Annotated in this window: 51 protein-coding genes (2 of these 51 only partly in view); 16 read left to right on the plus strand and 35 right to left on the minus strand. The window is 37.4% G+C overall.

What is annotated here, in order from left to right; genetic code table 11:
- Window positions 1-467, plus strand: partial view of a response regulator transcription factor gene (locus tag OPF91_RS04080; RefSeq protein ID WP_264987408.1) — the 3' portion only. It extends 211 nt beyond the left edge of the window; only the last 467 of its 678 coding nucleotides appear in the window; the start codon falls outside the window, past its left edge; the stop codon is at window positions 465-467.
- Window positions 464-1,516: a sensor histidine kinase gene (locus OPF91_RS04085; protein ID WP_264987409.1), complete on the plus strand. Its 1,053-nt coding sequence runs from the start codon at window positions 464-466 to the stop codon at window positions 1,514-1,516. Before OPF91_RS04080 ends, OPF91_RS04085 begins: the two co-directional genes overlap by 4 nt.
- A 108-nt stretch (window positions 1,517-1,624) precedes the next feature.
- On the opposite strand, the gene OPF91_RS04090 is transcribed toward OPF91_RS04085, so the two are convergent.
- On the minus strand, window positions 1,625-3,091 hold the full coding sequence (locus OPF91_RS04090) for a UDP-N-acetylmuramoyl-L-alanyl-D-glutamate--2,6-diaminopimelate ligase (RefSeq protein ID WP_264987410.1): 1,467 nt from the start codon (window positions 3,089-3,091) through the stop codon (window positions 1,625-1,627).
- Between the two features lie 322 nt (window positions 3,092-3,413).
- Here OPF91_RS04090 and OPF91_RS04095 point away from each other — a divergent pair, with 322 nt between their 5' ends.
- Window positions 3,414-4,733, plus strand: a complete 1,320-nt coding sequence (locus tag OPF91_RS04095; RefSeq protein WP_264987411.1) for a methyl-accepting chemotaxis protein — start codon at window positions 3,414-3,416, stop codon at window positions 4,731-4,733.
- Between the two features lie 48 nt (window positions 4,734-4,781).
- Here OPF91_RS04095 and OPF91_RS04100 read toward each other — a convergent pair whose 3' ends face one another.
- A complete protein-coding gene (locus OPF91_RS04100; RefSeq protein WP_264987412.1) occupies window positions 4,782-6,170 on the minus strand; it encodes an aldehyde dehydrogenase in 1,389 nt (462 codons plus the stop codon).
- Between the two features lie 149 nt (window positions 6,171-6,319).
- On the opposite strand from OPF91_RS04100, the gene OPF91_RS04105 reads away from it, so the two are divergent.
- Window positions 6,320-6,469 carry a hypothetical protein gene (locus OPF91_RS04105; RefSeq protein WP_264987413.1) on the plus strand — a complete coding sequence of 50 codons (150 nt, stop codon included), beginning with the start codon at window positions 6,320-6,322 and terminating at the stop codon, window positions 6,467-6,469.
- Window positions 6,470-6,600: 131 nt separating this feature from the next.
- Here the strand turns inward: OPF91_RS04105 and OPF91_RS04110 are convergent, their stop codons facing one another.
- The 17 genes from OPF91_RS04110 to OPF91_RS04190 form a co-directional block, all read right to left on the minus strand.
- Window positions 6,601-8,655, minus strand: coding sequence for a catalase (locus OPF91_RS04110; RefSeq protein ID WP_264987414.1), 2,055 nt, complete (start codon window positions 8,653-8,655; stop codon window positions 6,601-6,603).
- Window positions 8,656-9,092: 437 nt separating this feature from the next.
- On the minus strand, window positions 9,093-11,564 hold the full coding sequence (locus tag OPF91_RS04115; protein WP_264987415.1) for an S-layer homology domain-containing protein: 2,472 nt from the start codon (window positions 11,562-11,564) through the stop codon (window positions 9,093-9,095).
- A 153-nt stretch (window positions 11,565-11,717) separates the two neighbouring features.
- Window positions 11,718-12,017 carry a cell division suppressor protein YneA gene (gene yneA / locus OPF91_RS04120; protein WP_264987416.1) on the minus strand — a complete coding sequence of 100 codons (300 nt, stop codon included), beginning with the start codon at window positions 12,015-12,017 and terminating at the stop codon, window positions 11,718-11,720.
- Between the two features lie 248 nt (window positions 12,018-12,265).
- Entirely contained in the window at window positions 12,266-13,390 is a 1,125-nt protein-coding gene (locus OPF91_RS04125) for a response regulator (RefSeq protein WP_264987417.1), read from the minus strand.
- A complete protein-coding gene (locus OPF91_RS04130) occupies window positions 13,387-16,446 on the minus strand; it encodes an ATP-binding protein (RefSeq protein ID WP_264987418.1) in 3,060 nt (1,019 codons plus the stop codon). The genes OPF91_RS04125 and OPF91_RS04130 overlap by 4 nt, the downstream gene beginning before the upstream one ends.
- Window positions 16,447-16,628: 182 nt before the next feature.
- Window positions 16,629-17,561, minus strand: a complete 933-nt coding sequence (locus tag OPF91_RS04135) for an NAD-dependent epimerase/dehydratase family protein (RefSeq protein WP_264987419.1) — start codon at window positions 17,559-17,561, stop codon at window positions 16,629-16,631.
- Between the two features lie 139 nt (window positions 17,562-17,700).
- Entirely contained in the window at window positions 17,701-18,228 is a 528-nt protein-coding gene (locus OPF91_RS04140; protein WP_264987420.1) for a YceI family protein, read from the minus strand.
- A 254-nt stretch (window positions 18,229-18,482) separates the two neighbouring features.
- Entirely contained in the window at window positions 18,483-19,238 is a 756-nt protein-coding gene (srtB, locus tag OPF91_RS04145; RefSeq protein ID WP_264987421.1) for a class B sortase, read from the minus strand.
- 12 nt (window positions 19,239-19,250) lie between these two features.
- On the minus strand, window positions 19,251-20,021 hold the full coding sequence (locus tag OPF91_RS04150) for an ABC transporter ATP-binding protein (protein ID WP_264987422.1): 771 nt from the start codon (window positions 20,019-20,021) through the stop codon (window positions 19,251-19,253).
- A 6-nt stretch (window positions 20,022-20,027) separates the two neighbouring features.
- The gene (locus tag OPF91_RS04155; protein WP_264987423.1) at window positions 20,028-20,993 is read right to left on the minus strand and encodes a FecCD family ABC transporter permease; all 966 of its coding nucleotides are present in this window, start codon (window positions 20,991-20,993) and stop codon (window positions 20,028-20,030) included.
- Window positions 20,994-21,007: 14 nt separating this feature from the next.
- Window positions 21,008-21,895, minus strand: coding sequence for a heme ABC transporter substrate-binding protein IsdE (gene isdE / locus OPF91_RS04160; protein ID WP_264987424.1), 888 nt, complete (start codon window positions 21,893-21,895; stop codon window positions 21,008-21,010).
- 11 nt (window positions 21,896-21,906) lie between these two features.
- Window positions 21,907-23,067: an NEAT domain-containing protein gene (locus tag OPF91_RS04165; RefSeq protein ID WP_264987425.1), complete on the minus strand. Its 1,161-nt coding sequence runs from the start codon at window positions 23,065-23,067 to the stop codon at window positions 21,907-21,909.
- Window positions 23,068-23,167: 100 nt separating this feature from the next.
- Window positions 23,168-24,616: an NEAT domain-containing protein gene (locus OPF91_RS04170; RefSeq protein ID WP_264987426.1), complete on the minus strand. Its 1,449-nt coding sequence runs from the start codon at window positions 24,614-24,616 to the stop codon at window positions 23,168-23,170.
- 6 nt (window positions 24,617-24,622) lie between these two features.
- Entirely contained in the window at window positions 24,623-25,216 is a 594-nt protein-coding gene (gene isdC, locus OPF91_RS04175; protein ID WP_264987427.1) for a heme uptake protein IsdC, read from the minus strand.
- Between the two features lie 178 nt (window positions 25,217-25,394).
- A complete protein-coding gene (locus tag OPF91_RS04180) occupies window positions 25,395-25,967 on the minus strand; it encodes a manganese efflux pump MntP (protein WP_264987428.1) in 573 nt (190 codons plus the stop codon).
- A gap of 121 nt (window positions 25,968-26,088) precedes the next feature.
- A complete protein-coding gene (locus OPF91_RS04185; RefSeq protein WP_264987429.1) occupies window positions 26,089-26,760 on the minus strand; it encodes a thermonuclease family protein in 672 nt (223 codons plus the stop codon).
- Window positions 26,761-26,840: 80 nt separating this feature from the next.
- Window positions 26,841-28,571, minus strand: a complete 1,731-nt coding sequence (locus tag OPF91_RS04190) for an ABC transporter ATP-binding protein (protein ID WP_264987430.1) — start codon at window positions 28,569-28,571, stop codon at window positions 26,841-26,843.
- Window positions 28,572-28,706: 135 nt separating this feature from the next.
- Between OPF91_RS04190 and OPF91_RS04195 the strand changes: the two genes are divergently transcribed.
- From OPF91_RS04195 to OPF91_RS04205, 3 genes are read left to right on the plus strand one after another with little or no spacing between them, the layout of a single operon-like run.
- A complete protein-coding gene (locus OPF91_RS04195) occupies window positions 28,707-30,137 on the plus strand; it encodes an ABC transporter permease (protein ID WP_264987431.1) in 1,431 nt (476 codons plus the stop codon).
- A gap of 15 nt (window positions 30,138-30,152) precedes the next feature.
- The gene (locus OPF91_RS04200; RefSeq protein WP_264987432.1) at window positions 30,153-31,649 is read left to right on the plus strand and encodes an ABC transporter permease; all 1,497 of its coding nucleotides are present in this window, start codon (window positions 30,153-30,155) and stop codon (window positions 31,647-31,649) included.
- A gap of 18 nt (window positions 31,650-31,667) precedes the next feature.
- On the plus strand, window positions 31,668-33,452 hold the full coding sequence (locus OPF91_RS04205; RefSeq protein ID WP_264987433.1) for an ABC transporter substrate-binding protein: 1,785 nt from the start codon (window positions 31,668-31,670) through the stop codon (window positions 33,450-33,452).
- Between the two features lie 131 nt (window positions 33,453-33,583).
- Here OPF91_RS04205 and OPF91_RS04210 read toward each other — a convergent pair whose 3' ends face one another.
- Together OPF91_RS04210 and OPF91_RS04215 are read right to left on the minus strand one after the other, a co-directional pair.
- Window positions 33,584-33,901, minus strand: a complete 318-nt coding sequence (locus tag OPF91_RS04210) for a hypothetical protein (protein ID WP_264987434.1) — start codon at window positions 33,899-33,901, stop codon at window positions 33,584-33,586.
- A gap of 786 nt (window positions 33,902-34,687) precedes the next feature.
- On the minus strand, window positions 34,688-35,266 hold the full coding sequence (locus OPF91_RS04215) for a phosphatidylglycerophosphatase A family protein (protein ID WP_264987435.1): 579 nt from the start codon (window positions 35,264-35,266) through the stop codon (window positions 34,688-34,690).
- Window positions 35,267-35,380: 114 nt separating this feature from the next.
- Here OPF91_RS04215 and OPF91_RS04220 point away from each other — a divergent pair, with 114 nt between their 5' ends.
- The 3 genes from OPF91_RS04220 to OPF91_RS04230 all read left to right on the plus strand — a co-directional run bounded on the left by OPF91_RS04220 (window position 35,381) and on the right by OPF91_RS04230 (window position 37,131).
- A complete protein-coding gene (locus OPF91_RS04220) occupies window positions 35,381-36,100 on the plus strand; it encodes an alpha/beta hydrolase (RefSeq protein ID WP_264987436.1) in 720 nt (239 codons plus the stop codon).
- Window positions 36,101-36,183: 83 nt separating this feature from the next.
- Window positions 36,184-36,699: a YjcG family protein gene (locus OPF91_RS04225; protein WP_264987437.1), complete on the plus strand. Its 516-nt coding sequence runs from the start codon at window positions 36,184-36,186 to the stop codon at window positions 36,697-36,699.
- A 3-nt stretch (window positions 36,700-36,702) separates the two neighbouring features.
- Window positions 36,703-37,131 carry a GNAT family N-acetyltransferase gene (locus OPF91_RS04230; protein ID WP_264987438.1) on the plus strand — a complete coding sequence of 143 codons (429 nt, stop codon included), beginning with the start codon at window positions 36,703-36,705 and terminating at the stop codon, window positions 37,129-37,131.
- A gap of 453 nt (window positions 37,132-37,584) precedes the next feature.
- On the opposite strand, the gene OPF91_RS04235 is transcribed toward OPF91_RS04230, so the two are convergent.
- From OPF91_RS04235 to OPF91_RS04260, 6 genes are all read right to left on the minus strand, one after another.
- Entirely contained in the window at window positions 37,585-37,833 is a 249-nt protein-coding gene (locus OPF91_RS04235; protein ID WP_264987439.1) for a stage VI sporulation protein F, read from the minus strand.
- Between the two features lie 144 nt (window positions 37,834-37,977).
- On the minus strand, window positions 37,978-38,139 hold the full coding sequence (locus OPF91_RS04240; RefSeq protein ID WP_264987440.1) for a YjcZ family sporulation protein: 162 nt from the start codon (window positions 38,137-38,139) through the stop codon (window positions 37,978-37,980).
- Between the two features lie 65 nt (window positions 38,140-38,204).
- Window positions 38,205-38,564, minus strand: coding sequence for a stage V sporulation protein AE (spoVAE, locus tag OPF91_RS04245; RefSeq protein ID WP_373877033.1), 360 nt, complete (start codon window positions 38,562-38,564; stop codon window positions 38,205-38,207).
- A gap of 16 nt (window positions 38,565-38,580) precedes the next feature.
- Window positions 38,581-39,576, minus strand: a complete 996-nt coding sequence (locus OPF91_RS04250) for a stage V sporulation protein AD (protein WP_264987442.1) — start codon at window positions 39,574-39,576, stop codon at window positions 38,581-38,583.
- On the minus strand, window positions 39,570-40,025 hold the full coding sequence (gene spoVAC, locus OPF91_RS04255; RefSeq protein WP_264987443.1) for a stage V sporulation protein AC: 456 nt from the start codon (window positions 40,023-40,025) through the stop codon (window positions 39,570-39,572). Before spoVAC ends, OPF91_RS04250 begins: the two co-directional genes overlap by 7 nt.
- Window positions 40,026-40,433, minus strand: a complete 408-nt coding sequence (locus OPF91_RS04260; RefSeq protein WP_264987444.1) for a hypothetical protein — start codon at window positions 40,431-40,433, stop codon at window positions 40,026-40,028. It lies immediately after the preceding gene.
- Between the two features lie 134 nt (window positions 40,434-40,567).
- Between OPF91_RS04260 and OPF91_RS04265 the strand changes: the two genes are divergently transcribed.
- Window positions 40,568-41,092: a CotY/CotZ family spore coat protein gene (locus OPF91_RS04265; RefSeq protein WP_264987445.1), complete on the plus strand. Its 525-nt coding sequence runs from the start codon at window positions 40,568-40,570 to the stop codon at window positions 41,090-41,092.
- A 73-nt stretch (window positions 41,093-41,165) separates the two neighbouring features.
- Here OPF91_RS04265 and OPF91_RS04270 read toward each other — a convergent pair whose 3' ends face one another.
- From OPF91_RS04270 to OPF91_RS04300, 7 genes are all read right to left on the minus strand, one after another.
- Complete coding sequence (locus OPF91_RS04270) at window positions 41,166-46,466, minus strand: fibronectin type III domain-containing protein (protein WP_264987446.1); 5,301 nt, start codon at window positions 46,464-46,466, stop codon at window positions 41,166-41,168.
- Between the two features lie 660 nt (window positions 46,467-47,126).
- Window positions 47,127-47,504 carry a hypothetical protein gene (locus OPF91_RS04275; RefSeq protein WP_264987447.1) on the minus strand — a complete coding sequence of 126 codons (378 nt, stop codon included), beginning with the start codon at window positions 47,502-47,504 and terminating at the stop codon, window positions 47,127-47,129.
- Between the two features lie 52 nt (window positions 47,505-47,556).
- Window positions 47,557-48,933, minus strand: a complete 1,377-nt coding sequence (gene mgtE / locus OPF91_RS04280; RefSeq protein ID WP_264987448.1) for a magnesium transporter — start codon at window positions 48,931-48,933, stop codon at window positions 47,557-47,559.
- A 306-nt stretch (window positions 48,934-49,239) separates the two neighbouring features.
- Window positions 49,240-50,166 carry an RluA family pseudouridine synthase gene (locus OPF91_RS04285; RefSeq protein ID WP_264987449.1) on the minus strand — a complete coding sequence of 309 codons (927 nt, stop codon included), beginning with the start codon at window positions 50,164-50,166 and terminating at the stop codon, window positions 49,240-49,242.
- The gene (locus tag OPF91_RS04290; RefSeq protein WP_264987450.1) at window positions 50,141-50,935 is read right to left on the minus strand and encodes an NAD kinase; all 795 of its coding nucleotides are present in this window, start codon (window positions 50,933-50,935) and stop codon (window positions 50,141-50,143) included. Before OPF91_RS04290 ends, OPF91_RS04285 begins: the two co-directional genes overlap by 26 nt.
- The gene (gene yjbM, locus OPF91_RS04295) at window positions 50,935-51,603 is read right to left on the minus strand and encodes a GTP diphosphokinase (RefSeq protein WP_264987451.1); all 669 of its coding nucleotides are present in this window, start codon (window positions 51,601-51,603) and stop codon (window positions 50,935-50,937) included. The genes OPF91_RS04290 and yjbM overlap by 1 nt, the downstream gene beginning before the upstream one ends.
- Before the next feature lie 36 nt (window positions 51,604-51,639).
- Window positions 51,640-52,023 (minus strand): UPF0738 family protein, encoded by a 384-nt coding sequence (locus tag OPF91_RS04300; RefSeq protein WP_264987452.1) that lies wholly within the window; start codon window positions 52,021-52,023, stop codon window positions 51,640-51,642.
- Window positions 52,024-52,226: 203 nt separating this feature from the next.
- Between OPF91_RS04300 and OPF91_RS04305 the strand changes: the two genes are divergently transcribed.
- The 5 genes from OPF91_RS04305 to OPF91_RS04325 all read left to right on the plus strand — a co-directional run bounded on the left by OPF91_RS04305 (window position 52,227) and on the right by OPF91_RS04325 (window position 55,877).
- Window positions 52,227-52,811, plus strand: coding sequence for a CYTH domain-containing protein (locus tag OPF91_RS04305; protein WP_264987453.1), 585 nt, complete (start codon window positions 52,227-52,229; stop codon window positions 52,809-52,811).
- A gap of 7 nt (window positions 52,812-52,818) precedes the next feature.
- Complete coding sequence (locus OPF91_RS04310) at window positions 52,819-53,517, plus strand: lytic transglycosylase domain-containing protein (protein ID WP_264987454.1); 699 nt, start codon at window positions 52,819-52,821, stop codon at window positions 53,515-53,517.
- Window positions 53,518-53,707: 190 nt separating this feature from the next.
- Entirely contained in the window at window positions 53,708-54,115 is a 408-nt protein-coding gene (locus OPF91_RS04315) for a globin domain-containing protein (protein WP_264987455.1), read from the plus strand.
- Window positions 54,108-54,923 carry a DsbA family protein gene (locus tag OPF91_RS04320; RefSeq protein WP_264987456.1) on the plus strand — a complete coding sequence of 272 codons (816 nt, stop codon included), beginning with the start codon at window positions 54,108-54,110 and terminating at the stop codon, window positions 54,921-54,923. Before OPF91_RS04315 ends, OPF91_RS04320 begins: the two co-directional genes overlap by 8 nt.
- 498 nt (window positions 54,924-55,421) lie before the next feature.
- Entirely contained in the window at window positions 55,422-55,877 is a 456-nt protein-coding gene (locus OPF91_RS04325) for an ASCH domain-containing protein (protein ID WP_309297408.1), read from the plus strand.
- Window positions 55,878-56,047: 170 nt separating this feature from the next.
- Here the strand turns inward: OPF91_RS04325 and pepF are convergent, their stop codons facing one another.
- A protein-coding gene (gene pepF, locus OPF91_RS04330) for an oligoendopeptidase F (RefSeq protein ID WP_264987457.1) crosses the window boundary here: on the minus strand, window positions 56,048-57,671 show its 3' portion. Its footprint extends 194 nt past the window's final position; the window shows 1,624 of its 1,818 coding nt (coding positions 195-1,818); its start codon lies beyond the right edge, outside the window — the gene reads right to left on this strand; its stop codon occupies window positions 56,048-56,050.

Here is a 57,671-nt window from a genome sequence, read left to right on the forward strand (position 1 = left end):
ATGATAATCTCCCTATTCTCATGCTAACCGCTAAGGGGGAAACATCTCAAAAGGTGAAAGGTTTTCATTTAGGTACGGATGATTATTTAGTAAAGCCCTTTGAGCCAGCAGAATTAGTCGTCCGTGTGAAATCATTATTGAAAAGATATCATATTGCACAGTCACAGCTAGTGGAAGTAGGACAAGTTCAGCTCAATCGTCATACACATGAAGTCATTTTTCATGGTCAGCTCCTTACATTACGTTTGAAGGAATTTGAGCTTTTATTTACATTAGCAAGCTATGCTGGTAAAACATTTACGCGTGAGCAATTAATTGAGGATATTTGGGGCTATGATTATGAAGGGGACGAGCGTACAATTGATGTGCATATTAAACGGTTGCGTGAGCGCTTCCCAGCAGAGGAAAGTGGCTTTCATATTACAACGATTCGTGGCTTAGGCTATCGCTTGGAAGTCGACGTATGAGAAAACGAAGCGTTGTCATGCGATTATGTATGGCCTTTCTTTTATTTTTAGTAGCGAATACATTTTTCGCTTTTCTATCTTTTCACCTTACCGAATGGCTATTAGATTACTTCCACATTTATCCTCAAGGCTATTGGCGACAGCTTTGGACTGTGCTTGGAGTATTTCTACTTTTTTCCTGCACAGCTGCAACGACTTTTTTTATTGGTTCAAAGAAGCAGCGACTTTATTGGAATACAATTGTGGATGCTTTAAGCCGTATCGCTAAAGGAGATTTTACTGTGCAATTAGACCTCCAAACAGATGAACGTGATCAGTTTGGGCAATTAATTCATGGCATTAATCATATGGCTGTAGAATTAGGAGAAATGGAAAGAATGCGACAGGAATTTATCTCGAATGTCTCTCATGAAATTCAATCTCCATTAACAGCTATTAACGGCTTTGCAAAGGCACTACAAAATATGAATTTACCCGAGGAAAAACGCCAGCATTATCTTGAAATTATTGAAATGGAAAGCTATCGATTATCGAAAATCAGCGATAATTTATTGAAGCTAACTTCCTTAGAATCAGAGCATCATCCATTTGAGCCGAAAAATTATCGATTAGATCATCAATTGCGCAATGTTGTATTAGCATTAGAGCCAAACTGGTTTGCCAAAGCTCTAGAAATGGACTTACAATTAACAAATCTTACTGTTTTCGCAGATGAAGATTTAATGAATCAAGTGTGGATGAATTTATTAAGTAATAGCATTAAATTTACGCCTACTCATGGCACGATTACTTTATCGATGGCACAGCAAGCCGAACATATTACCATCATTATTCATGATACAGGTATTGGCTTAACAGATGAGCAACAAGCACATATTTTTGAGCGTTTTTATAAAGCTGATACTTCGAGGACGGCTAAAAATGGTGGCAGCGGTTTAGGATTAGCTATTGTTCATAAGATTATTACGATGCACCACGGCACAATTATTGTTAGCAGTAGCCCAAATAACTACACAGCCTTTACCATTACACTGCCAATCAAGATATAAAGTGAACCTTAGTTTTTACAGGATCAAAACGGATGTCATCACACATTGTTTCCATAATATAACCAAAAGCTCCCTTACAGCATAAAGGGAGCTTTTGGTCGTAAATCATTAAACAAATTTCAATTGTCCTGCTTCAATCGCAATATCTGCATCACTATGAGGATATTTTGTATTTTCAATAATTTGATAATCCTCATGCCCTTTTCCTGCAAAAATAATCATATCGCCTGGCTCCGCTACCTCAATGGCATGGCGTACTGCCTCTGCTCGGTCACCAATACACGCATATTGGTCATGTAACATACCTTTAGCTAAATCTCCAGTGATGCTATCATATGCCTCATAACGTGGATCATCTGTTGTTAAAATAACATAATCTGCCGCAGATGCTTTCTCTGCCATGGCGGGGCGTTTCGATTTATCTCGATTGCCACCTGTACCGATTAAGAAAATCAGCTTCCCTTTTTTATAAGGCTCCGCTGCCGCAATAGCTTTTTCAATCGCATCAGGTGTATGAGCATAATCAATAAATAATTGCACTGGTAAATCAGAGCAGACTTTCTCCATACGTCCCTTTACAGGTGGTAGTTGCTCCACTTGCTCAATAATCGCCTCTATTGCATAGCCACGACCATAAAATACAAGCATTGCTGCTAAAATATTATAAATATTGAATTCTCCAAGTAAATTCATTTTGACTGGGTAAATGCCCTCTGGCGTCACCAAATCAAAGGAAGTCATATAATCATGGTAGGCACAATTAATGGCACGAAAATCAGCTCGTTCATCATGCAAGCCATATGTCCATACAGGGAATGGCGTCATTGCTGCATAACGCTCTGACCAAGCATCATCGGCATTTAGCACGACCATTTTATTTTTCTCTAAATCTTGACCTAGCTGTGAAAATAATAACCCTTTCGCTTGTCCATACTCCTCCATCGTGCCATGAAAATCAAGATGATCATGTGTTAAATTCGTAAAAACAGCTATATCATAATCAACACCAGCTAAACGACCAAGTGCTAAACCGTGTGACGATACTTCCATCGTCATGAGACGACATCCTTCCATTTTTGCTCGAAAAATCATTTGCTGTGTTGATAAAGCATCACTTGTTGTATTGGCTGATTCATATAAAATGCCATTCAAATTAAAGCCAATTGTACCTGATAAAGCGGATTTCTCCCCCATACCTTGTAATATATTTTGAATAATCCCTGTGACAGATGTTTTCCCATTTGTTCCTGTCACACCAATCATCGTTAAATCCTGTGATGGGTAATCGAAAAATTTAGCTGCTAGCAAGCCAATTGCTCGGTCTGTATCTTTCACAATTACTTGTGCCACGGCTGTATTTAATGGTAGCTCACGCTCTGTTACTACAACGGTTGCTCCTGCATCTACTGCTTTTTGCGCATAATCATGCCCATCCACTGTATACCCTTTAATACAGACAAATAAGCTATTCGGCTGTACACCGCGTGAATCAATAACAATATCACTAATTTGATTTGGCAGTACACCAATTATTTTTTTCAAAGGCAATGCACTTAACAATTCCTCTGCATACATTTTCAAAATCCTCCATTTCAGCTTTACACCAAATACGATTATTCATTTTTATGTAAAAAACAAATCGTATTATGCCCCTCTACTGCTATTGAACTTATTTTACTACTTCTGATTCGATAAATAAAATCCCTTCTACGACATTTTTCGCTAAAATACAGACTAGCCATTAAATTGTGACAAATCTGCCTTGCTACGACTCTATTAAATAAGGTCTTTATACTTAAAAATCATAAATATTAAGTGACCATGGTAACGTTTAGTTGAAACATCATGGTACTTTATTTTAAAATAGAATTAACATACAGGGAAATGAGGACGACGAATGAACTACAAGGAAAATACTGAACAGGACATTCAGTACACCATCAAATTAACAAAGAGCTTAATTTTTAAAATGGTTTTAACCGTTATAATCAGTTTATTTATTAGTTCTTACATTTCTGAGTTTATCAATAAACAGGTTAGCCATATCATTGAAATAAGTGGTAGTTTAGCAGTGTTTATTAATACGCTGATTTCCCTATTTGTTGGGACATTAATTATCTCTATCAGTACAAGATTCATTGTCTTAAAACGTATTTATAAAATGCTTAAAGCAATGTCATTAGCGGCAAATGGTGATTTAACTGTGCGCATTGAAGAAAAATCAAAGGATGAGATTGGTCAACTAGCACAGTCGTTTAATCATATGATTAGTAATTTAGAAACGGTTGTTCAAAAAACAAAGGAAGCATCATTGGAAATCTCCTCCTACACAACCGAATTTACATTAAGTACTGAGCAGAGTAGTGCTTCTGTCGAAAATATATCAAGCACTATTCAAGAAATGGTGAATGACTCCAATGTACAGGCTTCTAAAACAGGTGTTTTATCTGAATCTGCACAGTCATTGACAGACGAATTAATCGTTGTGACAAATTCTATTAAAGCGGTGTCTACAGTAGCCATGGAAACAAACCAAAAAGCAGACTTAGGACTACAATTCATTGGACAAACGATTGAAAAAATGAATACAATTAATAGCTCTGTTAAAGAATCTGCTAGTGTTGTAAATGCTTTAGGCGAAAAATCGAAAGAAATTAGTTCGATTTTAGCACTAATTACAAATATTACAGATCAAACGAACTTACTTGCCTTAAATGCCTCGATTGAAGCAGCTAGAGCTGGTGAGGCTGGGAAAGGCTTTGCCGTTGTAGCAGAGGAAGTGCGCAAGCTAGCAGAAGAATCAGGAAAAGCCGCAGATGATATTCGCAAATTAATTGATGATATTTTAAATCAAACAGAAAATGCCATTCATTCCATCAATGGTGGGACAAAGTTTGTTGACGAAGGAAAAGAAGCTGTAGAAAAAACAGGGACAGCCTTCAACGATATTGTAGAATATGTACATCGAATTAATCATAATACTGATACAGTAATGGATATTATGTCTAAAGCAAATAACAAAGTAAGCAATACACAACAAACAAGTATGGAAATTGCCAATATTGCCAGTCAAAATGCTATTCGTCTACAAAATATCGCAACGTCTGTGGAACAACAAACCGCAACTAACGAAGAAATTGCTTCTTCTGCAAGTGTGTTAGACTCAATGGCAAATGATCTCAATGAAGACATTAGTCAATTTAAAATTACTTCATAAGCTAACGAAAAGAGGCTGCATAATCAAATGCAACCTCTTTTCTACATATTATTTCATAATGCTACGAATAATTTTTACTTTTTGCTTGAATGGTGGGAATAGCACATTTGTCTCGAGCTTTGATGATTTTTTCATGATGGATTTAGGATGTGTGAAATTTTCAAAGCTAGCCTTCCCATGATACGCTTTTACACCTGATGGTCCGACACCACCAAATGGTAAATGTAAATTGCCAACATGTGTCACCGTATCATTAATACAGCCACCACCAAACGGTAATTCCTCTAAGAAATATTGAATGGCTTTTTCATGCTCCGAGAAAAAGTAAGCAGCTAGCGGTTTTGGCAACTGACGAATTTGATGGATAGCGAATGGTAAATCACTATACATCATCACAGGTAAAATCGGTCCAAATAACTCATCCTGCATAGATGGGCTTGACCAATCTACATATTCCACAATCGTTGGCTCAATATACAATTCATCACGATCTGTACGACCACCAAATGTAATCGCATCACGTTCTGCTAAAATAATTTGTTGTAAACGATCAAATTGCTTTAAATTCACAATTCGCCCATAGTCACCACTCTTTAACGCATTTTTTCCATAAAAAGAACGAATGGTTGCTTTCAATAATTTCATAAATTCTTCATACACTTCTTTATGGACAAGGATATAATCAGGCGCTACACAGGTTTGTCCTGTATTCGTAAATTTCCCCCATGCAATTCTCTTAGCTGCCACTTCTAAATTGGCTGTTTGATCAATAATCGCAGGGCTTTTCCCACCGAGCTCTAGTGCAATTGGTGTCAACCTCTCTGCTGCTGCCTTTGCTACGATTTTACCAACAGCTACACTGCCTGTGAAAAATATATAATCAAAGGAAGCATGAATGAGAAGTGTCACCTCGTCCTTTTCGCCCTCTACTACTCGGATATAGGTTGGATGAAATGTTTCTTCAATGATTTTTTTCACGATTGCTGATGTATGAACAGAAGTTTCAGATGGTTTGACAATCGCCGTATTGCCACCTACAATTGCCCCAATTAAAGGCTCCATAACAAGCTGGAATGGGTAATTAAACGGACCAATGATTAGTGTTACACCATATGGCTCTCGTACAATAAAACTTTTACCCATTTGATATTGAATCGGTGTCTTAACAGCTTGTGGCTCCATCCATTCTTCTACATGTTTGACCATATAGGAAATACTATCTAAAACAATGCCGATTTCAGTGGCATACGCCTCAAATTCACTTTTACGTAAATCTAAATAAAGCGCATTCAAAATGTCTTCTTCATATTTTAAAATATTTTTCTTGAGCTTTAGCAACTGTTCTTTACGAAACTTTGCGCTTTTCGTGATACGCGAAAAATAAAATTGACGTTGTTCCATAATCATATTTTCTACATCATGTATTGTAAAATTCATCTTTTCAGCACTCCTTTTTTAAATAAACGTACATAGTTTTGTTATTTTGTCACAAACTATCTATGTCTATATACGATACAACATAGACAGTGAAAAATCCTCTTTTTTACAAAGAATTACATAAAAAATTTGATTGGGGGCATCTTAGCATGACAACAACAGAAACTTGGTGGGAATCTATTTTTTCAGGACCATTAGCATATGGAATTTGTGAAGAAAAATTATGGCGCTTGCAAGATGAGACATTTTTATACTTGTCTAACACAACAGTAGAGCAAGAAGATGAACTAGAAATGTAAAAAATAAGCGCATACTAGCCACATGAACTAGTATGCGCCAATCCCTATTCGTAAAGTGAACCTTCAATCGGTGAGGGTTTTCCTCATCACCCACTGATTGGTAATTTCACCAATCAGGTTTTACAGCCTGTTTATACAGGATAAATATTTCGTTGCCAAAAACGCTGCTTAGCAATTGCTTCCACATATTTTTTAGCAAATTGTGTATTTCCTGTTGCCACAACAATGCCTGGCCCCGCTTCTGCATTCGACATATTCATAAAGGCAAGACCTGTTGTCGCTACACCAATCGGCTTATAATGTCGATACGCTTCGTTAATATAAATTACCATATTGGCATTAAATTTTTGCTGATTTGTCGCCTTTCCTCCTACCACATAAAGCGAATCAAACAGCACAGAATCTGTGGTCATAAACATGTCAGTAGCTGTCAACTGAACACCACTGCTACTTGTCACGCTACCTAAGCGATCAGAGATAATATTATAACGTACGCCTTGCCTCGTTAAATATTTCAGCACCTCCCCAACCTCATTGGCATCAAAACCATCTCCGATTAACACACCAACCTTTAATGTTTGTGGAACACTTATTGTATGTGCTTGACTTAAGGCAGGCGAAGAAGCTGTTACTTTGGATTGCTCGCCTGTTGGACGCTGAACCGCTACATTATCTGCAATCATTGTAGCCATTTCCTTATCCACATGAACAAACATATTTACAACCTGTTGGCGCACAGATTGACTTTTCACTTTGCCTAACTCAAAACTAAAGGCATTAATAATATGGCGCTTTTCAGGTGAAGACATACTATTCCAAAACAATCTTGCCTGTGAAAAATGGTCATCAAATGATTTACTACGTGCTCTTGTTACACGTCCCTCCACCTTTTCCTCGTAATGTACATAGCCCCCTTCTTTAGCAGTTGAGGTAGCAGGTGTATTATTCGCTAAGGAATTTTTATGATAGCTTACTTTACCTAAATTAATCGTTTGTCGATGAAAGCCATTGCGCTGATTATTATGAATGGGGCAAACAGGTCGATTAATCGGAAGTTCAGCGAAGTTAGGGCCTCCTAAACGCAATAGCTGTGTATCTAAATAAGAAAATAAACGTCCTTGTAGCAATGGATCATTGGTAAAATCAATACCTGGGACAACATTGCCTGGATGAAAGGCAACTTGCTCGGTTTCGGCAAAAACATTGTCCACATTACGATTGAGTGTCATTTTACCAATCTTCCTTACAGGCACAAGTTCCTCAGGCCACAGCTTTGTAGCATCTAAAATATCAAAGTCAAACTTAAATTCATCCTCCGCCTCCAGTATTTGTACACCTAATTCAAATTCGGGATAATCACCAATTTCAATCGCTTCCCACAAGTCACGTCGATGAAAATCGATATCTTTACCACCAATAATCTGTGCTTCATCCCAAACAAGTGAATGTACTCCTAACACAGGCTTCCAATGAAATTTCACAAACCTTGACTTACCTTTGTCATTAATCAAGCGGAATGTATGCACACCAAAGCCTTCCATCATACGAAAGCTTCTTGGTATAGCCCGATCTGACATAACCCACATCACCATATGTGCAATTTCCTGATTGTTTGCTACAAAATCCCAAAATGTATCATGTGCAGAAGCAGCTTGTGGCATATCATTATGAGGCTCTGGCTTTACTGCATGAATCAAGTCAGGAAATTTCATGGCATCTTGAATAAAAAAGACAGGAATATTATTACCAACTAAATCATAATTACCTTCTTCTGTATAAAATTTTGTTGCAAAGCCTCGCACATCACGAGCTGTATCCATTGAGCCTAAACTACCAACCACTGTAGAAAAACGTACAAAAACAGGTGTTTTTTTATGTGGGTTCTGCAAAAATTTTGCCTTCGTATATTCTTGCATCGATTCATATAATTCGAATTCACCAAATGCCGCAAAGCCCCGTGCATGGACAACACGCTCTGGAATACGCTCATGATCGAAATGCGTCATCTTTTCCCGAAAATGAAAGTCCTCCATAAGTGTCGGTCCACGTACACCAGCCTTTAAGGAATCCTCATCATTGGACACTTTTAAGCCTTGATTCGTGGTCATCTTTGTACCATCGTTATCCACACGAAATGGCTCTAATTGTTGATCCTTCGCATTTTCATTTGATTTCGATTGATCCACACAATCCCCTTTCTATCTACTACTCATACATACTATGTGAAGGAAGTAGAAATATGTCTTATACTGTCTTTTAGCAAAATGACGAATTAGTTAACAATTTTTCTACGAATTTTTGTCGAATACCTACAAAGTTTTGTTGCTGTCGCTACGTTTCACTCACGCTTTCGCACAGAAAACATTTGTTGCTGTCGCTACGTTTCACTCACGCTTTCGCACAGAAAACATTTGTTGCTGTCGCTACGTTTCACTCACGCTTTCGCACAGAAAACATTTGTTGCTGTCGCTATGTTTCACTCACGCTTTCGCACAGAAAACATTGGTCGATTGTCTACGTAATTTTGTCGAATAGCTACAATTTCCTGTCGATTACCTACGAATGCATTATACACCTAAAGGAAAGACTGACTTCAATAGTACAAAGTCAGTCTTTCGAATCATTATTGTGCTGCCGCTTGAATTTCATCAAATGCCCAGTGGTTGCTTGGCACATCTGTGAATAATGGCGCTTGTTCTGTTGCTGTCACTTGGCGCTCGAATAAACGATTTAATACTTTTACTGCCTGCGCTCTTGTTAAATAGCCCTCTGGATTGAACGTTGTTGTGCTTGTACCTGTCATAATCCCTTGTGCACTTACTACTGCAATGGCTTCGGCTGCCCAGTAATTGTTGCTGACATCCTTAAATACTTTTCCTTGTGATGCCGTTGTCTCACCGTTTTCCTCTAACCAACGCGCTACAACCGTCGCCATTTGTGCTCGTGTAATGGAGCCATTTGGATTGAAGGTTGTCTCTGTTGTTCCTTTGAATAAACCTGTTTCCTTCACAAATTCAATCGCATCTTTGGCATCATGTGTTGCTGTATCTGTAAATGTTGCTGTTGCCTCCGGAATTTCGTTATCTGTTACATAACGCGCCATCATGCTCGCCATTTGTGCTCGTGTGACCGATGCTTCTGGGCGGAATGTGCCATCTGCATAGCCCTTAATATATGGTTTCGACGCAGGTGTCACTTCTTCTTCCACTTTTACTTCCTCTTTCACTTGCTCCTTTTTCACTGGTGCATACAGAATTGAGAATGTCGAGAACTTGGTTACCTCAAACGTAACACCTCGTACACCTGCTTTGAAATCTACCACTTTGCCACGTACAACTTCTTTCGTACCATCACTATGCTCAATATAGACCGCTAAATTAGCTAGCTGCTCCTGTGTCACATTTTGCGGTAATGGTAGTGTCAGCGTTACAGGACGATTCTGCATATTCGTTTCAATCGTCATTGGTTGTCCTAACAGTGTAATCGTTGCATTATTTGTGAACTGCTGTACGCTTGTCTCTGCTTTGGCACGCTCTTCTAATTGTTGCTTTGTTGTCTGTGCTTTCACAGGTACAACACGGAAATAAAAATCATGATCAAAATTGGCTAAAGATGTTGCAGGGATATCGAATTTGACTGCTTCCATATCAATACCTAAGCCTGTTTGACCTTCTGCTAGTAATCGTGCCGCTTCTCTTGCAATGCCTACTGTTGTTTCACTTACTTGTTGCTGCTCATCTGGAATAACCATCCGTGATTGTTTCGTCGCTTGATTCACTAATTTTTCAATGGATTCTCTTGCATTCTCTGGTGTAAAGTTCACTGTATCTTTTACTACCCCACCATTATTTTCACGTGTAATGACCGTTTGTACTAGCACTGCATTTGGATTACTCGCATCGACTACATTGACTGTAATTCGGTTCGATGGAACAGGACTAGGCAAATCTGATGATGGTGTCGAATCTATTATAGTTGGTGGCGTTACATCTGGTAATGATATAGCATTCCATTTTGCATACAGCGTTAGATTGTCAGTCACTTTATCTGTTGCAAAATTCCATAGTGTTTGGAGTGTGGCCTCTTTATACCAACCTACAAATGTGTAACCAGCTCTTGTTGGTGGTGATGGAACTGTAACTCCTGCTCCATTGGCAACCGTTTGTCCCTCCACTGCTGTTCCTCCTTGACTATCAAACATCACAGTTTTTGAAGGGTTTGACTGTGTTGTGAATCGCCATGTGGTATTATTTTTAATACCCTCGTACCAGTCCCAAATAGAGGTATTAGGCTGATCAATCCGAAAACCTCCGCTCCCTATATCTTTTGATTGGATATAGTAAGCTGTGTCATACGCCAAATTTTCTTTTAAATCAATTGTAACGGTATCGTTTGTAACCGTTACATTGGATGAGCTTGAAGAAAATTCTTCTACTACACTATCATCTGAAACTTTACGAATTTCATATACATCACTATCTGAATCTGTGTTGCCAATAATCCCATTGAATGTTAAGGCTAAATTCGTATCAATGGCAACATCTGTAGCATTATTTGCTGGAAAATAGGATTTGACAATTGGTTTTGTTGTAAAATTCCATGTCGTTTTATCTGAAATTCCTCCATAGACACTAGTTCCTGCTAAATTTTGGAAAGCACCTGCATCTATCATAATATAATAAGAACGATTATATTTTATAGAAAAATGAATCTTTACTTTATTACCATTTATTGAAACGCCGCCACCCGTTGCTTCATTTGATGAAATCCAAGCATCGTCATCGGCATTATAAAGTTTAATTTTCTTTCCAGATACTCCTCTGACGTTCTCATTAAATGTTAGTGTTACAGTAGCAATATCCGTACTATCATCTGCTGGCTCATACGTCACAACAGAAAGTGGATTTGATGGTATTATCAGCGGGATACATCCAATTGGATTTATTATACATGGATCCTGTATAGGTATACATGCACCTCCTGGAATAGGATTCGGTATACATGGTGGCTCTATCGCTGTCGCCTGTGTAGGGCTCATCATTAATTGTAGCCAAATCACTATCACTGTTAGTAGCATCAGACTCCATTTTTTCATAAAAACACTCCTTCTTTTTTCATTTTGTCTTATTCGTCATCCGAACGACATCATTATACAAAATCCCCTGTTGCAATTTTGTGACATAAGTCCATTTGGCAATAAGAAATGGAGACACACTCTTTTCAATGTCCCTCCATCTAGCCATTATTGTCACTTCTGTGCAACATCCAGTGTAGTAACAGCCTCACCCACCACAGGTACAACTAATGATTTCCCTGCAATAATTCGTGTATCTGCTAATTCATTTTCTGCTTTCACCAATTGAATCCAATCATTTGCACTCATATTCCCTCGATATTGTGCTGCTAATGACCATAAGCTATCCCCATGTTCAACTCGTACTTTCTTGTATAGAACATCACCTGGATCTGTCGCCAAAAGATAAATTACAAATAACAAACAAGTTACTAGTAATATTGCAATATGCGGATATTTCTTCATTTTTTTCATATTCATCCCCCTAAAAATAGGTCTATTCTTATATATACGACATGATTATACACAATACCTGTTGCAAATCTGTGACAAAAGTCGAATTTTGAGCAAACAAAAAGACCTAGAAAGACGGTTCATCTTTCTAAATCTTTTCCATTTCCCCTGTATTAACAGTTTGTAATAGCCTCTCTCCAAAATATAAGGAAAAGGTAAAATGTTTCAGTGGGAATCAAACAACCTATAAACATCCAATTAGTTCAACTTTAGGGTTGTTCAAGTAATTTCTTATAATGTGCTTGCAATGCGGTAGTTGGCTCTACCCCTAAATCTTGTTGTAACAAACGAACGTAGTCTACATAATATTTTTGTACCCCTTGTATACCATCTAGTTGATAATACATGTTCAACTCAATTTTTCTTAACCTGTCATCATAAAGGTCGAATTGTTTCCAACGCTCGGTCATTTGTAAAACTTTTAGTGGATTGACTTGTTCTCGTTCGAAATAAGCGATACATTCATTCGTGAGTTTCACAAAATAAAGATGGAATTTCAAACGTAAATTGACACACCATTCACTATCCAATTCATCAAGTAACATTCCTCGGTAATTTTGTATAACCTGCTCAAAATTTTGTATATTCATAACCGTTAATTGAGAAGACTCTACAGCTAATGCTTCCAATTGTCTTGCATCGATTTGTAGTTCTACATCATTTCGCTGTAATCGGTAACCACTGCCTGTTGATATAACAGAAAGATTTGTCTGATATTCTCTCAATGTTTTATTTAATCGACTAATAGTGCTTCTAAAATTGGTATCTGCACTTTCTTTTGTGTTATTCGGCCAAATGGCGTCTATTATCTTCCACTTCGATACATCATTATTCTCTGCCTGCAAAAGCATATAGACAAATAACTCCACACATTTCATCGTTTTCCAGCGTATCGGTTGAAATTCATCATTTACATAGACAGACACCTTGCCAAAAAGTGATATTTTTACTTGCTGTACATCTCTTGTAGCAGCTATATGATGCTTACTTACACGTTGAATGGCACGTACTATAGCATCTTCCATGACAGGCTTCAATAAATAATCTGTGGCATCAACGTCAAATGCCTGCAGCGCATATTGATTGTAGGCTGTAATAAAAACAATTTCTCCCGTGTAGCCATTTATACGTAATTTTTCTGCTAACTCCATACCTGTTATTTCAGGCATCTCAATGTCGAGAAACAGAACGTCTGGCTGCTGATTATGTAAAGCTTCTAATACATCAAAAGCATTATCATAGCAGCCAAGCACTTCCACAGATTGTTTGGTTAAAAGTCTTGCTATATGCTCACTTGTTAATGCTTCATCATCTACAACGATTGCTCGTATCATTCTGTTTCCTCCATTTTTTTACTGAATGGTATAGTGATATGAACTGTTGTTCCTACACCTTCTAAGCTATTGATGGTCAATCCTTGTCCATATTCAATTATTAAACGCTTGTGTACATTCTTTAATCCAATATGCCCTTGTAATGCAGTACTTTCTAATAAAGTGTTCACTTTTTCCGCTGACATTCCTATACCATTATCATGTATGGTTATTTGTAAAACATCACTCACTCTATAGGCTGTTATTACTACTGTTCCGCCAGCACGTCTTTTTAATAAACCATGACGAATTGCATTTTCTACAAGTGGCTGAATAATGAGCGCAGGAATTTGCACTAGCAATGCTTCCTCCGCTATTTCAAATTCCACCTCTAAGCGACTACCAAAGCGCGCCTTCTCTAGCACAACATACGATTGCACATGTGAAAGCTCTGTTTTTAAGCTAATCAACGATTGTTTAGGGTTCATATCAAAGCTTTTCCGTAAATAATTGCTAAGTTCGCCCAATAATTGTCCTGCTCGCTCTGGATTGCTGTAGCATAAAGACATAATAATGCTTAAGGCGTTATATAAAAAATGCGGTTGAATTTGTGATTGTAGAAAGACTGTTTCCATCTGAATGGCCTCTTGCATCGCTTCCTTCATTTTCAATAAAGTGGTGACGCGTGCCTTTAGTTCTCTCATATCAAGTGGTTTAGCTAAAAAATCATTTGCCCCTACTTCAAGCCCTTTAGCAATATCTTCAGTCGTGTTCCGAATCGTTAAAAGTAATATTGGTAGCTCGTATAATGGGTAACGCTGACGGATTTGCTGACATACTTCATAGCCAGACATATTCGGCATCATTACATCTAGTAATACAATCGCTACATCTTTTGTCTTACTAAGAATGTGCAATGCTTGTTGACCATCATAGGCAATCAATGTTTCATATTCGTCACTTGGGAAAATTTCTTGTAATAGCTTATTCGTTAAAGGCTCGTCATCTACTAACAAAATTTTTATTCTTTTTCCTACCATATGGTCTACAAGCTTTACTTCCTCTGTTCTAGGCAATGTTAGTGCTTTTTCTCGTTTATAGGCTTGTACTTGCTCTGCACTAGCTTTTGGTAATGCCATAACGAAATGGGAGCCAATACCTACTGTAGAATCCTCTAAATCTAAACTGCCTTCCATATGTATTGCTAGCTGTTTAGAAATGGCTAATCCCATACCTATTGTTCGGGCAGTCATAGCAGAATCGATATTTGCAGATAGCTCTTCATTTTCAAAAAGCTGTGATTGCATTTTTTCACTTATGCCACTGCCTGTATCTATGACGTGAATCGCTATTAAATTTCCTTGGCTTGTTGCACGTATCTCGATATACCCTTGCACTGTATGATTTAATGCGTTGCTTACTAAATTGACTAAAATTTGCTTACAACGATTTTCATCTGTATACATATAATACATACCACTTGGAATGCGATTAATCAGTTGTACAGCATCATTTTTCTTCATATGCTGAAACATATCTATAATAGCTTGTACAGTACCATTCACATCAAATAGCTGACACTGTATCCGCAGACGGTTATGACGAATATTTTGAAAATCAATAATATCATTCACTAGAGTAGAAAGCCTTGACGCAAGTGTGATGATATAGGATAGATTCTCTTGCTGTTTTTCTGTACCTTGCTGTATGGCAACTCGTGCGATATCGACAATGCCATGTAGTGGCGTTTTGAATTCATGTGATGTACGGATTAAAAATTCATCTTTTAGTTTATCTGTCTCAATCAATTCATTGCTCATTTTCTCCAAATCATTATACGCTTTTATATACTGTCCAATTAAAAATATCGTTGTGCCTATTAAAAAATAAAATAAGACAATGATAGACATGATATCTGTCTTAATAATCGAATAAAAATACAAAAAATCACTCAAGAATACCATCAATACAAGAACAATACTTATCAATATAAAGAAAGCTGACTGCCTATTTAATATCGTGTATGTACGATGTTTAATACTATTTCGTATAAGTAACGCCATACATAAATAACTTAATATATATGAAGGCGCTATACATTTTTCCACAATAAATAAATAAGAAGAGGGGATACAAGTAACTAATGCGATGTTCCCCAACATTACCAAAACAATACCTCGACTATATATACGTGGAATAAACGCACTTTCCAATTCTCGAATAAATAAGCTAATAAAAATAATACTCAAACATACAGCTACAATCTTTAGCTTGATAACATATAAAAACGGCATATTCGGTAGAAAATGATAGAATACTTTTTCATTTCCTGTTGCCATAATAAAGGCATAGCTCACACAGCTACTAGCGAAATATAAGAAGCGTTTATCTTTCCTTCTTTTTATGTAAATACTTATATAATAAATACTCGAAAGTAATAGACCCGAAATACTAATAACATCCAAAATAGTTGCTCGCATATGTGTTGCTAGTATATCCTTTTCACTTCCTAAAAAAATACTTTGAATGATACCACCATTGTAATAATCCAAATTGGCTACTTGCACGACAACATCAATAGTAGCTGCTTCCGCTGTGAAAAAGGTAGTTAATGGCGCCACTTGACTTTTATAGCCCTGCTCTATACTAGAGGCTGGCTGCCCAACACTCCCTACTTCCTTTCCATTGACAAAAACTTTACTAGCAGCTCGCACATTCACTAATTTCAAACCATATCGTTGTTGTTCCGTAGCATCTATTTTCACTGTCAAATGGTATGTACCTATTCCTTGATCTTGCATTGGTTTCGCTATCCCTGCTCCTATCCATCGACTAGGTACCTGAAGAGACACGCTCTCCAAAGATGATGTATTCGTTATTTGTGTCGGCGTCAATAATTGATGTGGATAAAATGTCCACTCGCCATCTAATTTTATCTTGCCATCTTGCTGGAAATTCCATGTGGAAAGATCCATTACGCCAGCTTGACTCAATGGTATTTGAGCATAAGCTCTAGGTACAAAAAGTAAAATTATATAAACTAAAATCATCACAGCCATAGAATACCGTTTGCTCACTATGTCATTCTCCTTTAATAAATGCTATATAGCTCTTTCAGCAAAAATTATATACTTTTTGAATCATATATTCTAACCGAAATTTTTGCTGTTCATCATACTTACTAAATAAAGATACTTGGTCAATAAAATAAGGCTCGAAACTCTGATATAGTATCAAAGCTTCAAGCCATTGTTAATATTTATAAAACTTTAAGTCCTATTTCTTCATTCGCTAGCACCTGCAATGTCCGCTCAATACCATCCACAAAGGAAAATTTCGGTTGCCACCCTAATGCATTTGCTATTTTCTCATTATTTAAAGATGAGTGCTGAATATCGCCTTCTCTTGCAGCTACATATTGAATTTCTAATGGATGATTATAATGTTGTAATAATAAAATAATTTGATGGATCGACCATGCCTCATTTGTGGAAACATTATACGTTCCTTGCAAGCCAGCTTGAACACCCTCATAAATGGCATCTGCAATATCGTCAACATAAATAAAATCACGCGTCTGCTCACCATCACCATAAATAGTAAAAGGTGTACCCTCTATACTACTTTTTAACATGCTTGGAATAACAGCTGCTTCCCCTTGTATACTTTGTCTTGGCCCAAAAACATTGGAAAATCGGTAAATAAGCATTGGTAGCTGATAATCTTTCTGCCATTTTTCACAATATGTTTCACCAATGCTTTTATTGAGCCCATACATAGAAATCGGCTCCACATTATTTTCCTCATGTAAAGGGGGCGCTATGTTATTCCCATAGACAGCCGCGGATGAGGCAAAGACAAAATGCTTCACATTATATTTTGAAGATAAAAACAGCATCTGACTAAGCCCTACAATATTCGTCAAAATATCTTTAACAGGTGCTTGCACAGACTGTTGTACACTTGTTTGTGCAGCACAATGGATAACCACATCAAAGTCAACTTCCTTAAAAAAATGCTCACATACTTCATCTTCCACATTCAATAAATATGATTTATGTTCAAAATCAATATTTCGTAAATGACCTGTGCTTAAATTATCTATAATATAAATTTGAGCGCCTTCCTCAAAAAAACGTCTTGCCACTGCACTGCCAATAAAGCCATAGCCACCTGTTACTAACACATTCATTCCATCGCCCCCAAACACAATATGATAATGTATATGCGAAATTCATGAAAAATATGTACTCTAGTATAATTTTACAATATATGTACGAAAAAAACTGTGTTTGAGCAAATTTATACTCAAACACAGTTTTAAAAATAAGTTATGCAGGGTTTACTTCTAATTCCACTGATATTTTAATTTCTTTCCCTACAAGGACGCCACCTGTTTCTAGTGCAGCATTCCATGTTAAGCCGAATTCTTCGCGATCAATTTTTGTTTCTGCTTCAAAGCCATACACTTCTTGGCCCCATGGATTTGTACCTTTACCATTGAACTCTACTTCGAATGTTACTGGTTTTGTTACATCTTTAATTGTTAAATCACCTGTTAAAGTATATTCATCACCTGATTTTTTTGTAATGCTTGTTGAGTTAAATTTAATTGCTGGATATGCTTCTGCATCAAAGAAATCTGCTGCTCGTAAGTGATTATCACGATCTTCATTACGTGTATTAATGCTTGCTGTGTCGATTGTAAATTGAATATTTGCTGTTGTTAAATCTGCTAAATCTGCTGCTTCAATTTCTGCTGAATAGCTATCGAAAGCACCTTTTACCTTTGATACCATCATGTGTTTTACTTGAAAGTTAATTGATGAGTGTGCTACGTCTACGTTCCATTTTGCCATTTTAAATTCCTCCAACTAGTCATTGTTTTTATCTCAATTTCGAGATATATTATAAAATATGAAGCAACTACATAAAATATGTTTCCCGAAAATAAATTAGTTAAACATAAATAGTTACTTTTTTTATTACTATCTTCTTTACATAAAGCATTTAATTACTTTATGTAACTTACTATATATTAATAACTTAAAAACGTCAAGCAATTAATAATAAAAAATTTTATAAAAATAAAAAGCGATACCCATTCAAGGCATCACTTTTTTGATCGTTTGACTAATTTACCATGCACAACAAAACGATTATCATCTTGTAGGATAGCGTTTTTACACGTAGATAATGTAATGATTTGATCCTCTGGTTCTATCTCAACATCCATTTCAATAGCAGAACGAGCTTGAATGGCATTGATAAAGTTTAAGAAGGCCGTATCATCTGACAATTCCGTTTCAATATAATAGAAATCAATTGTCGTTTCATACGCAGCAAACACCTCTACATCATAGCCTTCAAATAATGTATCGAAATAGATGATTGGATGCTCGTCCGCATAATCCTGCTGCAAATAATGGTGAAGGCTACCAAACATCGTGCCATTTTTCATCGCATGTCCATAGAGAATTGTATTACGTCCAGGTTCGCCTACATCATTGCGGTAATCCATGAAAACACTGCCAGCCCGACTTTTTTCATCTCGAAAATTACGATTCAAATAAAAATCATTATCTGCTGCTTGTAAAATAGGATTGTGTAGTTTTGTTCCATCGACTGAAACCCAACCGACAATTTGTGGATTGACAGCTAATAACTCAGTGAATTGTGGACGTATACTTGCTATTTGTGGTGTTTTTGTTTCCACCTTCGCCACGGCTGTTTCATAGATTGTTTGTGCCTCATCTAATGTTTTCGAGGATTCATAATAGGTGTATATATAGCTACCTAGTGCATAAGCTGACACCAAAAAAATTACAAGGTAGAGCCATGTCACCATTTTAGATGTCCATTTTTTCATTCCATCACCTATCTATATTCCAACAGGCATCATAAAAAAGCCTAACTGCTCATCTTCTCTGAAAACAGCATCCACGCCATATACTTCCTTCATGACTTCCTTTGTCATCACAGTAGTCGGTGCGCCTTCTGCAACAATTTGCCCATCCTTCATCACGATTAAATGGTCGCTATAGCGAATTGCTTGATTCATATCATGTAACACCATCACAATGGTGAGTTGATGCTCTTCATTCAATGTTTTCACTAAATTTAATAACTCAATTTGATAATAAATATCTAAATACGTTGTCGGCTCATCTAAACACAAAATTTCAGACTGCTGTGCTAATGCCATTGCAATCCATACACGCTGACGCTCTCCTCCAGACAAAGCTTCTAAATCCACATGACGTTTATCGAGCAGATTTGTACAAGTCAATGCCCAATCAATCGCCTGCTCATCTACCTCATCTCGCCTTTTTAACATGGATTGATATGGTAAACGACCAAAGCTCACCAATTTTTCAATTGTTAAATCCTTTGGTATATCGTTTTGTTGATATACAATGGCTAGCTTTTTAGCAAATTCTTTTGGTTTATAGCGTACCAAATCTTTATTTTCTAATGAGACACGTCCAATATGTGGCTGTCTTTGTCGTGACATCACACTAAGCAATGTGGATTTTCCACAGCCATTTGGACCAATAATCGTTGTCACTTTACCTTTTTGAATCATTGTCGATACGCCATCTAAATGGTTACGTGTATTATCATGTGACACCGTAATATCTTTTATTTCCATGTATTATCACTCTTTTCGTAATAAAAATATAAGGAATGGGCCACCTATAATCGCCATAATCGTTGATGCTGGTATTTCCAATGGTGTCATAATCGTGCGTCCAATCGTGTCAGCGACTAAAATCAATAATGCGCCTGCTAACGCAGTGAAGGGGATAAGTACTTTGTGATCGTAGCCTACAAAACGTCTTGCAATATGTGGTACTAACAGACCGACAAAGGAAATAACGCCTGCGACAACAACCGAGACTGCTGCTAATAAAACCGCAATGGCCGCAATGATTAAACGTGCTCGCTCTACTTGAAAGCCAAGACTTTTGACCGTCTTATCCTGCAAAACTAATAAATTACACCAATGATACACAGCAAAAGCGGCTACTAAACCAACTGTACCATATGTCACAAGCATGGATACATCTTGCCATGTACGCATCGTTAAATTCGAGCCAATTACACTAGCAGCAGATGTATTTAAAGAGCCACCCAAGCTAATAAACGCTTCTGTTAACCCTGTGAACATCGCATTGATGGCAATCCCTACTAAAATTAATTTTAATGGACTCAAGCCAGATTTCCATGACAGCATAAATACTAAGGCACAAGCAAGAGCGCCACCTAAGAATGCTAAAATAGGTGTCATAAAAAACAATGTAGGGAAAAAGAAAATGATAAACAATTGAACAAAGGCTGCACCTGACGAAATACCAATAACCCCAGCATCTGCTAATGGATTACGCATAACCGATTGTAGCAAGACACCTGATACAGATAAGGCTGCACCAGCAAACAAAGCGACAATAATACGAGGGAATCGTAAATCACGAATTGCCTCCATTTGACTATTCCCCTTTTCAAAAAGCGCACCGAGAAATTCAAAAAAGCCCATTTGAATACTCCCTGTTGTTGCTGCATAAATAATCGCTATTACTAATAATATACCTACAATGATAAAACTAAGAATTTTCTTCGTCATAGCGAACTTCCTTTTCATTGTCTATAGAAAATTTCCACTAACTGTCCTAAAGCTTGTGGGACTTGTAAAGAGGCTGTTGTACCAAATAGTTCTTCCTCTAAATCGTAAACCTTACCATCTTTCACAGCATCGAAATGCTTCCAAATATCATTCGTTTGAAATTCTTTATCAAACATTTCGATTACTTCATCAGGCATACCATGTGCCAAACGTAAAATAATATCAGGATTACTATTGTGCAAGTACTCTGTATTAGAAGAAAGATATTCTGCATCTTGTCCAGCCATCACATTGACACCACCTGCACGCTTCACAAGATCACCCGCATAAGAATTTTCCGTTGCCACTAAATAGCTACCTGGAATACCGAGTAAAATCAAGACACGAGGCCCTTCTTTTTGCGTTGCAATCGTTTGTACAGCATCTATATTTTTTTGTAAATCAGCTACTAGCTTCTCCGCCTGCTCCTTACGATTATAGCGCTCTCCTAATGCTTGTATTTCTGTTAACATCCCATCCACGCTTTGAAAATCAAGAAAATGCACAGGAATATTTAATTGTTTAAACTTATCTTGTAAATCATATTCCAATGTTGAAACAGACAGCACATCTGTTGGGTTTAATGATTTAACAATTTCCATATCTGGTTCCATCGCATTACCAATTGTCGGAAGACCTTCAAAGCGTGCAGCCAATTTTTTCTCTGTCTCAGGCACAGCAATAGCATCTAGCTCCAATTTATCTAAAATATCTGCCACAACAACTGTTCCTGCAATAATACGTTGGTCATTTTCCGCTGTGACGGCTTTGACTGCACCTTCTTCTTTTTTCCCCTCACCACAGCCAGCAATTATGACAGTAGCTAAAAATGCCATCATCAGCAAAGAAAATTTTTTATACATCTTTCTCACTCCTATTTCTTTTTCATACGATAAATCAATAGACCACCTGATACTACACAGAGCCCTACGAGTAGCACAATTTTCATCATATCCATTGGCATTTTTTCTTGTTTAGGACGCTCCACTTTTTTCTCGACTTGTTCCTCTTGTGCAACTACAGGTTCTTGCTCGTCTCTTTCTTGTGCTGTAGCAGTTTCATCTATTGTACGATCAAATGCTAACTGCTCCTCCTCCACGGTAGATGCTATTGGCTGTACCATTTGTAGCTCTTGTCTAACTATTGGGATAGAGGATTTTATTTTTTGGGTTACAGCCTTTATTGTAGGTTGCCCCATTTCCTTGGTCGGTGATGGCTTTTGCTCCACTACCTCTTGCTCAGTAGGTTGTGGTTGTTGTAAGCGATTCGCTACTTGTTGCTGATTCAATAGAAAATGCACAAAATATTGATGGTGATAGGCTATATCAGGGATATCTACTTGTACCCACATACGTACTGATTTCGTTAAATCGGCAATTGGAAACTCCACAATACGCACATTATTGACAAGTGAAATCAGCGTTGGCTCTTGTTGATTAACCATTAATCCTGTTACCCAAGCCGATTGTAAAATAGTCATTCGGGCAAAATAACTTCCATTTCTCTCTATTATTTTAGCTACTGGCTCCACATAGCTATTCATAATGGATGGCTCCTCTTTACCATCCATTAATAGTGTATACTCCATGTCCCAACCCTCTATTGGTGTATCCTGTGAAGAAGGTAATCGCTTTATTTGGAAACTTTGTGAAAATGGCGTATTCTCTTTTAGACCATGTATGATTATTGGTTGCTCGATATCCGCTACATCAAATTGAACTAAATTTTCAATGGTATTTATATGAATGGGCGTAGTTTGTCCAAGTTGTTCGATAGCTAAATCACGCACTAGCTCAGGTTGTACTAGCCAGACTGATAATTGATATTGTCCATCGTTTATATCAAGCGTTGCCGACTCTTGCAACATATTTTCCTGCTGCCCATCTATTTGAGAAAAACTTAGTTCAACTTGATAATGACCATCACCTACAATAGCCGTTTCTGCCTTCACTTGTAGATATAGAAATGGAGAGACCAATAGACAGAGAACGACACTGCATATCGTCACACGTATCAAGTTATTATGTAGTATCATTGCCTAGAATCCTCCTATTACCTCTCTACTTCACCTGCGCTACCTTTAAAAACAACAGGAACTTCCTTCCCCATTTAATAGGGAAGGAAGTTGCATATAATTATTTATTCATGTATTGTAATGCACCATTTAGAATTTTTGCCATTTGTGTGCGTTTTAATGGGCTCTCTGCGTTAATTACTGTTTTACCGTTTACAGTAGAACCAGTCATTACTTTACCTGCGTATAGTAATGCAAATGCTTTACGTGCTTCTTCACTTGTTACAGCTGCACCATCTGCATAGTAAGATAGGCTTGTATCACCAAAGCTCATTTCTTTACCTGCTGCATGTGTTACAGCACGATAAATCATCACTGCTGCTTGCTGACGTGTTAATGTAGCATCTGGATTGAATTTTTCTGCTTTCACAATAATTTTTGCTTCAGCTAAAGCATTGATTGCTTGTTGGCGCTCTGCATCTAATTTCACAGTATCTTTAAAGCCAGCATCTGTTGTAGATGATAAATGTAAAGCACGTGCAATCATTAAAGCAAATTGAGAACGTGTAATATTGTCATATGGCTTGAAGCTGTCTTGCCCTTTCACAATACCTTTACCTAATAACGCTAAAATAGCGTCTTTATTTGCATCATCGCTAATATCTTTAAATGGATTAACGACTGGTTTAGCTGTGCCTTCTACTGCAAAGCTAAATTGTACTTTATGATTTGCATCATACTTTACACCTGCTTTTGGCTCATCTACAATAATATGAAGTGTTGCATCAACAAGTTTTTTCACATCTGCTACTTCAAATGAGTATACACGTACATTTGTTGCATCGTCTTTTTTCACTAATGTTGCTTCTTTGCCATTCACTGTGAAACCATGTACATATTGACCTTGTGGGAATGTCATTGTCACAACATTTTTCCCATCAACTGTTGCAATACCTACTTTTGGTGAAATGTATTGCTTCATCATTGATTCTTCAGAAGTACCGTCTTTGTAAACTGTTACAGCTACTTCGTTTGCTTTTACATCTTCTTTTACTTCCTCTTTCACTTCTTCAGCGGGTTTTGTTGTTGCTTGTAGGTCAAAGTCGTACCATACATCATGCTTACCTTTTGGTGTATCTGCAACCACATGGATTTTCGCTACTACTGTACTACTGCTAGCTACTGGGAAGCTGTATGTAATTGTACCATCTGTATTTTTCTTTTCTGTTGCATCGACAAATTTATCGCCTTGTTTTGTTTGTAAACCAGCAATCATTGGTGCTGATTTTGCAAGAACTGTGATTTGTACTTCTTGTTTGCCATCTTTTTCAACAATTGTTGCTTGTGGTGCAAGATGACTGCTAATAGCTGGTTGTGGCTCTGTTGTGCCTGGTTTAAAAATTTGAATTGTCACAGGTATATCTGCTTTTTCTACTTTAGATGCTTCTGTTTTTACCTCTGTATTTGTTGTTACTTCTGCTGCTGATGCGAAAGTTGGAACTGCTAGAGATGCAGCTAGCAATGATGCTAGTACCATTTTTGTTGCACGTGATTGACGTTTTTTAGCCATTATTGATTAAGCCTCCATTTTTGTTTGTTGTTTTTTTCTATAAAGTAAAAATGCTGATCCTACTAATGCTGCAATCGCTACATATGGCGTGGCGTCGCCTGTTTGTGGATTAGGCACTTGACTTTCTGTTCCTGCTGGTGTGGATGCTTTTGCTCCATCCGTTTTTGCCGCGCCTCCAGTAGAAGCAGCTCCATTAAATACTAATGCCACACTATATTCATGGTGGTAGTTGATATCATCAATATCAATTTTCATCGCTGTGACAATTGGTTTTGACAAATCTTTTACTGTAAACTGTACTGTTCTTGTATCCGCTACCTTATCTTCATTGACAACAGTTGCCCCACCTAGTGGTTGAAATTTTGTAATCCATGTACTATTTTTTAATGTAATTTGCACAGTAGCCACTCCATTTGTAACCGTTACTTTAGCAGGTTTGACAAAATAATCATTGGCAATAGATGCCGAATTACTATCAGGTTTATTCACTTGATACTGGATGGAATGTGAGCCATCCGCTAATTGCGCAGATGCTTGTGGTAATGCGATAGTCAAGAAAAACACACTTATCAATAGCATCAGCGTTATTATTTTTTTCACAGGATCTCTCCTCCTTAAGAAATGAGGGTACTATAATTGACAATCATTTCATTCAAACGAAAACAATTCTCAATTACATTTTCTATTTCCAAGAATACTAGTTGATACCAGCCTATGTCAACCGCTAAATGAAAATCGTCTTCAATATGTCAAAATTTCGCTCATTTACGAGTCAACTCTATTGAATAAAGAGCTCTAAAATGCCAATAACAATCAATAGCCAGCCTGCTAAACTGGTAGAATGTCTGCCAATAAAGGACTTTGCTAATAATGTGCCACAATGACTACCCATTCCTACAGTTAGAAATGAAAAAATACCAATAAATGTGACAGCCCAAATGGCAGGAATAGCATTTACTCCTATAGCAATCCCACTCCCTGCACCATTTGCTGAAAGGATTAATCCAAGCCAAATTGCTTCCTTTAAAGATATCCTGATATCATCTGAACGATATCCCCATTTTTCTCCGTCAATCTTGCATTTTTTGGAGAAGTGATTTGTTGCCAATGTCCAAATACCAATAATGACTAATAAGCCACTCCCGATAATGTTTGCTACAGTATTTGACATGAACCCTTGCATGACACTTCCTATACAAATGGCTAGATAAGTAACCACCATTGCAATACTAGCTATGACAATGTTTAAGCCTATTGGAATTTTAATTCGTTTCATTCCATAAGCAAGACTCACACCTAAATTATCCAAATTAGCTGCCAAACCGACAAAAAGAATCGTGAGCCAATACATAATAAACCTCCTCTACGCTCCAAGCTTTTACTCCCTATCCTATGCCCCTCTCCTACTTTGTGTTAAGCATGATTCTTGCATATAAAAAACCATTTACCTTTTTACAGTAAATGGTTTTTTGTTATTGCATCACTTCTGGATGAAAACCATCCTTTTGAAGATAGTTTTCATGTGACCAAATATTAAGTTTTGCTGTTTCAGCTTTTTCCTGAATATCTCTCAATTCCTGCTCAAATGTATTATTTGGTTTGTGAATAAAACGAACAGCCGCAAAACCTTCTTCTAGCAAGGATTCTTGCAATAGTTTACCATCTACAAAAACATAAGCTAATAATCGCTCATAATTATCTGTCTCTGGTCCCACATCATAGACAGCCTCTATAGTTGTCGCATTTTTTAAAAGCTTATCCGTGAAATCCTTTGCTTCCTGTGCATAGGGCTGTGCTTCGCCTTTATTATAATTCATCTCTGGTGTATCAATCATCAGTAAACGAATTTTACGTTTCTCTCCATTGACATTTACTTGTAATGTATCACCATCATAATTTTTTAAATAGGCTACAGGAAAATGTTGATTCCCTGTTTTTTCTTCTACTTGCTTCATTGAAATAGTAGGCTGTTGCGTAGCAGTTGTTTCATCTGTAGTAGAAGAAACATTTTCTAGCTGTTGACTATTATCAGTCGTTGTGTCATCCTTCTCCTTTTCGGATGGACCACTAAAAATCATATACAACGCAACGGCAATAATAATCGTACCACTTGTAATTAATGTTTTCACATCTTGCATTTTCATTGGATTATCCCTCACAGCTTATTATCTAGCGTTCGCTTCGCATAGCCCTTATTTTAAAATATTCAGCTAGGACATTCAAGCTATACAGCTACCCAATGATTTGGTGATACTTCTATGAGCTGACTATTTTCCACATCATATCGTTGTTGTGTCTCTTCATTTACAGCTTGTGCGTACTTTTGTTTTTCAATCACTGGGTCTGGAATCGGGATGGAACGCAGTAATGCCTGTGTATAGGGATGCTGTGGGTTTGTATAGAGCTCCTCACTTTCCGCAAGCTCCACGATTTTCCCTCCATACATGACTGCTACCCGGTCACTAATATGTTTCACCATCGATAAATCATGGGCAATAAATAAATAGGTTAAGCCTAGTCTTTGCTGTAAATCTTTTAATAGTTCCACAATTTGCTTTTGAATGGATACATCTAGTGCTGACAATGGTTCATCACAAACGATAAAATTTGGCTCTACAGCTAAAGCTCTCGCAATGCCAATACGCTGACGTTGTCCACCAGAAAATTCATGTGGGTAACGCATCGCATGTTCCTTTTGTAAACCAACAAGCTCTAATAATTCTTCTACACGTTGCTGACGCTCGTCTCTCGTTTTGGCCAATTGGTGAATATCTAAAGCCTCGCCAATAATATCCACTATTTTTTTGCGTGGATTTAAAGAAGAATACGGATCTTGGAAAATAATTTGCATATGACGACGCATTGCTTTTAACTGCTTTTTCGATAATCGTGTGACAGGCACACCTTGATATAATACTTCTCCATTTGTTGGTTGGTGGAGCTGTAGAATCGTTCGACCTGTTGTCGATTTTCCAGATCCAGACTCCCCTACTAAACCTAATGTCTCACCAGGGTATATATGAAACGATAAATCATTGACAGCTTTCACAATTTGACCATTCCCTAAAGCAAAATCCTTTGAAAGGTTCGTTACTTCAATTAATGGCTTACTTGCATCAATACCTTGCTGCACATGAATTGCTGGCTTTGGCTGCTTTTTCTCATGTAGCTTTGGTAGCGCATTAAGTAATTTTTTTGTATATGGATGTTGTGCATTCGTAAAAATTTCCTCTGTCGTTCCTTGTTCAACAATTTCGCCTTCCTTCATCACAATAAGACGATCACACATACCTGCTACTACCCCTAAGTCATGTGTAATCAAAATAATGGAAGTGCCCATCTTTTGTTGCATGCTCTTCATTAACTTTAAGATTTGTGCTTGGATTGTTACATCTAATGCTGTTGTGGGCTCATCTGCTATTAATAACGATGGATTGCAGGCAAGTGCCATAGCAATCATAACCCGTTGACGCATCCCTCCTGAAAATTCATGTGGATATTGTTTATATCGTTCCTCTGCATTTCGAATACCTACTTGTTCTAATAAAGCAATCGTTTGCTTATATGCCTCTGCTTTAGAAATTTTTTGATGTTTAATTAAACTCTCGCTTACTTGTTCACCTATACGGATTGTTGGGTTAGTAGAGGTCATCGGATCTTGAAAAATCATACTAATATCCTTCCCTCGAATTGCCTCCATCTGCTTATCATTAATAGTCGTTAGCTCTTGCTGATTAAATACAATCGTTCCTGATTTCAAAAATGATGGTGGTGAAGGAAGTAATCGCATGATGGAACGTGCGGTAACACTTTTCCCACTGCCTGATTCCCCAACAATTCCAAGTGTTTCACCTTTATTTATATGAAAGCTAACGCCTTTCACCGCTTCAAATTCTGTCTCTCCAGTTAGGAAAGAAACACGTAAATCATTGACTTCTAACAATTTTTCACTCATGCTATTCATCCTTTTTAAAATTTATTGTTGACTTCACGAAAACTATAATTCATACTATACAATACCAATAGGAATTGTACAATATATTACCGAATATTTCATCAATTCTGATTTATCAAGGTTTGGAGGCAATACATGGTTACAATAAAAAATAATGTGAACGCTACTGAGCATGTATTCTTTTATAGAACGTTTCAAAAGTTGATGCACAATCGTTATTACAAAGCGTTACTCTTTCTGTTAAGCATTTTAGTTCATCCTTTTTCCTACTTTTTCTATAAGAAAACAAAAAATTCAAATCATTATCAGCAAAATTTTGAACAACGATGTTTGACGTATAAAGAGCAAGGGTTATATGATAAGTGGCTAAAAGCATTTATGGCTCAAGAACAAGCAAAAGCGTCATTTTTTCATGACAATGTGCAAAATTCACAGCTACAAGAAACAGCAACAGCACTTGCCGATGCTAAACTTACTCGACTTGTTGAACAGGATTTAGCCAAAGAAGGCTTAGAGCATCTTAATTACTGGCAATTTTTTAATCAGCAATTAAAAAATACAAAATTTATTGCCGTAACGTTTCTACCAGCACTTTTCTTTTATGTCGCTTTATTAGTGCTCGCCAATCCTTTTTTACAATTCATTGTAGAAAGATTACTGCAAAGTTTAATTGTGATTATTGGTGTTGCCACATTAGTGTTTACCATTTTGTACATATCACCATTTGATCCAGCTCGTAACATTCTTGGTGTAGAAGCAACACCTGAGCAAATTACAAACTTTAATCGGTTACATGGCTTAGACCAATCGTACTTAACACAGCTATGGCATACATTAACAAGCTTATTTACATTCGATTTAGGTACATCCTTTGCAGGGAAAGAGGACATCACACAAAGTATCGCTAATAAGTTTCCTGTTACATTAGAAATTGCGATCTTATCTTTATTGATGGCTGTGGCAATTGCCATTCCAGTTGGTATTATTTCAGCCGTTCGTCCTAATTCATATGTTGATTATCTATTTATGTTTTTAGCATTAATCGGCTTGTCCATCCCAAGCTTTTGGCAAGGACTATTATTCATTTTGACATTTGCGCTGAAATTACAATGGTTCCCTGCTACTTACAACCCTAGTAACTGGCTATCGCTTATTATGCCAATTGTTGTGCTTGGTACATCTATCACCGCTTCGGTTGCTCGTATGACAAGGTCTAGTATGCTTGAAGTCATACATGAAGACTACATCATTACAGCGAAGGCAAAAGGTTTGAATGAATTTACGATTATTTCAAGGCATGCGATCCGTAATGCTATGATTCCTATTATTACAGTAATTGGACTATTATTTGGTGGCATGTTAGGTGGTTCAGCTGTCACGGAGAAAGTATTCAATATTAGTGGTATTGGTAGCTATATTGTGGATAAACAGTTTATTCCCGATATTCCTGCGATTCTTGGTGGTGTTGTCTATGTAGCCATCACGATTTCTATCGTAAATTTAGTTATTGATATTTTGTACGCCTTCTTCGATCCACGCATTCGCTCGAAAATGAGGAAGTCTTAAAGGAGGGAATTCGTGTTGAAAAAATTTATACATGTTAAGTTGCTTTTAAAAATTACACAGGAATATGTCAATTCACATTTTACATTTGCGTTTTCTCTCCTGTTTTCATTGCTTTTTTTAGCTTATAGTTATAACTATACAACCCATAGCTGGCGACCAATTGTGTTACTCTTTTTTGCCATCTATGCACTTACAACACTCTATATCGGTTGGCTAAATTTACGCATTAAACGTGATTTAACGAAATTTAGTGAAATTCAAGCAGGCACACGACGATTTGGTTATCCACTACTACTCACGCTATTATCAGGCAATATTTTTGCAACATCCTTTGCATTTGTCATCTTGTCGAATAAAAAAACAGCGGAGTATACATTTGCGGTTTACGCTTTTATCACACAAATTTTTATTTTCGGTATTGGGGCTTTCAATTTATTTAAACCGTATGTAACCAATTTATTTTTACTAGCGATGGGCATATTCCTTATTCTCGCATGCTTTTACGCCGTGATGATTGTGTTATGTGCAAAATATGTCACTACTACCTATGCACCAAAATGGATGTTCATCCCAAGCATCATTTTATTGCTTGCAACTGTCACAGGAAATTTATTTGCTACATTGCTCGGCTATAGCCTTCTACAAAAGGCTCGACAAGTCAATCCATCTGCTATTGAAAAATGGCAAACGATTTGGCATAAAATTTTACGTAATACGATGGCAGTTTTCGGATTGTTTTTCATTATCTTTATGTTCTCATTATCTGTCACAAGTAATTGGACATTTGAATATGATTTTGCGATTGAAAACAATTATAGTGCTTTATTACAAGCACCATCACTAGAATATCCACTAGGTACAGATAATTTCGGACGTGATTTATTTTCACGTATCGTATTTGGTGCACAGATTTCCTTGATTGTCGGCTTTTTCTCTACCATTATTCCTGCCCTTGTTGGAGGAACATTGGGTGCTTTATCAGGCTACTATGGAAAAACAACTGATAATCTCATCATGCGTAGTCTTGATATTTTATATGCGATTCCTGGTATTTTATTGGCGATTGCCATTATTGCTGCCTTTGGTGCAAATACTGTTAATTTAATTATTGCTTTAAGTGTAGGAGCGATTCCTACTTATGCTCGTACAATGCGAGCGAGCGTGATGCAACTTGCAAATTTTGAATTTGTAGAGTCGGCAAGAGCTTTAGGTGCTTCAGATACAGCAATTATTTTTAAGCATATCGTACCTAATTCACTTGCGCCGATGATTGTGAAAGCAACACTGACAATTGGTGGTGCTGTTATTTCCACAAGTAGTCTAAGTTTTTTAGGGCTTGGTATTGAACCACATATTCCTGAATGGGGGAATATTTTAAAAGTTGGTAGCACGTATCTGGAAACACATTCTTATGTAGCTATTTTCCCAGGTCTATGTATTATGCTACTCGTTCTCTCCTTTAATTTCTTCGGAGACGGTTTACGAGATGCTTTAGATCCAAAATCAAATTAATATGGAGGTTTTATGAAGATGAAAAAATTACTCGTACTATTATTTGCTGCCGTGCTAGCATTGGCAGGCTGTGTACAAACGAAAAAAGATGTAGAAGAAGGCGGTAAAGACGGTGATAAACCAACGATTGAAGTATTAGGAATGGCCTCTGCTGAAGAAGATATGAATATTGTTCGTGACCAATTAGTGAAGAACGGCTTTGATGTAAAATTAAATGTTCAGCCTGATTACGGTGCATTTTCAGCACAAAAGGATGCAGGAAATTACGATGTAGCTGTATCTGGTTGGACAACAGTAACAGGGAACCCTGACTATGCTGTGCGTGGCTTATTTAAAACAGGTGCTGATTACAGTATTGTATCTGATTCAAACTTAGACAAATTAATCGAAGAAGCGAGCACATTAACAGGTGCTGAAGCCGTTGCGAAGTACAAAGAGTTAGAACAATTATTAGTATTCGATCAAGCTTATATTGCACCACTTTATATTTCTAATAAATATCAAGGTATTTACTCTGAGGTTGTCAATCCAAAAACAGTGCGTTTATCCAAATCACGTGCACAGGCATGGGAAACAATTGAGTTCAATAATACAGCGAAAAATGCAACAGAGCCTTTAGTTTTACACCAAGCGATTGATTCATTAACATCTCTTGATCCGATTAAAGGAAATGATGGCTCTATTAATACATTGAATACCAATTTATATGTTCGTCTTGTGAATTTAACAGATACAGATGAAGTCGTATCAGATGGTTCACTTTCTTACAACCATGCTATTGCTGATGGCAACCAAGAATATTACTTTATTTTACGTGATGATATTCATTTCGCTGCTGTGAAAAATGGTGCTGCTGTTGATACAGGTGAATTAGTTTCTGCTGAGGATGTTGTCTTTTCATTAAACCGTGCGAAAGACAAAAACTCTGTACCTGACCATCGCACATATAGCTTACATGAAAATATTAAAAACGTTGAAATTGTTTCTGACTTAGCTGAATTACAAAACAAAAAAATAGCTGGTGCTGATCAATCTATACTAGATGCACTTTCTCAAGATTTACCTACTGCTGTTTCACAATTAACAGCTGATAAAGGATCTGTAAACAATGCTAATGGTACTTATCAAGTAGTAAAAATTACGACACCGACGCCATTCCCACAAGTATTAAATTACTTAGCACACCAATCTGGCGGTATCGTATCTGAAAAACAAGTAACAAGCATTAACACATATGATGTAGCTAACTACAATCCAGATAAAGATGTTGCCTATGGTGACCAAGCGACAATTACAGAAGGTGCATCATACAACAATCAATTATACGCAAGTGGCCCTTACATTCTTGTAAAGAAAAATGATTATGAAGCACAATTTGTGAAAAACCCTGCTTACCGTGTAGGTAGTGAATTTGAACCAAAAATCGCAAAAGTCAATGTACGCTTTATCGCAGACAATGACAGTGCATTAGCTGCACTACGTAATGGCGAAATTCATGTACTACAAGCAGTGCCTGAAACAAAATTAGATATCGTGAAATCTGATGCGAAATTGGCATTAAATACGGCTGACAGCAATGCCGTAACCTATTTACAAATGAATACATCTGGTCGTGCAGTATCAGATTCAGTTGATTTACGTAAAGCTATCCTATACTCCATTAATCAAGATGAATTTATCAGCTACTACCAAGGCAATAAAAAGCCTGCTGTCTCTCCTGTTTCACCATTAGTCAATACAGGATTAAAATTAGAAGCAGATAGCGCTAAAGTAAAAGAATTATTAAGCGCTTATCAAAAATAACACACAAAAAAGCCTCGCATCGTGCGGAGGCTTTTTTGTTGTTACTGAATGTTATTTATAAACATAATAATTTTCCATGATTGTGCTTTACACAGTATATATTACTGGAAAATTAAATTATCATTTTACAATTATTCTTGCCCAATCATAGCACTTGGTGCATAGGGACCTACTCTAAGAGTGCCAGAGAAGAAAGATTCCCCCGTATTTCCTGGAGCAAAACCACGATTGTAAATATAGCCTGAGTACATTTTACCATTATGAGCTACACTTACCCACATAGATTGAGTAGTCGTGTATGCAACTGTAGTGTAATACCAAAATGTATCTGATGCTACAGAGACTTCAGGTGTTAAATTTTCAGCAGCTTGCACACTTGAAACATTTGCTGATACACCGACAGATATTACGGCTACTAGACTTAAACTTATCATTTTAAATTTATTCATAATTTCTCCTCCATACATCGATATTTTTTGTAAATAATGCTATATTTGTTAGGTGATGAATAATGGCCAAAAATTCTCACAAATCTATTATTACATATAAATCCTTTTATGTAAATAATTATTTATTTTTATTGTAAATAGCTCAATATATGTATGTGTTGAATGAGTAGCCAAGTAGCATTTTTACTCTACAGAAAGAAAGTTGCAGCTGTTCAAAATTACTTATCGGGTTATTTATCATTAAATATAGTGAATTATGAGATTCTGATAAGGGAATGCGCCCAGCTATGACTAAAGGCAGAAAGATGGATACGTGTATCAATCGATGTGTAAATTTGAACTAGATGGTTAATTAACGTTTAAAGCTAGAGATATTGTGCAAAGTGTGTCACGTAAAGATAGCTGCTAGGACCATTCTGTGGTGGAACATTTCTTTAGTATTATGATCTGCTACTTGACGGAATTTGAAAGTGTAAGCTGTTTACATTGGAACCTAAAAAATATAACGTATTACAGCATAAAACATATAAAGGCAAAATAAAAAATGAGTTCGGTAGGCTAGGTGCTACACCGAACTCATTTTATTCAAGCTGTCTAATTTTTAAGAGTTACTTCAATAACAGAAAGAGGTCTTTCAACAGTTTATCCACGTTATTTTGCTGCCCCCACGCTTTCGCACAGAAAACATTTGTCGATTGTCTACAAAGTTTTGTCGAATCTCTACGTAATTTTGTCGAATACTTACAAAGTCGTGTCGATTGTCTACAAACGCCCTTTCTCCTCTCATTAAAGCTCGTTATTTTTCGGTTTTGGCCCGAGTTGTTGTGGCTCTATATCTGCAAATGTGCCACCATCTTCTTCTAAATCACGCATACTATGAGCAATACGAGATGCCGCAGATGCCGCAATGCTACATACTAAATCATCTAAAAATGTATTCACACGCTGCCCTGGCTCTGTATCTAATTTTTTAATAATACCTATTTTTTGTTTATCTAAATGTCCAAAAGTCGTTACAGCAATGCTCCCATATGTAAAGACGGAGCCTAATGCAATTGTCTCATCCACGCCAAATAAACCTTCATCAGATTCCACAATTTGCTGTAATGGTGATGATAATAATTTTTTCTCTGCTAGCTCATCTAACTCTACACCTACTAACAGTGCATGCTGTACTTCACGCTTGCGTAATACCCGTTCAACCGAATTAACACAATGTTCCAATGTCAAACCATCATTGTACACTAGTTGCATCTCATAAACGATTTCAGCAATGTCTTGAATTGTGACACCACGACGAATCAATGCGTCACGTGCAGCCTGTGCTACTACATCTGAATGGATACGAACACTTTTATCATGCATAGGAAAACCTCATCTCTCAATTTTTCACTAGCCTATTACTAGTCAAACCTATTATACCGCTACTTTTGAAATATGGTACAATTTCGTTACAAACAATCAAAAGGAGTGTCATCATTGGATAAAGGATCTGTGCAAGATGTAGCATTTTATAGTGAAGCATTACAGGAGGAATTACAGCTGTATATTTATGTGCCTGCCAACTATTCCCCTTTATATAAATACAATATTTTAATCGCCTCTGATGGGAAGGATTACTTTCAACTTGGTGGGGTGACAAGATTAGCGGATGAATTGATTGATAACTATGAAATCGAAAACGTCATTATCGCCTTTGTCCCCTACAAAAATATCGATGATCGTCGTCGTAAATATATTCCAAGTGGGGAGCAACATGAAGCATACCTTCGCTTCCTTGCCCATGAGCTTGTACCCTATTTAGATGCTGAATACGCAACCTATCAAATGGGTATGAGCCGTGCTGTTATTGGTGATTCGATGGCGGCTACAGCTTCCTTAATGGCAGCACTAAAATATCCAAGCATTTTCGGAAAAGCCATTTTACAGTCTCCGTATGTGGATGAAGATGTTATACAAGCTGTTGAGCAATTCCAACATACAAGTGCCATTTCTGTTTATCATATTATTGGCAAAGGTGAAACAGCTGTCACAACAACAGATAAACAAATTAAAGATTTCTTAACACCTAATCGACAATTACATCAATTACTTGTCAGCAAAAGCATCCCTACATTCTATGATGAATTCGATGGCGATCATACATGGAAACATTGGAAACCTGATTTACGCCGTGCATTAATTGAAAATTTCAATTAATTATGGAGGGATTCAATTACGAAACGTGAAATTTCTGTTATACTGAATGAGAAAAATTGTTTATTTTCGGGAGGTAATGGATTATGAAGTATGGTATTGTAGCATTTCCATCAAAAAAATTGCAAGATTTAGCGAACACATATCGCAAGCGTTATGACCCACATTTTGCACAAATCACGCCACATATGACATTAAAGGATAGCTTTGATGCATCTGAGGAAGAAATTCAATCTGTTATCAAGCAATTAGATGAGCTAGCACGTAATGTTGCCCCTTTACAAATTCATGCATCACGTATCAGTTCATTTTACCCTACAACAAATGCAATTTATTTCCGTGTAGAACCAACTGAACAATTAACAACATTGCACCAAGCATTAGAGGAAAAAATTTCGTTTGGTGAGGCAAAACACGTCTTTGTCCCACATATTACAATTGCACAAAAAATGTCTGATTCAGAGCATGATGATGTCTATGGACAATTGCGTATGGCAGGTGTCGATGAAAAAGATGTTATTGATCGTATTCACCTTCTTTATCAATTAGAAGATGGCTCATGGACAACATTTGAAACATTCCGTTTGACTGGAGCTGAGTAATGGTTGTATAAAGTGAAATTAGTTGAAACACAACAAGAGCACGATGATGCGTTTGCCCTTCGTCGCAAAGTATTCGTAGAGGAACAAGGTGTGCCTTTACATTTAGAATATGATGAGGAAGATGCAACGGCTACGCATTTTATTATTTATGATGGGAATGAGCCTGTAGGTGCTGCACGACTACGAACAATTGAAGACACTGTAGGTAAAATTGAGCGTGTATGTATTTTACAAGAGCTACGTGGCAAACATCTTGGCGTATTGCTTATGGGCGAAGTTGAAAAATATGCAGCTTCCACGCAGATGAAAAAATTAAAGCTGCATGCACAAAGCTATGCGATTCCTTTCTATGAAAAATTAGGCTACGTTGTCACATCACCAGAATTTATGGATGCTGATATTCCACATCGTGCTATGGAAAAAAATATTTAAATAAGTAAGCAGGGCTGTAAGGAAGTGTAACATTCACCTTACAGCCCTGTTTTGTCATAAACATATACTTTTTTATTCTTCGTACCTTTGAAAGCTACAAAGAAAGGGGTGGAACTGTCAATTTAGTTCCTCTTCGAACCATTCACACTTATGTAAATAATATGGATTCTGCTGTGCCTTTTAAAAATATCTTGGGAAACCTCATTCCTTTTATACCTATGGCGTTTCCTTCCCAAAGGCATATTGTAAAAATAATGATGTGTTGTCTAGTGTTAATCATGAGTATAGAAACGCTATAGTGTCTTTCTTAGGTAGTTTTGATGTAGATAACATACTACTAAATCAACTAGGCTGTATAATTGGTTACTTGTTATTTTTAGTCTATCGATATATCTTTACATTAAATAGGATACCAAAAAGCACATCACTACGCCTTTTTGATATCCCTATTTTTTATTTCATCATACGTGTAATTTTATCAATATCAAGTGAAGCACCGTCTTGAATAATAGATTGTACTAACTTATCTTCAAGCTCCTGTGTAATTTGACGATTGGATACTTTACTAACACGACGGACAATTTTCCGTACCTGTCTCTCATTTGTAAAATCCGCATGTTGAATCGCATTGGCTAAAGCAAAAATTTCTTCCATTGATACCCCGGTTTTTTTCTCAATGGAATTAAAAAATGAGCGATGCATGGTTCCCCTCCTCACTTTATCCCGTATTAACAGGCTGTAAGAACTTGATTGGTGAAACTAACATAAGAAAAACTCCTACTGATTGAAGGTTCAATCCATAAAAGAAGGCTTTAGCTATCTATTATGGCTAAAGCCCTTTAAACATCAAATGTAAGTAGCGCCAACAATAATCAGAAGAATGAATAGGACAACAATTAGGACAAATGTTGAACCGTTCCCACCATAGTTATTGTCTCCACAATAGCTATTGTTCCAGTTACCAACGTTATTGCCATATGGTTGTGCACACCAGCCTTGATATCCCATAAATATACCCCTCCCTTCTACAACCTATCATATGTTGACAGTGTAGAAATGGGAGGGGTATTCGTCTAATCAACATTACCTTTTGCCTTAAAAATCAATGCACCGATAAAGCCAAAAATAATCGCTGCACTAATACCAGAGCTTGTTACCTCAAACATACCGGTCAATACACCAACAAGCCCATGCTTTTCCGCCTCTGCTATGGCACCATGTGTCAATGAGTTACCGAAAGAAGTAATCGGTACTGTTGCACCTGCACCTGCAAAATGAATAATCGGCTCATACAAACCCATACCATCTAAAATAGCTCCTATGACCACTAGCGTACTCAATGTATGTGCTGGTGTCAGTTTTCCAACATCCATTAATAGCTGACCAATTGCACAAATAATACCACCTATAAAGAAGGCAAAAACAAACGTCATAACCATTATGATTTCCTCATTTCATCGTCAACTCAACTGCATGTGCCGTACAAGGAATCGTTTCACCTTGTTGAAAAGATAAAGGAGATAGCAATGCCCCTGTTGCTACAAGCAGTACATGTTTATACGTTCCCACACGCATTTGTTGTAATACATAACTAAAAAAGACAGCGGCTGAACAACCAGCCCCACTTGCCCCCGATTGAAACGCCTCATCTTGCCCATAGAATTCTGCACCTGCATCTCGTAAAATGGTCAATTCTTCATTATCTACACCATTTTCTACAAACATTCCTTTTAACAGCTTCAAGCCAAGCTGACCTAAATCACCCGTTAAAATTAAGTCATAATGATATATTTTTTGCTCACGTTGTTCCAAATGACATTGAATCGTTTGAAATGCTGCTGGAGCCATCGCTGCCCCCATATGGAATGGATCATCCATCCCATAGTCAACCACTTTACCAACCGTTGCTGCTTCAATGGCTGGACAATCCTCTCGATGCTGACCAATTAAGGCATAGCCAGCCGCCGTTACTGTCCATTGAGCTGTCTGTGGTTTTTGTGCTCCATAGTCAACCGGATAACGAAATTGTCGCTCCACCGCATTATGCTGACTAGATGCACCTGCTAATGCTAACTTCGCGGCACCTAGCTCTGCCAGCAAACTTGCAACAATCACTGAAGATACTGATGTTGCACAAGCAGAAAATAACCCAATAAACGGCATAGCTAATTCTCTTGCTGCAAAATTTGTAGGTGTCATTTGATTGACCAAATCCCCACCTAAAAAATAATCAACCTCTGCATTTTGCACACCTAATTTTTTTATCGCTGACTGGCAAGCCTCCTGTACCATTTGTCGGTGGCCTTGTTCATTCGTTTTCATTTGCCAGCGCTCATCATCATACAGCACATCAAAATAGGAGCTAAAAATGCTACGCTTTTCAAGAGGACCTGCCGCTACTCCGCCAGCCAACACGGAAGGCTTCGATGGAAAAATAATTACCATGATACCACCCCTAGCGTCACAAGAATATATTTAATTAATGCGACAAAAAATGCAGATACTACACCAAACAGCACAACAGAACCTGCCAATTTGAATAAATTACTCCCTACCCCAAGCACAAAACCTTCTGAGCGATGTTCGATTGCTGCTGAAATAACGGCATTCCCAAAACCTGTAACTGGAACAGCGGAGCCCGCTCCAGCAAATTGACCGATGCGCTTATACAAACCAATGCCCGTTAAAATCATCGAAAAAAACACCATAGTAGCAACGGTTGGATTGCCAACTGTCGCCTCTGTAAAATTAAAAAAGACCATATAAAACAAGGATACGGCTTGCCCTATTAGACAAATCAAACCACCTACTACAAAGGCTTTAGCAACATTTTTTAAATAGGGAGGTTTTGGTGTGACATACTGCTCTAATTTTTGATATTGCTCTTTTTCCATTTATGTTTGCTCCTTTGCTAGCTCTTTCAATTTTGTTAATCGTTCATTTAATTTAGTATTCTCCAGTTGCTCCTTTTTTATTTTATTGGCTTCATAAAATATTTTATAATCAGCAGATACCAGTATTTCTTGCTTTGGATATTTCTTATCCAATTGTTTCTGTAGTTTTTTCTCTAATTTTGCCTTTTGCCATTTACGCCATGGTTTTATTTGAACAGCGACGAGCATACTATCTTCAAATTGAATGACTGTAGCACGCTCAACATAATCAGCATCCTTTACGATTATTTCAACATCTTTCCCTTGCGTTGTTGCACCATACACCACAAATTTTTCCTTCTCCATACATCCACTCAGCAGTAACATACTTCCTATACATAGTAATAATGTCTTTATCAAATGTCGCAAGTCGTTTCCTCCTTTTCTTTACAGTTTCACCGCAAATAAAAAAACTATTCATTTTATCACCTATACGAAAGCCCGAGTGTGATAACGAAATCGACATATTGTAGAAGTAGTAACAAGGGAAAGGAGGTGGCAATATGGGTTGTGGTAAACCAACAAATCCTATTGGACCAATCCAGTCAGCAGGCTGCGTTTGTGACGTAGTTCGCGCCATTTTAGATATTCAAAACCAGGCTGTACGCGATGAATGTTCAGCATGTACAGCAAACTGCTTCTTAGAGCCGCTTGGTGGTATTGTGAGTCCTGCTCGCACTTCAGCAGATACACGTGTCTTTATGTTAATCACAAAAGACGGTACACCATTCAAAGCATTCTTTAATTCACCAACAGCAGATCCATGTATTTGTACATCGGTGTTTTTCCGTGTAGAAGATATGTTTGATGAATGCTGTGCAACTTTACGTGTTTTAGAACCATTATGTACATTCGATTCTAGCGAAAGTACGGTCGATTTATTAAGTCGTGACGGCTGCTGCATCAACATGAAAAAGATTTGTAAAGTAGATGATTGGAGCGCTACGGATAGCTGTATTACGGTTGACTTAGCTTGCTTCTGCGCAGTGCAATGTATTGCTGATGTTGATTTAGGGATTTGTCGCTAATTTCTTTCACCTTTGACACACTACACATAAAAAGGTGTACAGCACTGGGGGCTGTACACCTTTTATTCATATACTATTTTGCTGCCGCTTGAATTTCATCAAATGCCCAGTGGTTGCTTGGTACATCTGTGAATAATGGCGCTTGTTCTGTTGCTGTCACTTGGCGCTCGAATAAACGATTTAATACTTTTACTGCCTGCGCTCTTGTTAAATAGCCCTCTGGATTGAACGTTGTTGTGCTTGTACCTGTCATAATCCCTTGTGCACTTACTACTGCAATGGCTTCGGCTGCCCAGTAATTGTTGCTGACATCCTTAAATGCTTTTGCCTGCGAGTTAGCTACTTCACCATTTTCCGCTAACCAACGCGCTACAACCGTCGCCATTTGTGCTCGTGTAATGGAGCCATTTGGATTGAAGGTTGTCTCTGTTGTGCCTTTGAATAAACCTGTTTCCTTCACAAATTCAATCGCATCTTTGGCATCATGTGTTGCTGTATCTGTAAATGTTGCTGTTGCCTCTGGAATTTCGTTATCTGTTACATAACGCGCCATCATGCTCGCCATTTGTGCTCGTGTGACCGATGCTTCTGGGCGGAATGTGCCATCTGCATAGCCTTTAATGTATGGCGTAGAGATTTGTTCCTCTACCACCACTTCCTCTTTCGGCTGCTCTTGTTTCACTGGCGCGTACAGAATCGAGAATGTCGAGAATTTCGTTACTTCAAATTGAATTCCCTTTGTCCCTGCTTTGAAATCCACCACTTGCCCACGTACAACCTCTTTCGTGCCATCACTATGCTCAATATACACCGCTAGATTGTCCAACTGCTCCTGTGTTACATTTTGTGGTAATGGCAATGTTAGGGTCACAGGACGATTTTGCATATTCGTTTCAATCGTCATTGGTTGTCCTAGCAATGTGATTATGTCAGTGTTTGTTAATTGCTGTATACTTGCCTCTGCTTTGGCACGTTCCTCTAATTGCTGTTTTGTTGTCTGTGCTTTTACTGGCATGATACGGAAATAAAGCTCCTGATCAAAAGATTGTAACGAATTTTGTGGAACTATTATTTTCGATCCATCTGCCACAATTTCTAAATGTACTTGCCCCACTTTTAACAATGCCAAAACAATTTGTTCCATGATAATATCTGTCTGTTGTACACGATTTGCTGCATCCGTTGGCAACATGATACGGATTATATTTGCATCATTCTCCCCTAACTTTTCTAAAGCTTCTTTTACACTTTGAGACGTTAGCGTCACACGATCTTGTACTGTACCATCTGCGTATCTTGTACGATTAACAACCGTTTTCGATACGCCCTGTCCATCCCCAGATTGTACATCCACCATGAATTGCTCACTTGTTGAATTTATTGCATCATTATCATCAACAGATGTGTTTTCTCCAATAGATGGTTGTGTTATCTCTGGAATAGTAGGTATATTCATCCCTTTTACTGTAACTACAAACGATTTTGTATCAGTAACATTGCCCTTAGTAATCGTTGCTGTTAACATCACTACGCTATCGTTTATAAGTGGTCGTATCACATTGCCATTTGGCTGTACGACTAATGGATTACTGGATAACCAGCTAATGGTTGTACCTACTTGTCCATTAGTTAACAACTGTAGATTATTTGTCACATGTGCTACACTATCTCCCACCGTATAACCTATTTCTAATGCTTCTTTTGCTTGTGTCACAGCTTCCATATCAGTTTGACTCAATGCTTTCACATGGATGGTGAAATTTTTGCTTACCACAGCACTACCTTTGACAATTGTTGCTGTTAACGTGACTGGCTGATCTCCTTGTACATAGCTTGGTCTAATAACCATACCATCTGGTTGTATAATACTTACATTACTCGAAGACCAACTAATAATGGTTTGCTCAATACCTATTGTCGGTAATGTCAGTGGTTGCGTCACTATTGTAGCACTATCTCCTGTAGCATATCCAATTCCTAAAATAAGAGCTGCTTGTGCTACAGCTTGATCATCTGTTAATGGAGCTGGATTTGGTGTAATTACAACAGAAGCAAGAGACTCTAAGCTATCTCCCACACTATTCGTAACAATAACTGTAAAGGTATAATCTGTGCCATTTGTTAAGCCTGTTACCATAATCGGACTTGTTGGCCCATTTGTCGCTAACGCTGGCTGTTCCATTCCTCCTGTGTACACTTTCACTGTGTAACTTGTAATTGGACTTCCTCCATCATTCATTGGAGCATCAAAACTTACTATTGCCTGTCCATTTCCTCCTACTGCCATTACATTTGTTGGGGCATCCGGTACTGTCATTGGTGCGATTGGTGTGACTGCACTGGATGCCGTTGATTCTGTGCTATCTCCTACGCTGTTTTTCGCAATCACTTTAAATGTATACGCTGTTCCATTCGTTAAACCTGTTACTGTAATTGGGCTCGCTGTCCCATTTTTCGCTAACGCTACTTGCTCGACTCCTCCTGTGTACACTTTCACTGTGTAACCTGTGATTGGGCTTCCTCCATCATTTGTTGGAGCTGTGAAATTCACTACTGCCTGTCCATTTCCTGCCGTTGCCGTTACACTCGTTGGCACATCTGGTACTGTGGCTGGTGCTATCGGTGTGACTGCACTGGATGCCGTTGATTCTGTGCTATCTCCTACACTATTTTTTGCAATCACTTTAAATGTGTACGCTGTTCCATTCGTTAAACCTGTTACTGTAATTGGGCTCGCTGTCCCATTTTTCGCTAGCGCTACTTGCTCGACTCCTCCTGTGTACACTTTCACTGTGTAACCTGTGATTGGGCTTCCTCCATCATTTATTGGAGCTGTGAAATTCACTACTGCCTGTCCATTTCCTGCCGTTGCCGTTACACTTGTTGGCGCATCTGGTGCTGTGGCTGGTGCTATCGGCGTGACCACACTGGATGCCGTTGATTCTGTGCTATCTCCTACGCTGTTTTTCGCGATCACTTTAAATGTGTACGCTGTTCCATTCGTTAAACCTGTTACTGTAATTGGGCTCGTTGTCCCATTTTTCGCTAACGCTGGCTGTTCCGTTCCTCCGATATACACTTTTACTGTGTAGCCTGTGATTGGGCTTCCTCCATCATTTGTTGGAGCTGTGAAATTTACTACTGCTTGTCCATTTCCTGCTGTTGCCGTTACACTCGTTGGCACATCTGGTACTGTGGCTGGTGCTATCGGTGTGACTGCACTTGTTGCCGTTGATTCTGTGCTATCGCCTACACTATTTTTTGCAATCACTTTAAATGTGTACGCTGTTCCATTCGTTAAACCTGTTACTGTAATTGGGCTCGCTGTCCCATTTTTCGCTAACGCTACTTGCTCGACTCCTCCTGCGTACACTTTCACTGTGTAACCTGTGATTGGGCTTCCTCCATCATTTATTGGAGCTGTGAAATTCACTACTGCCTGTCCATTTCCTGCCGTTGCCGTTACACTCGTTGGCACATCTGGTACTGTGGCTGGCGCTATTGGCGTGACCACACTGGATGCCACCGATTCTGCACTATCTCCTACGCTGTTTTTTGCAATCACTTTAAATGTATACGCTGTTCCATTCGTTAAACCTGTTACTGTAATTGGGCTCGCTGTCCCATTTTTCGCTAACGCTGGCTGTTCCGTTCCTCCGATGTACACTTTTACTGTGTAGCCTGTAATTGCACTTCCTCCATCATTTATTGGAGCTGTGAAATTTACTACTGCCTGTCCATTTCCTGCCGTTGCCGTTACACTCGTTGGCACATCTGGTGCTGTGGCTGGTGCTATCGGTGTGACTGCACTTGTTGCCGTTGATTCTGTGCTATCTCCTACACTGTTTTTTGCAATCACTTTAAATGTATACGCTGTTCCATTTGTTAAGCCTGTTACTGTAATTGGGCTCGTTGTCCCATTTTTCGCTAGCGCTACTTGCTCGACTCCTCCTGTGTACACTTTTACTGTGTAGCCTGTAATTGCACTTCCTCCATCATTTATTGGAGCTGTGAAATTTACTACTGCCTGTCCATTCCCTGCCGTTGCCGTTACACTTGTTGGTGCATCTGGACTAACAGGATTTTGACTACTTCTTAGTAACCATAAATCATAATCAGCTCTACCATTTGTATCATTGATAATAAATGAAATATTTCCGTCAATATCCTTAAAAGGTGCGTAAAATCCATCATTACTGATAAGAGTAGGTAAACTAGCAATAAAATCTGCTGAGTAATCACGTACAAAAACACCTTCATTGTCGTAATATTCATAATAATTAGTCTTTATAGTTGAATCTTTATAAAAATAAGATAAAAAATAACCATTATCTGTTACAAAAATATCCTTTATTTCTCCCCATGAATGCAATTGTCTAATCATTACTTCATTAGTATAGGGTGTTCCATCCGCATTATATAATCTATAATATATATTTCTTGTATGAGTATTCGAGGATCCTGAAGTAGATTGTTTGCGGTATACAGTAAGAAACTTCCCATTAGCTAGGGTTTTGAATTGGAACATCGCATCCCCATCTGAAAGTCGATTAGCAATCACAAATGCATTTTGACCGTTTACTTGAATCGGTGTTGTTGAGTCATTTGCAAATATCATCCCCATATAGTTAGGATTATAATAAGAAAACATAACCATAAAACGTCCAGCTGAATCAGCTGCTATTTTATGTGTATACTGTGACAAACCAGTAATTCCAGCTAAAGATGTAATAGATAACTGAGAAGCATCAACAGGTGTACCTGAAGTAGTGAACCTTCTTAAAGCATAGTTAGTTCCATCTGTTGCCCACACAAAAGCTAAATTACCATTGGAAAGCTGAGCAACCTCTGTAAATCTATTTAAGCTTCCAGATGCAGAGTTAATTTTTGTAGCTGGTACAACTTCAGTTCCACTTTGATTAATAATTTTAAAATAAGTATCTGTAAATCCTGTCCCTGCACTTTCACTATACCAATATACTAATATATTACCATTTGTAAGCCCTTTATATAAAACTGTGTCCGTATTATCATTTGCTCTAGGACTAATTACCACATTAGGTAGTTGAGTCAAAGTACCATCTTTATTAACTACAGTAGTATGGTAACTTCCGTTATTCCAATCACCCCAAATAACAAATAATTTATCTCCTAAAACAACAGGCTCTGTATAATTCCGAGAGTTTATATAGGAATCTATCGTCGTGCTATTTTCAATATCTTTTTTAATATTTCCAAAACTCACATTCATATTAGCTTGTACATTTACAGGTAATATACTTATAGTAAGCATCACTAATATAATGATGACTTTTACAAATATATTGAACCCTTTATAAATTGCTTGCGATTTCAAAAAAGCTGTTTTTCTCATCCTCTTATGCTCCTCCTCATATAAAATTTTAAAAAAATGTACCAAAGTTTAACTGGAAGTGTATAAAATCCATTATTACATTAAAAGGTTAAAATTCAGTTAAAAAATTAACTTTTCTAAAAATTTTTTTATGCAATATTTATTAATAAAACCTAGTCATTCAAAAGTCAGTGGATATTTTTAAATTACATATTAATACATCTGTTTACAGTATGTTCATATTCACAATGCACATGTGGAAATTTACCGCTATTTTCATAAAAAATAAGCGTAGATACAACCATTTTATACTGTCTATCCCATTATCAATTTCAATTATTCTCACTTTAATTTTACTAACTGTCATTGTCCTACTAATTATCTATTTCAATATTTATAATTGTTACTGTAACTTAAATTTCTTCTTTGTTTGCTAGCTTATCTATCTACGTAGTGACTTTTAGTAACAACGTAGTGCCCAAAGATATAGTCCATCTTTTTAATCTAAATATTTCTTTTCTTCCTTATATTTTTTGGTGAATGAATCACCTTATTTTAGACAAATTTCAGTTGCAAATTTTTGAAAAACGCTACTTACTGATTTTTCACAACAAAAAACTGACTTCGCCTATTGCTCAAAGTCAGTCTTGCTTCTATTGTTATGAATTGTTTGATTATATTTTATATCGTCGGCAATTGCTTCCCACGCCATAATATTTGTACAATATCCTCAAAATAAATGATTTCCTGTGTTTGTAATTCTAATGATGTTAATAGTAAGGAATCCGTCTGCACGTCTGATGCTGTACCACTTAGCTTGCGTCCATCCTTTAATGTGACAAATAAAGGCTGGTAGGCTTTTTGACGGAAAGGTTTTTCTAAAAATTGTAGCTGTTTCAGCAAATATGGATCCACTGGCTCCTCGTCTACTACTGCATGTAGCACATCTTCCTTCACATAAACGGATGTGCTTTCATCTAAATCAAAATCATGCAGCACCTTCGAAATTTCTAAAAAATACGATGGTGATTTGATAAATAAACGTGGCTCTCGCTCCACATGCTTCACTTCCCTTTTTTCATACAATATGCAAAAGGGAATCATTTGGTTCTTAGCCTACCTGACTCAAAAAGGCCGTAGCTAAGCCTAAATAAATTAAAATACTCGTAATATCATTAATTGTTGTGATAAATGGTCCTGATGCTACAGCAGGGTCAATTTTTAAACGATGCATTAATAAAGGAATAAAGGAACCGGCAAGTGTAGCTACTAAAATAGAGCAGCATAATGCCGCACCAACAAGCATTCCTAGAACAAGCTCTTGCTTCCAAATATAGACGATGCCAATGACAATAAGTCCACATGTAATCCCTGACATTAAGCCTGTCCCCGCTTCACGCATTAGCAATTTAATTTTACTGTATTCCTCCACATCTCCAGTCGCAATTCCTCGAATCGCTACTGCCAATGCCTGTGTGCCACTATTTCCTGAAGTACCTGAAATCAATGGAATAAAGACAGCGAGTAATGCCACTTGTTCTAAAGTTGCCTCGAATTGTCCCATTAAATTAGCTGTGAGCATTCCTAAAAATAATAAAACAACAAGCCATGGCAAACGTTTTTTCGCCGCTTGTAATGAGGTAATATCGAATTTATCCATATCCGAAATACCCGCTAATTTCGAGTAGTCTTCCGATGCTTCTTCATCAATAACATCAATAATATCATCGACTGTAATAATCCCTAGTAGCTCTCCCTTATCATCAATAACAGGTGTCGCTAAGAAATTATAGTCCTTTATAATTTGTGCGACTTCCTCTTGGTCATCATTGACGTGTACCATCACTACACGTTCATTCATAATCGAACGAATCAATGTATCCTCATCTGCAATGATTAAGTCACGCAATGAAATAACACCTGTTAAACGATGTTCATCATCTACCACGAAAATATAATAAATGGTTTCTGCATCTGGTGCTTCTTTGCGTAAAATTGTCATGGCTGAGCGCACTGTGGAGTTTTCTGGAATCGCCACATACTCAGTTGTCATAATCGAACCAGCTGTATATTCATCATAGCTTAAAAGCTCATTAATTTCTTCGGCTGCTTCTTCATCCATCATACCTAAATAGCTTTCACGCTGTTCTGTATCTAACTCATTTAATACATCTGCCGCATCATCGGCATACATATGAGAAAGCATGGATGCCCCATACGCTGGCTCCATTTCTGCTAAATACGCTGTATATTCATCATCCTCAATATCAATAACCTCGAAAATATCAGCCATTTCCGTCGGAGACAAGAACGAGTAGATAATTTTCCTTATATCAGGCTCCACCTTTTCGTAAAACGTTGCCTGATCATATGGATGTAGCTCTAAAAATTCATCACGAAAGGCATCAATATCATGTGCCTCTAGCATTTGTCGTAGATGAGCTTCATCGAATTGTACATCATTTCTTTCATTTTTTTCTTCTATCACGCTTGTCCCCTCCTTCCGAACGTTCCTCTCTACCTACTATATAATAGTGTGTACTATGCTATAGGGCAAACCCTTTTTTTATCTGTTTCTGTAGAATCCATTATTACCTCAAAAAGGCTCTATTTTACCTTGTTTTTTTGAAGAGATACTTTTTCAAGTAAGCTCGAAAAAATCCAGACACAATTCGGCTGTAGCGTAATTGATTATACATGAGAATGTTCATTTCTTTGTTAATAACGTGTAAAAAATACGAAGGAGATGTCCGTTTTGCGAACATCTCCGCCCTATTTTCTCAACATTGCCCATTTACAGTAATAATCGCTGAATATCATCTGCTAGACGACTTGTCACATGCAATGCCTGCTTTGTCAATGGCTGCATCATCTCTAATGAAACACAATGCAATGCCTGTCTACCAATATGTTGACGAGAGCCTCCATACAATTCATCTCCTACTAATGGATGTCCAATAAACGCCATATGCACACGGATTTGATGTGTACGTCCTGTGTGTAGCTTGAGGCGTACATACGTCATTGGCTCATCCTCTAACCAAAAACGCTGTAATACCGTCACATCGGTATGAGCAAATTGACCGTCTGCTCGCACCTCTCGTTCAATAATGCTACTCTCTTTACGACCAATTGGCATTTGTATTGTTTGATAGTCCTGTGCCAAATGCCCATGTACAATGGCTTCATATTGACGAGAGATATCTCGTTTACGTTGTGCCAAGCCTGTTAAATGATGAATATGCGCATGTTTTGCAATACAAAGTAAGCCAGACGTATCTCGATCAAGCCTTGTGACAATATGCACAGTGGATGCTACATTTTGTTGTTGAAAATAACCGCAAACAAAATTGGCTACACTTTTCGTCGGATGTTCACGTGAAGGAATCGTACTTTGATAAGGTGGCTTATTGAGTATTAGTAATGCCTCATCCTCATAGACAATCTCTAAATTACCATGTTCTACAACTAAGCCTTCACTTCTTTCCTCTAATGGAAACTTCACTGTTACCAAATCTCCTTGAGAAAGAGGATACCTAACATTTTGTTCGATACCATTAACGGTTAAGAGACCTCCACCAAATTTAATGGAGGTTAATGCTCGTTTAGAGATGGACCATTCTTGTAAAGCTTCCCGTAATAGTTGGCCATCTTGTGTTGCGATAAACTGCATTGTAAATCTAGAATCCGTGCCACTATTCATTGGCAATAAATGACTCATGTACACGCTCCCAAAATGGGAATGGGCGGAAACGTGCAAAGCGCACCTTTTCATCAGCTACATTAAAGGCAATTGACTTCACATCGCCCTGTGACACTTTTAGATGATCTACTGTCATATGGAAATTTTGTCCGTTCACTGGACGCAATACACAATGATGATGTGCAGGCAAAATTAATGGTGAGCCGACCGTACGGAAAACACGATTATTGATGGACGCTATTTCCGTTAGTTGAATAGCTGCTAATGTCGGATGGAGAATCGCCCCACCTAATGCTTTATTATAAGCTGTACTACCTGAAGGCGTTGAAATACATAAGCCATCACCACGGAAGCGTTCAAATAAATTACCATTCAACTCCACATCGATGACCAATGTGACATCAGGCGATTTGACAGTCGCTTCATTTAACGCTAAATACGTGTTGGACTCCGCATTATGATGCTCTACCTGAATTTCTAATAAAGGATACTCCACTACATTAAAATCTTTTTTAGCAATGGATAATACGAGTTTTTCTAATTCAGATGGTTTCCAATCCGCATAAAATCCAAGATGTCCTGTATGAATCCCTACAAAAGCAACTTGATCTAGTAAATGTGAGTAACGATGAAAGGCGTGTAATAACGTACCATCACCACCAATGGAAATAACAACTTCTGGCATATCCTCATCATAGGTTAACCCAAAATCTTGTAAGTAATTCCGAGCTAACTCCATTAGTTCATTTGATTGTGCATCTCGACGTGATTGAATTGCAAATTTCATTATGTATCACGCTCCTTTTCTGATAATAAAGTTGGATTCGATGCTTCCTTATACTCACTGAAATATGCCTGTGCCTCCTGAATTTCACTGCGGATTGAAGACATTTCCTCATCTAATCGAAAAGCGGCTTCTGCTGCACTTTGCAATCGATTTTTTATTTCTTCTGGAAACATCCCTTTATATTTATAATTTAAAGAATGCTCAATAGAAGCCCAAAAATTCATTGCCAATGTACGGATTTGAATTTCTGCTAATACGACTTTTCTTCCTTGAATTGTTTCAACTGGATATTCGACAATCATATGGTACGAACGATAACCACTTTGTTTGCTTTGTGCAATATAATTCCGCTCTTCCACAACACGCATATCATTACGCTGACGAATTAGTTCCACTACAGTTGAAATATCATCAACAAATTGACACATAATGCGTACACCTGCAATATCTCCTAGTGTATCGCCTAATTCTTTTGAAGGCTCAAATGCTAGCCCCTTTTCTAATGTTTTATCATATATACTAGCTAAAGGTTTCACACGTCCTGTCACAAATTCAATAGGTGAATTAGCATTAACAATGCCAAATTGTGTACGCATACCCTTTAGCTTAATTTTCAGCTCATCTACAGCTTGCTTATATGGACTTAAAAATTTTTCCCATTGTCCCATCGTAAAACCTCCCGACACTCGGTACAACGTTGACCTTTATTCAGCTAAAATTGTTTGAAAATGCTGCTCAACAGCCTGTACAAATTGTGCTCCATAATTCGAGTTTCCTTCAATATTGTAAACCAGCATCTCCAACTCGTCATAGAAATTAGTCAGCTCGATTACTTCTTCCCCTAGCTTTAGTAGTGGATTTTGTTTTTGCTGTAATACATAGAGAAGTTGGCTCCAGCTTGGTTCTGGAAAACGTAAATAATGATACATATCTCCTGCGTCCATTAAATAAATAAACGCAAAATCATCTGAATCTGCAATGAGTCGGTCCGCAGGTTTTAACTGTAACTTTTCTTCACTGTCGTTTAAACTAAAATAAAGCTTTTCATTTTCGATACTACTTGTTTCAATTGTATAAATTTTACGCACACATTGTTCCTCTTTTCATCATACTCTTCCCTTTATTTTAGCATACAGGGTAACGAGTTGCAGTGTGAAAAATAAAACTTCTATATCAATTATGGTCGGTTGGATTTTCTTAAGCTTCCTCATAGAAAGAAAGTTAGCCTAAATGTGATACTGGCTAACGAATTTGCTGGAGCTAGATAACATCAAAGAAAAAGGTGATAGATATGGCACAAGAAATGGAAATTGAATTTAAAAACTTATTAACGGCTCAACAATATGAACAGTTACTACAAGAATTTCAAATTGATAAACAAATGGTTCATCGACAAACAAATCATTATTTCGATACACCCTCTCAAAGTATTCGCAATCGACAAAGTGGCTTGCGTATTCGACAAATCGACAATTATTATGAATGTACATTAAAAGAAAAAAGTGCAGAACATACACATTTAGAAACAACAGAAGAATTGACAGCCGAACAAGCACAAAAAATGCTAGCAGGTGAAGGATTTTATGCGCAAGAAATTGCACAAAAACTAGAATCCTATACTATTTCAGTAGATGAGTTAGCTGTATTCGGCTCATTGACGACAGATCGTGTAGAATTGCCCTACAAAGGTGGGCTACTCGTTTTCGATCACTCGTTCTATTTGCAGTGTGATGATTATGAGGTAGAATATGAAACAACAGATGCTATCAATGGCGCACAAATTTTCGACGATTTTCTACAACAGCATCATATTGAAAAAAAAGTAACCGCCAAAAAAATCGCTCGCTTTATGAAAGCACTACAACAGAAGGGATGATATTTCCTTGGACATTAAATCACTTTCCACATTACTTGATATTCAATCATTGCAATCATTAGGCTCGGTAGACAGTTCATCCGATAACTCTCTTTTTGCTGAACTGATTGATGATTTACTAAATGGCACTGACAGTAATCAATTACGTGGTATGAATACAACAGCAACGAACGGCGCAGAAACGCCACTGCAATCTTTACTTTACAATGGAGCGAATCCTGTTTTTATTCCTGCATCTGTACAAGCAGCATTAGCTAGTAAAAAGCTAGATAGCTATGTTGCAGATGATGTTATTGGTTCCAAAGCCTACGCTTCTTCATTAGCTGGGGCAAACCAATATACGGCCATCATCGACAAAGCAGCCGCAACATATAATGTACCATCTAAACTAATTGCTGCTGTTATGAAGCAAGAATCCAATTTCAATCCAAGCGTTGTCAGTCACGCAGGTGCACAAGGTTTAATGCAGCTCATGCCCAAAACAGCACAATATTTAGGTGTCACAAATTCATTTGACCCCGAACAGAATATTATGGCGGGTGCTAAATATTTACGTCAAATGCTAGATAAATTTAATAATGACCCTGAGCTTGCTTTAGCAGCCTATAATGCGGGCTCTTCACGTGTACAAAAATACGGCGGTATACCACCTTTCAAAGAAACACAAAACTATGTTAAAAAGGTAATGGATTACTTTACCCTTTAACAAACAAAGCTCAGTATTGGTTTTATAATCGAACGATAAGCACATTTTTCTTAATGGACGCATCTGTTCAGCTAATTCTAAAGAGCGCTTTATTTGTGTTAACGAAAAGACGTTGATAGAATGAGAATAGTCATAGGAAATTCACATTTCACGATATCATATATAGAAAGACTTAAAGGAGCATAACCTTATGAATCGAAAATACACTGTTCCTTATGAGGAGCTAGGTGCTGAAAAACTTGCTGAACTCATTCATGCATTCTATAGAAAAGTAGCGAAACATCCCGATCTTATGCCAATCTTTCCACCAGATTTGACAGAGACTGCCCGTAAACAAATTCAATTTCAAACACAATATTTGGGAGGGCCTAATCTTTTCACTGAAGAGCATGGACATCCAATGATGCGTGCACGTCATACACCTTTTCCTATTACACCTAAACGTGCGCAGGCTTGGCTTGAATGTATGGCTGAAGCAATGGATGAAGTGGGTCTACAAGGGAAATTCCGTGAAACGTACTATCAACGCTTAGTATTAACAGCCCATCATATGATAAATACGCCAGATGACGATGAGGGGGAATTGTTACGTGAATAATATCCAAACACTACAAGAGCCAACATCAGTTGTATCTGTCGCTACCGCTAATAAGCCAATTGAGCTATATATTTTTTTAGATCCACTTTGCCCTGAAGCATTTGCCATGCAAAAGGTGCTAAGAAAGTTGCAATTAGAATATCACCACTACTTTACATGGCGACTTGTATTGAGCACAGAGCTGACATCATTAAATTGCTTAAGTAATCGTGTCAAAGGCTGTGTATCAGGTGTTGAACTTGATATTCATCATCCTGTGTTACCATCCATCGCCATTAAAGCAGCTGAGCTACAGGGAAAACGTGCAGGTGCACGCTATTTAGCAAAGCTACAAGAGTATGTTTTATTAAACCATCAAGATGTCAATTCTTACGCAACCTTATTGAAAATTGCAGAAGATGTGCAGTTAGATATGAGCGAATTTACCGTGGACTTTGGTTCTAAAGAAGCTGCACGTGCCTTCCAGTCAGATTTATATATTAAGTGTGAAATGGAAGTAGATGAAGTACCTAGTATTGTCTTTTTTAATGAATGTATTGAAGATGAAGGGTTGAAAGTAAGTGGTAATTACGCTTATGAAGTCTATGAACATATTTTACAAGAAATGATGGCCGAGCAGCTTGTGCGTCAACCATTACCAACGATCGAGGAATTATTTTTAAAATTTCATACCTTATCGACGGCAGAAGTTGCCTTCATCTATTCATTACCTGAACAAATAGCAGAGCGGGAATTAAAAAAACGTATGCTCCAACAAAAACTGGAACGTCTCCAAACGACCCACACTACATTATGGCGCCTCAAATAATAGAAGGAGCTACTTAAGAACATAAAAATTCTTAAGTAGCTCCTTTTCATATGACTATATACAAACAAAAGAGGCGCCAATTATGACGCCTCTTTTTCACAAAGGGGATGGGAGAAATGTTCACGTTCAAACAAAGGGGTGTATGTTTGTTATGTGATATATTTCACATGTATTACTTTATCACGCTCCATACAATTAAGCAATAAAACCACTGCTAGATTCACAAAGTTGTCAAATAGAAAGCGATTACAGGTAGGTATATGTAAAAAGGCTCTGCTTACAATAGAACTTTGTGCGTTTTGTTACAAAATAATCTACACGATGAGCCAAGCAATTTTGTCACTTGTTTACAAGCCTTTTCTTAGCAGTATACACAATAGCGATTAAATACTACGAATACTTTTGAAGTTACTTGGTAACCATTAATTTAAAGCCATAAATAGGAGAAGTTACTTTGCAAAAATAAGATTCACTGTCACTTTAATGCGATGTATGAAAATGAAAGGAAGTGCTATGGTTTATATGAAGGTTCTGTCAATGATTCAACCTTGGGCTAGCCTCTTTTTACTAAATGAAGCTCAATATGAAACAAGAACATGGCATACGAAATATCGTGGTCCATTAGCAATTCACACAAGCAAAAAAATAGATCGTAATGCTTGTACGAATAAAGAAATTCACTATTTACTTAGTCAGCATGGATTGAACCAAAAAAATCTACCAACTGGCATGATCATTGGCGTATGCAACCTTATAAATTGTCTAAAAGTAACAGAGGATAATTTCGAAAATGCTCTATTGGAAGATGGACGCACTGTTTCAGGTAATGACTATTTTTTAGGAGATTTTAGAATAGGAAACTTTGCTTGGGAAGTTTCCAATAAAGAAATATTCATTGATTTCATACCAGCTAAAGGGAAATTAGGGTTATGGGAGCATGATATAGATAATTGAAGTACATTTTGAGAAACTTGATTAAATTTATGAATAAAAAAATTTAATCCTCATTATTAATTTTTTTCAATTATTCACAAATAATTTATTTTGTTACCAAGATACCCCTTTATCTATTTCCACACATGAAAAGGCTCTGTTTTGGACAGAGCCTTTCCGTGAAATCTAGCTTATGCATTATTACCTACTAATAATTTTTCTAGCTCATTCAGACGCTCTTCAAACACTTTACATGCATCATCGATTGGCTTCGCTACATTCATATCTACACCAGCAGCTTTTAACACTTCAATCGGGAAGTTTGAGCAACCCGCTTTTAAGAAGTTATTAATATAACGCTCTACAGCTGGTGCACCTTCCTCTAAAATTTGTTTACTTAATGCTGTTGCAGCAGATTGCCCTGTTGCATACTGATAGACATAGTAATTGTAATAGAAGTGTGGAATGCGTGACCATTCTAAGCCGATTTCGCTATCCACGACCATATCATCACCAAAGTATTTTTTGTTCAACTCATAGTATACTTCGGTTAATCGCTCTGCCGTCAGCGATTCGCCGTTTTGATCAAGCTGATGAATAATATGCTCGAACTCAGCAAACATTGTTTGACGGAACACTGTGCTTCTGAAACCATCTAACCAGTGATTTAATAAGTAAATCTTTTGCTGAGGATCTTCGATTGTTTTTAATAAATAATCATTTAATAATTCCTCATTGCACGTAGATGCTACTTCTGCCACGAAAATAGAATAATCGCCATAAACAAATGGCTGTGTTTGACGTGAATAATAGCTGTGTACACTATGACCGAATTCATGTGCTAGTGTGAACAAATTTGTCATATTATCTTGCCAATTCATCAAAATATATGGATTTGTACCATATGCACCTGATGAATATGCACCACTGCGCTTCCCTTTGTTCTCCAACACGTCTACCCAACGATTATCTAAGCCATTTTGTACGATGCTTTGATACTCTTGTCCTAACGGCGCTAATGCTTTGACAAGTGTTTCTTTCGCTTCCTCATAGGAAACTTTCATATCCACTTCTTTCACAAGCGGTGTGAATAAGTCCCACATATGTAGCTCATCTACACCTAATAATTTTTTACGTAATGCAATGTAGCGCTGCATTGTTGGTAAATGTTTATGGATTGTTTCAATTAGTTGATCATAGACATTTTCAGGAATGAAATTATTTTCCATAGCAGCATGACGTGCAGATTCATAATTACGAATACGTGCATTAACATTATGCTTTTTGACATTACCTGTTAATGTTGCAGCAAATGTATTTTTAAATTTATCATATGTGCCATACATTGCTTTAAAAGCAGCTTCACGCACAGAGCGATCTTTGCTCTCTAAAAATTTAATATAATTGCCATGCGTTAATTGAATTTCTTCCCCATCTTCATTTTTCACTTTCGGGAAGACCATATCCGCATTGTTTAACATCCCAAATGTATTGGCAGCCGTTCCAGTAACCTCAGACATTTGTGCTAATAATGCCTCTTGTTCTGCTGGTAATACGTGTGGCCGTCCTAGTGTAATTTCTTTTAACGATTGCTTATATAATTGTAATTCTGTATTCTCTGTTAAATATTGCTCAATCGTTTCTTCACTTAATGATAAAATTTCAGGCGTTAAAAATGATAAAGCCGCTGAAATATTTGTAGCCAATGTTTGGATACGACTGTTCATATCTTGATAAAAGCTATTTGTTGTATCTTGGTCATAACGCATATGTGCATACGTATATAGTTTCATTGCACGTTCATAAATATGATCA

Source organism: Lysinibacillus piscis, assembly GCF_026012395.1.
In the GTDB taxonomy this organism is placed as follows: Bacteria; Bacillota; Bacilli; order Bacillales_A; family Planococcaceae; genus Lysinibacillus; species Lysinibacillus piscis.

Excerpts from the sequence above, each read along its gene's own strand:
- OPF91_RS04085 (WP_264987409.1), top strand. The coding sequence starts at position 464 with ATGAGAAAACGAAGCGTTGTCATGCGATTATGTATGGCCTTTCTTTTA.
- OPF91_RS04090 (WP_264987410.1), bottom strand. The coding sequence starts at position 3,091 with ATGTATGCAGAGGAATTGTTAAGTGCATTGCCTTTGAAAAAAATAATT.
- OPF91_RS04095 (WP_264987411.1), top strand. The coding sequence starts at position 3,414 with ATGAACTACAAGGAAAATACTGAACAGGACATTCAGTACACCATCAAA.
- OPF91_RS04100 (WP_264987412.1), bottom strand. The coding sequence starts at position 6,170 with ATGAATTTTACAATACATGATGTAGAAAATATGATTATGGAACAACGT.
- OPF91_RS04105 (WP_264987413.1), top strand. The coding sequence starts at position 6,320 with ATGACAACAACAGAAACTTGGTGGGAATCTATTTTTTCAGGACCATTA.
- OPF91_RS04115 (WP_264987415.1), bottom strand. The coding sequence starts at position 11,564 with ATGAAAAAATGGAGTCTGATGCTACTAACAGTGATAGTGATTTGGCTA.
- yneA (WP_264987416.1), bottom strand. The coding sequence starts at position 12,017 with ATGAAAAAAATGAAGAAATATCCGCATATTGCAATATTACTAGTAACT.
- OPF91_RS04125 (WP_264987417.1), bottom strand. The coding sequence starts at position 13,390 with ATGATACGAGCAATCGTTGTAGATGATGAAGCATTAACAAGTGAGCAT.
- OPF91_RS04135 (WP_264987419.1), bottom strand. The coding sequence starts at position 17,561 with ATGAATGTGTTAGTAACAGGTGGCTATGGCTTTATTGGCAGTGCAGTG.
- OPF91_RS04140 (WP_264987420.1), bottom strand. The coding sequence starts at position 18,228 with ATGGCAAAATGGAACGTAGACGTAGCACACTCATCAATTAACTTTCAA.
- srtB (WP_264987421.1), bottom strand. The coding sequence starts at position 19,238 with ATGAAAAAATGGACATCTAAAATGGTGACATGGCTCTACCTTGTAATT.
- OPF91_RS04150 (WP_264987422.1), bottom strand. The coding sequence starts at position 20,021 with ATGGAAATAAAAGATATTACGGTGTCACATGATAATACACGTAACCAT.
- OPF91_RS04155 (WP_264987423.1), bottom strand. The coding sequence starts at position 20,993 with ATGACGAAGAAAATTCTTAGTTTTATCATTGTAGGTATATTATTAGTA.
- isdE (WP_264987424.1), bottom strand. The coding sequence starts at position 21,895 with ATGTATAAAAAATTTTCTTTGCTGATGATGGCATTTTTAGCTACTGTC.
- OPF91_RS04165 (WP_264987425.1), bottom strand. The coding sequence starts at position 23,067 with ATGATACTACATAATAACTTGATACGTGTGACGATATGCAGTGTCGTT.
- OPF91_RS04170 (WP_264987426.1), bottom strand. The coding sequence starts at position 24,616 with ATGGCTAAAAAACGTCAATCACGTGCAACAAAAATGGTACTAGCATCA.
- OPF91_RS04180 (WP_264987428.1), bottom strand. The coding sequence starts at position 25,967 with ATGTATTGGCTCACGATTCTTTTTGTCGGTTTGGCAGCTAATTTGGAT.
- OPF91_RS04185 (WP_264987429.1), bottom strand. The coding sequence starts at position 26,760 with ATGAAAATGCAAGATGTGAAAACATTAATTACAAGTGGTACGATTATT.
- OPF91_RS04190 (WP_264987430.1), bottom strand. The coding sequence starts at position 28,571 with ATGAGTGAAAAATTGTTAGAAGTCAATGATTTACGTGTTTCTTTCCTA.
- OPF91_RS04195 (WP_264987431.1), top strand. The coding sequence starts at position 28,707 with ATGGTTACAATAAAAAATAATGTGAACGCTACTGAGCATGTATTCTTT.
- OPF91_RS04205 (WP_264987433.1), top strand. The coding sequence starts at position 31,668 with ATGAAAAAATTACTCGTACTATTATTTGCTGCCGTGCTAGCATTGGCA.
- OPF91_RS04210 (WP_264987434.1), bottom strand. The coding sequence starts at position 33,901 with ATGAATAAATTTAAAATGATAAGTTTAAGTCTAGTAGCCGTAATATCT.
- OPF91_RS04215 (WP_264987435.1), bottom strand. The coding sequence starts at position 35,266 with ATGCATGATAAAAGTGTTCGTATCCATTCAGATGTAGTAGCACAGGCT.
- OPF91_RS04225 (WP_264987437.1), top strand. The coding sequence starts at position 36,184 with ATGAAGTATGGTATTGTAGCATTTCCATCAAAAAAATTGCAAGATTTA.
- OPF91_RS04235 (WP_264987439.1), bottom strand. The coding sequence starts at position 37,833 with ATGCATCGCTCATTTTTTAATTCCATTGAGAAAAAAACCGGGGTATCA.
- OPF91_RS04240 (WP_264987440.1), bottom strand. The coding sequence starts at position 38,139 with ATGGGATATCAAGGCTGGTGTGCACAACCATATGGCAATAACGTTGGT.
- spoVAE (WP_373877033.1), bottom strand. The coding sequence starts at position 38,564 with ATGACGTTTGTTTTTGCCTTCTTTATAGGTGGTATTATTTGTGCAATT.
- OPF91_RS04250 (WP_264987442.1), bottom strand. The coding sequence starts at position 39,576 with ATGGTAATTATTTTTCCATCGAAGCCTTCCGTGTTGGCTGGCGGAGTA.
- spoVAC (WP_264987443.1), bottom strand. The coding sequence starts at position 40,025 with ATGGAAAAAGAGCAATATCAAAAATTAGAGCAGTATGTCACACCAAAA.
- OPF91_RS04265 (WP_264987445.1), top strand. The coding sequence starts at position 40,568 with ATGGGTTGTGGTAAACCAACAAATCCTATTGGACCAATCCAGTCAGCA.
- OPF91_RS04270 (WP_264987446.1), bottom strand. The coding sequence starts at position 46,466 with ATGAGAAAAACAGCTTTTTTGAAATCGCAAGCAATTTATAAAGGGTTC.
- OPF91_RS04285 (WP_264987449.1), bottom strand. The coding sequence starts at position 50,166 with ATGAGTCATTTATTGCCAATGAATAGTGGCACGGATTCTAGATTTACA.
- OPF91_RS04290 (WP_264987450.1), bottom strand. The coding sequence starts at position 50,935 with ATGAAATTTGCAATTCAATCACGTCGAGATGCACAATCAAATGAACTA.
- yjbM (WP_264987451.1), bottom strand. The coding sequence starts at position 51,603 with ATGGGACAATGGGAAAAATTTTTAAGTCCATATAAGCAAGCTGTAGAT.
- OPF91_RS04305 (WP_264987453.1), top strand. The coding sequence starts at position 52,227 with ATGGCACAAGAAATGGAAATTGAATTTAAAAACTTATTAACGGCTCAA.
- OPF91_RS04315 (WP_264987455.1), top strand. The coding sequence starts at position 53,708 with ATGAATCGAAAATACACTGTTCCTTATGAGGAGCTAGGTGCTGAAAAA.
- OPF91_RS04325 (WP_309297408.1), top strand. The coding sequence starts at position 55,422 with ATGAAAGGAAGTGCTATGGTTTATATGAAGGTTCTGTCAATGATTCAA.